A 57374-nucleotide genomic window follows, 5' to 3' on the forward strand; every position below is an offset into this window, starting at 1 on the left:
GCGTGGAAATGGACGTGCTGGGCCTGACCTACGGCGACTACAGCGACACCCAGCGCGAAGCCGTGGTCGCTGCGCATCCACGCGGGCCAGGCTTCAAGGAAGAAATCATCCAGGCGTTCTACGACGGCATCAAACACAAGCCGCAGACGACCTTCGGCAACGTCAAGGCCGATGTCATCGCCGACAAGGAACCGGCCTTCAGGCCCGGCAATTTTTGCAGCGTGATCCGCGGCTCGCGCTGGCCGGGCTGAACCTGCTGCGCCGCGCAAGCGGCGCCCCCGGTTTTAGTCCAGCGCAACCTTCAGCCGCGCCTGCACCAACTGGCGCAGCACCAGGAGCTTGCCGTGGAAGAAGTGCGATGCGCCAGGCACCACCACCACGGGGATGGAACGCGGGCGCGCCCAGTCCATGGCTTCGGACAGCGGCACGACTTCGTCTTCCTCGCCGTGCACCATCAGCGTATCGTCCGGCACCTGCACTTCGTGCGACTGGAAGCGGTTCACGGCGGGGCCCATCAGCATCAGGGCAGAGGGCAGTACCGTGTCGCCCTGCTCGGCGAGGGCGGCATAGGTCTGCGCGGCGACGGCAGTGCCGAACGAAAAACCAGCCAGTACCCACGGCGCCTGGGCCAGTTCCGGGTGCAGCTCGCGCATCTGCGCCACGACCGCCAGCATGTCCTGGGTTTCGCCCACGGATTTGTCGAAGACGCCCTCGGACTGCCCGACGCCGCGGAAATTGGGCCGCACCGCGACCAGGCCATGCTGCACGCAGGCGCGCGACAGGGTCGTGACCACCTTGTTCTCGCGCGCGCCGCCCTGCAGCGGGTGCGGATGCAGAACCAGCGCCCAGCCTCGCGGCGTACCCGCGGGCCAGTCCACGGCGCAATCGATGCGGCCGGCGGCTCCGTTGAAGGCGTGGGTTTCAGTGCGTGCGGACATGGCGTGACTCAGGATGCGGGAAAAACAGCGATCTTAACCGCCCGGCCTGGCGGCGGGCTTGGGCGTCGTGGCAAGCCACTGCGCCAATTGGTCCGCGGCATCGTCCGTCGCCTGACGCAATGCCGCGACTCCGCCCTGCGCGTCCTGCGTGGGCGCGGGCGCGCGGGCCTCGATGCGCGTCTGGCCCACCACGCTGCGGCCGCTGAGCAAGACCGCCTGCAGCAGCACGCGGCCTTCGCTGGACTGGCCGTCGGCCGCGAATACCTGTTCGAACTGGGACAACGACACCTGCAATTGCGGCGTCTGCAGGGTGACGCGCTCGTCCAGCACCGGCCCCTGGCGCGACAGGCGCTCCGTGAGGCGCTGACGCACCAGGTCCGCCGGCGGCGAGGCCCAGCGGTAACTGGCATAGGCCTTGGGCGCGGCGCTGTCTCCCACGCGCCAGATCACCCCCGTGTCGGACAGGCTGGGCACGGCCTGGAAGACCAGCGCAAGCGGCGCGCGCGCGGGCAAGGCCGGCGTGGGCCGGGAGTCCAGGCCCAGGTCGAATACCGAAGGCGGGGCTGCCACGCGGCCGATGCCGCAACCGGCCAGGGCCAGCGTCAGGATTAGAACGGCGCTACGCATCTTCATCATTTGGGCGATCTCCCGAAGCCTGCAAAACCGGCCTCGCCGGGCCCGGGCTCGCGGGGCGCCGGGCCGAACAGGAACGATTGCGGCGTGTTGTCCACACGGCGCAGAGTAACGGTGGCGCCGCGCGCGGCCGCGCTGACGTTGGTGGCCATGCTGGTGATGGCGGGCAGGGTCTCGCCATCCAGCCGCGCGGCGGCCAGGGCGATGTCGTTGAGGCTGCTGGTGGCGGCGGACAGGGGACCATCCGGCGCGTTCAGGCGCGCCAGCGACTGGCGGGCCTGCGCCGCCAGGTCGGCGACTTCCCGCGCGGCGCGGTCGGCCTGGCGCGAGGTCTTGTCCAGCGAATCGATCAGGGGACCGAGCTTGGCCAGCGTAGGCGCCAGATCCTGGCTGGCCCCCCTGAGCGACTGGGTGATGTCGTTGGCGTTCTGCAGGCTGGCGGTGAGCGCTTGCACGTTCTGCTCGCTGAGCACGCGCCGCAGCTGCTCGGTGACCTCCTCGACGTTGGAGATCAGCTTGCCGCCACGCTGCTCGATGCGGTCGAGAAAACCGGGGCGCAGCGGAATGGCTGCCGGATGCGCGGCCGACGACGCCAGCCGCTTCATCGAGGTGCCGTCATCGCGCAGCTCCACGTTGGAAATGCCGGTCACGCCCTGCACGCCCAGTTCGGCCCAGGTGGACTCGGTGATCGGCGTGTTGGGCGCCACGCCGATGCGGATGCGCACCTGCCCGGGCTTGTCCGGGTTCAGGGCCAGGGACTGCACCTTGCCCACTGGCACGCCCTGATAGCGCACCGTGGACTGCGGGTTCAGGCCGCTGACGGCGGTCGCGGAGATGATTTCGTATGGCTGCAGCTGAGTCCGGTCGCGTCCGATCCAGATGGCCACCAAGGCGGCTGCGGCCAGCAAGGCCAGCGTGAAGATGCCGGCCATGAGCGCATGACTACGGTTTTCCATGATGCAATCCCTTCGGCGCCAGATCCCCCAGCGCGCGCAGACCGCGCTCGCCCAGGAAGAACGTGTGAATGAACGGGTGATCGACCTTCAATACTTCCGGCACCGTGTCGCACACGATCACCCGTTTGTCCGCCAGCACGGCGACGCGCGTGGCCAGCGCCAGCAGCGTGTCCAGGTCGTGCGTCACCATGACGACGGTGAATCCCAATTGCCGGTGCAGGCTGCGCACCAGGTCCACGAACTCATCGGAGCGCAGGGGGTCCAGGCCAGCCGTGGGTTCGTCCAGGAACAGCAGCTCCGGATCCAGCGACAGCGCACGCGCCAGCGCCACGCGCTTGACCATGCCGCCGGACAGGTCCGACGGCCGCTTGTCGGCATCGCGCGCCGACAGGCCCACCATCGCCAGCCGGCACATGACGACATCGCGCACCAGGTCTTCCGGCACGGTGCGCAGTTCGCGCAGCGGCAAGGCCACATTGTCGAACACCGACAGCGCGGAGAACAACGCCCCCGCCTGGAACAGCATGCCCCAGCGATAGGACAGCCGCCGGCGTTCAGCCGCCGTCAGTTCGAACAGCGAATGACCCAGCACCCGCACCGTGCCCGCGGCCGGCCGGTCCAACCCGATGATCTGCCGCAGCAGCACCGTCTTGCCCGTGCCCGAGCCGCCCACCAGCACCAGGATCTCGCCGGGGAAGACGGTCAGGTCCAAATTGTCGTGCACCACGTGGTCGCCAAACGCCGTGCGCAGCCCGCGCACGGTGATGACGGGTTCTACCGTAACGCCATCCTCGGTGAAAAGCTTGTGCTGGGCGGCGCTGTTCATCAGATGCCCACCGAGCTGAAAATCACGGCATACAGCGCGTCCAGCAGGATCACGCCGGTAATCGAGGTGACCACCGATGTGGTGGTGCCGCGACCCAGGCTTTCCGTGTTGGGCTGGATGCGCAGCCCGAAATGGCAGGCGATCAGCGCGATCAGCATGCCGAAGGTCACGCCCTTGAGGATGCCGATCCAGTAGTTGGTCAGCGAAATCGCGTCCGGCAGCGACTGCAGGAACCATTGCGCCGACACGCCCAGCTGCATCTGCGCGGCGAGCATGCCGCCCAACAGCGCCATGGCGTCCGTCCACAGCACCAATAACGGCATGGTCACAGCCAGCGCCACCACTCGCGGCAGGATCAGGCGTTGCCCATGCGAAATGCCCATGACCAGCATCGCATCGAGTTCCTGCGTCACCCGCATCACGCCGATCTGCGCCGTGATGGCCGAGCCCGAACGGCCCGCCACCAGGATGGCGGCCAGCACCGGCCCCAGTTCGCGCACGATGGATACGCCCAGCAGGCGCACGATGAAACGGTCGGCGCCGAACATCTGCAGCTGCTGCGCCGACAGGTAGGACAGCACCACGCCAATCAGGAACCCGACCAGCGCCGTGATGCCCAGCGCCTGAGCGCCGGTGCGGTACACCTGCGCCGAAATTTCGCGCCACGGCCCCAGCCGCGGGCGCAGCAGCATGCCACCCAGGTCCAGGACCAGTTGCCCCAACATGATGAGCAAGGCGCGGCCATTGTCGATAGCCTGGAAGATCGCCTCGCCCATCGCACGCAGCCAGCTCAATGGGTCGCGCTTGGGCGCGGCGGCCGGGGTCTCGCCCTTGTTCAGGGCCAGCGCGTTGAAAACGTCCTGCTGGCCGGCGGACCAGCGCACGCGCTCGGGCAGCTTGTGGCCCCAGGCTTCCCAGATCAGCAGCGCGCCTATCGTGTCCAGCCGGCCGATGCCGTGCAGGTCCCAGCGCGCGCCGCCATCGGTGGCGCAGGCCAGCGCCTCGCGGCGGCGTTGGACCTCTCCAGGCTCTGCCAGCGCCAGCACGCTCCAGTCGCCGGCCACATGGCACACGCCTCCTTCGAAACGGAAGGGCGCGGCGGCGGCAGGTGCGGACGAAGCGGAATGCGGCATGAAGACAGAATACCGATGCAAAATGTATCGCCAATCATAAACGCTGGCGCCGGCAGACCGCGAGCGCGGGCCGCGTGCCCTACAATCGCCGCCATGTCCGCTCAAGCCAGCCCCATCGACCTGCCCGCGCCGGAAACCCTGGCCCGCACGCTCAGCACGCGCCTGCCCGCCTTCCAGGACATCTCCTGGATCGGTAGCACCGGATCGACCAATGCCGACCTCCTGGCCCGCGCTCGCGCAGGCAGCGGCGGCAAACCCTGGCTGCTGGGCACGCACCTGCAGGAAACCGGCCGCGGCCGCGCCGGCCGTCCGTGGCAGAACCGCACGGGCTCCACGCTGATGTTCTCCTGTGCCTTCGACGTGCACCTGCCGCCCGCGCAACTGCCCGCCCTGTCGCCGCTGGCCGGCATCGCCGCCTGCGAAGCTCTGCGCACCGTCGCCGGCCCGCAAGCCGCCGGGCTGTGCATGAAGTGGCCCAACGACGTGCAGTGGCACGACGCCAAGCTGGCAGGCGTACTGGTCGAGACCACCCGCAACCCCGGCGGCAGCGAGGCGGGCCATACGGTCGTCATCGGCATGGGCGTGAACCTGACCGACGCCGCCCGGCTGTCGCTCGCGCTGGAACGCGAAATCGCCGACTGGAGCCAGGTGCAGGCAGCCGCCGCCCGCCAGGCCTCCGCCGCCGACCTGGTCTGCGCCAGCGCCATGGCCTGGCTGGAAGCGGTCCAGACCCTGGAGCGCGAAGGATTTGGCGCCTTCAGGCCGCGTTTCGACCAGGTGGACGCTTTGGCCGGCCGCAAGGTCAACGTGCTGGACAAGGGCGCTATTCTTCTAGGCGGCACCGCCTGCGGCGTGGACGAACAAGGCCGCCTGCTGGTGCAAACCCCCGAGGGCACCCAACCGATCCTGGTCGGTGAAATCTCGATTCGACGCCAAGCATGATTATTCTCATCGACTCCGGCAACAGCCGTCTCAAGGTGGGTTGGCTGGATGCCAGCAACCCCGACACGCCGCGCGAACCCGCGGCGGTCGCCTTCGACGGGCTGGACCTGGACGCCCTGGACCGCTGGCTGTCCGCCTTGCCGCGCCGCCCCTTGCGCGCGCTGGGCGTGAACGTCGCCGGCGAGGCCCGCGGCGCGGCCATCGCCGCCATCCTGCAAAAACATGGCTGCACGGTGACCTGGTCGCCGTCGCAAGCAACCACGCTGGGGTTGGTCAACAGCTACAAGACGCCCACGCAGCTGGGCGCCGACCGCTGGGCCTCACTGCTGGGCGTGCTGTCGCGCCTGCCTGGCGCGCACCCGCCCTTCGTGCTGGCCAGCTTCGGCACCGCCACCACCATCGACACCGTCGGCCCCGACAACGTCTTTGCCGGCGGCCTGATCCTGCCAGGCCCGGCCATGATGCGCAGCGCCCTGGCCCACGGCACCGCCAACCTGCCCATCGCCAACGGCCAGGTCGTGGCCTATCCCACGGACACGCACGAAGCCATTGCCTCCGGCATCGCCGCCGCGCAGGCCGGCGCCGTCGTGCGCCAATGGCTGGCGGGACGCCAGCGCTACGGCCAGACGCCGCAGATCTACGCGGCGGGCGGCGGTTGGCCTGAAGTGCATCAGGAAATCGAACGCCTGCTGGCGGACGCGGGCGGCACCGAAGGTGCGGCCCCCGTGCCCATCTATCTGGATCACCCCGTCCTGGACGGCCTGGCCGCGGTCGCCCGCGCCACCCTGGACGACCAAGCCTGAACGGGAGACCCCGGCCATGCGCGTGCTCTTCATCCTCATCCTGCTGGCGAATCTGGGGGTTTATGCGCTGGGCCAGGGCTGGCTGGGCGTGCGTCCCGAGGACGAAGGCCGCGACCCGCGCCGCTTCAATCAGGAACTCAATCCGGGCGCGGTGACGCTGGTTCCCAAGACCCCTCCTGCCTCCCCCTGAAGCCCCATCCGGCGCACACGCCGTGGACCGGGCGCTAGCCCCCCTTTCCTGCCTCCAACCAAGGCGCCAGCGCGTCCAGCGTGCGCCCCGTGGCTCCCGAATGCATGCGAAACCATGCCAGCGCCGCCTCAGCCGTGCGCTGGCGGCGCGGCTCGTCCGTCAGCAATGCCATGGCCGCTTCCACCGCCTGGCCAGCGTCGGCCGCACGCAGCACCGCGCCCGCCGCGATGGCGTCTTCCGCCGCCTGCTTGAAATTGAAGGTGTGCGGGCCCACGATGACCGGCACGCCCGCCGCACAAGCCTCAATCAGATTCTGCCCGCCCAGCGGCGCAAAGCTGCCCGCCACGATCGCGACATCCGAAGCGGCATAGTGGAACGCCATCTCGCCCAACGTGTCGCCCAGCAGCACCGCCGTACCCGGTCCCGGCGCTACGCCTTCGGAACGCCGGACATACGGCAGCCCGGCCTCCGACAACAGACGCGCAGCCTCGTCAAAGCGCTGCGGATGACGCGGAATCAACAGGAACAAGGGCGCGCCCGGCACCGCGGCGTGACGCTTGATGGCCTCGATGAAACCGCTATCCTCGCCCTCCCGCGTACTGGCCACCGCCACCACACGCCGGCCCAGCTGTTCGCGCCAGGCTTGCCCCGCGGCAACCTGCGGCGCCGGCAAGACCAGATCGAATTTCAGATTGCCCGTCACGACGGGCTGCGGCGCCCCAGCCTGCACCAGCCGGTCCGCGTCCTCCGCGGTCTGCGCCAGCACCGAGTCAAGCCCGCCCAGCGCTTCACGCATCACGCCGCCCATCCTGCCCGCCTGGCGCAGCGACGACGCCGAAAACCGGGCGCTCACCAACGCCATGGGCACGCCAGCGCCGCGCGCGGCCGCCAGCAGGTTCGGCCAGATCTCGCGTTCGATGAGCAGGCCGCAACGCGGCCGATACGCCGCCATGAAACGGCGGGTTGCGCCGGGAAAGTCATAAGGCAGCCATGCCTGGCGCAACTGGCCGTGGGCGATCGCATCCGCGTACTGGCGTGCGCCCTCGGCCCGGCCGGTGGCTGTCATGTGCGTCAGCAACACCGGCAGGCCGCGGTCCAGCAAGGCTTGCAGCAGAGGCTGTGCGGCGCGCGTCTCGCCCAGGCTGACGGCATGCACCCAGACCGGTGCGGTCCAGGACGCGGCAGCGGCTGTAGCCGTGGCAGGCGCGGCGTGGCCGAAGCGTTCAGAAGAGAAGATTTCCCATTGTCCGCCCGCGCGCCGGGCGCGGTGGCCCATCCACAGCCAGACCAGCGGTGATAGAGCCCTGAGCGCCAGCGAGTAAACGCCGCGATTCATGTCACTGGGCGGCCAAGGCCTGCTCCACCGCCGCCATCACGGCCTCGCGCGACGGCGAAGCCCCGCGGTCGCCCAGGCTGGCGGTGTAGCTGGAACCGACCAGCGGGGTGCGCACCGGCGTGGAGGCACGGTAAATGCCGATGGTGGGACGGCCCAGGGCAGCCGACAGGTGGGTCAGACCGCTGTCCAGCCCCACCATCAGGCGGGACCCAGCCAGCAAACGCGCCACTGCCGTCAGGTCCATGCGGGGCATCACCTCAGCCCCATCCATGCCGGCGATCAGCAAGCGGGCCCGCTCGGCCTCCTGCTCGTTCCCCGCCAACAATTTCAGGGTGCAGCCGGCCTCGCGCAGGCGGCGGAACACGACGCGCCAGTCTTCTTCCGGCCAGAGTTTGTCGTCGCGGCTGGCCGACGGCATGATCACGGCGTAGCCGCGGTCCGTATCCAGATGGTGCAAGCGCGGCAGTTCGCCGACGTTCATACCCTCGCTGCCGACTTCCAGCACCGGGTCCGCCGCAGGCTGCGTCGCCTGCCGCGCAAAAGCCTGCAGACCGAAATCGGGCGCACCGGCGTATTGGTAGCCGAACGTCAGGGCAGCCAGCTTGCGCTGGCGGATCACCGCCGGCTGCCAGAATTCCACCCTGTGCCGCACGTTGTAGAACAGCGACGCCAACGGCTCGCGCGCCGAGCGCCAGTCCAGCCCGTGCCGTACGCCACGGGTCTGGCGCACCAGCCAGGCGGATTTCAGCAAGGCCTGCATGTCGAGCACGATGTCGTACTGTTTGGACCGCAGGCGTTCCTTCAGCGCCCGGCGCTCGGCCCGGACCTGCGTAGACCACCAGGCCTTGCGCCAGCGCCTATGGGCCACCTTGATGACTTCATTGACTGCTGGATGCCATGCCGGGATGTCCGCAAAAGCTTCTTCTGCAATCCAGTCGATCTCCGCGTCCGGCACATGCCGGGCGATGTCGGATATGGCGGGCAGCATGTGCACCAGATCGCCTAGTGAAGAAGTGCGAACAATGAGGATGCGTGTTGGCATTGACAAAAGCACAAAAGACCGCATGACGCGGAGTCGAAATCATCCGCCGATGCAGGGCGGCATCCGCAGCGAAGAATTTCGGCAATTTACAACAAACTGCACCAGTCATGCGGCCGCGTTTCATCAGGCCTAGAGCCGCCCTCCAGGTAGGAACGCCTGGAAAAAATGCCGAATATCTATTTCCGTGCCGGCTCAGACAACTTCGAACGGCAAGGATCTAGGCATGAATTGCAGCGTTTTGCGGATGGCAGCGTCGTCGACCTGCAAGGTCCCCGTGAGCTGCTCATAGGCGCCACGTTGGCCGGCAGCCTGCGCCAACATACGCAACATGAAAGACGGGAAAGGAATCAAACGCACTGGCCGACCGACGTCCTTGGCCACGCCACGCAAGATATCCGGCGTCGAATAGTCCTGCAGGTCCCGTACATGAAATACATGACCAGGCGCATCAGCATGCTGCAAGCAAGCCAATAGCGCGGCCGACAGGTTATCCACATGCACCAAGCTGCGTTGGTTGTGCACGTTACGCAATGGCAGCGGCACGCCGGCCCGAACCCAACGGGCCATCCGCGCCATATTGCCCGGCGCGCCCTTGCCGTAAACCAACGGAGGCCGGACGATCACCAGTTCGGCGCCGTAGCGCTGCGCCAGCTCGGCCAGCTTCCGCTCCGCCTTCAATTTGGACTTGCCGTAAGGCGTAGTCGGGCGGCATTCCGTCTGCTCGGTCAACGGAGCCCCCGCCTCGCTGGACGTTCCCACCGCGCCAATAGAACTGACGAACACGAAGCGCTTCACTCCAGAACGAAAAGCGGTGTCGGCCAGTCTGCAAGTCCATTCCACGTTCACCTGCTCAAACAGAAGCTCGTGGTCGGCAGGCGGAGCGCCCAGCACGTGGGCTCGCCCCGCAAGATGGCAGACAGCCTCCATCCCCGACATGGCCTCCAGCAGCGCCGCCTCATCCTCCATATCCGGAATATTGCGCACTTCGACCCGCTCATCGTTCAGAGGCCGGCGTGTCAACAGCCGCAACGAGTGGCCTTGCGCCAACAGATCCCGCACCACCCGTTGCCCGACAAATCCCGTGCCGCCCGTGACTAATATTTTGCTCATCATATTTTCGTAAGTTGTTGTTCAAAAAAGGCACGCCTCGCGCATTGCCAACAAGACATTCGAACTTTCAGGACCGTGTCGCCGGATCTCCGCCAGGCAGCAAGTCCAGGAGCGAGTGATGCGCCCCCCATTTAGTTTCCGCATCCTAATCCCCTCGAGCGCCGCATATTGCAGCACCTCGGATGCCCACGTCGTGCAAGCCGTTGCCGGCGCCCACGCCCGCCTTGGGGCGCGGGCGCGGTTACTCTACCCCGACGGCGTGTTGATACAATCATGCACCCCCAACTCTCTCTATCAGTCGGTGTGACTTTGCGTACATCAATCGGTGCAGTTCGGCAAGCCCTCGTTGACCTTCCGAGATCGGCCAAAAGAGCCCTTGCCATTTCGCTGGACGCGCTGATTCTGTTTGGCGCATTCCAGTTGGCATTATGGCTTCGTTTCGAGCTATTTTTTACGACACCAGACTATCTTTTGCTGTCATTTGCCGCGTGCGCCAGCGGCATCTTCGCGCTCGTCGTATTCGGCACGTATCAATATGTGCTGCGGTACATGACAGACCGCGTAGCCCTTGTCATTGTAGGTGGCGTTCTGGTTTCAATCATGACGGTCACCGCCTGCAGCCTCTTTCTGCAGATGTCCTCCGGGCTTTCGCGCGGCGTGTTGACCATTTACGGCGTCGTGTCCCTGGTGCTGCTGCTGGGCGTACGGTTGGCGGCCATCAAGATCTTGTTTCCGCGCCACCGACTTGGTGATGTCCCGCGGGACAGCGTCGTGCGCGTGCTTATCTATGGCGCAGGCCCGGCTGGCAGCCAATTGGCGCTAGCATTGCGCAACAGTTCGCACTACCGCCCGATCGCGCTGGTCGACGACGACCGCGATAAGACCGGTCTGATGGCCGCTGGCCTCCGCACCTACCCGACGAGCGACGTAGGCGAACTCGTGGAAAGCCACAATATCGGTCAGATCTTGATTGCCAAGCCCACGGCTTCGCGCGAACAAATCAATAACATGGTGGAGATCGGTTCGCAGCACAGTATCCGGGTCCGGATTGTGCCAAATCTGCACGAAATGGTCGATCAGGCCGGCGGGCTGAAAGCTCGCGACCTTCAGATCGAAGACCTGCTGGGCCGCGATGCCGTGGCGCCGCTGCCCGCACTGCTGGGCCGATATGTAACTGGGCATGTGGTCATGGTGTCCGGCGCAGGCGGTTCCATCGGCTCCGAATTGTGCCGCCAAATCCTGGCGCTGCAGCCCCGCCGCCTGGTCTTGCTGGAAATCTCTGAACCCGCTCTGTACTCCATCGGCCAGGACCTCGCCGGGATCAACGCGCAGAATGTGGAAATCGTGTTGCTGCTGGGTTCTGCGGGTGATCAGCGGAATTGCGCAGAACACATGCGCAAGTATGGTGTCGAGACCATCTATCACGCAGCTGCCTATAAGCATGTTCCCCTGGTCGAGCACAATATCCGCGAGGGCATACGCACCAATGCCTTCGGAACGCTGTCCTTCGCCCGTGCCGCCATCGAATCCGGCGTCAAGGATTTCGTGCTGATTTCCACCGATAAGGCCGTTCGGCCCACCAATGTCATGGGGGCAACCAAGCGCCTGGCCGAATTGGTGCTGCAGGCGCTGGCGGACATCCAGACCGGCACCCGCTTCTCGATGGTACGGTTCGGCAATGTGCTGGGCAGCTCGGGCAGTGTCGTCCCTCTGTTCAATCGGCAGATCCAGAACGGCGGACCGGTGACATTGACACATTCGGACATTACCCGCTACTTCATGACCATCCCGGAAGCAGCACAATTGGTGCTCCAAGCAGGAGCCATGGGCGCCTCGGGCTCGGTCTTCGTCCTGGACATGGGGGAACCGGTCCGGATATACGACCTGGCCAAACGCATGATTCAACTGCATGGCCTGACCGTCCGTACGCCGGAATTCCCCGACGGCGACATCGAAATCCGGATCACGGGCCTACGCCCCGGAGAGAAACTCTACGAAGAACTCCTAATCGGTGGAGATGTCTCGCCTACGCAACACCCTCGCATCATGCAGTCGAAGGAACATAGCATTCCTTATGACGAATTGATGAAAGAACTCGAAAGCATGGAACATTCTTTCACTACCGGTGATGAGATCGCCTCCAAGGCGATGCTCAAAAAGCTCGTGATTGAATATACTCCGTCCTGAATTCAATTAGACAAACTCGCTGCCATAATTAGTATATATAAGCCATGAGCAATAAAACTTTCCGCGACAAGACCTTGCTAATAACCGGAGGCACGGGTTCTTTCGGCAATGCCGTTCTGAAGCAATTCATTAATTCCGATATCGGCGAAATCCGCATTTTCAGTCGCGACGAAAAAAAGCAGGACGATATGCGGAAGCGCTTCAACAATCCGAAGTTGAAGTTCTACATCGGCGATGTACGCGACTACACAAGCATCCTGAACGCTACTCGCGGCGTCGATTTCATTTTTCATGCGGCAGCGCTCAAGCAAGTCCCTTCGTGCGAATTCCACCCGATGGAGGCCGTGCGGACCAACGTTCTGGGCACCGAGAACGTACTCGAAGCGGCCATTGTCAATAATGTAAGCCGCGTCGTGTGCTTGAGCACCGACAAGGCCGTTTATCCGATCAATGCCATGGGCATCTCCAAGGCAATGATGGAAAAAGTGATGGTTGCCAAGTCGCGCAACCTAGACGGCAAGGGCACCGTCATCTGTGGAACCCGCTATGGCAACGTCATGGCGTCGCGCGGATCGGTCATTCCCCTCTTCTTCGACCAGTTCCGCGCCGGCACGCCGTTCACGATCACCGATCCCGACATGACCCGCTTCATGATGACGCTGGAAGATGCGGTGGATCTGGTGCTGTATGCGTTTGAGCATGGCACGAACGGCGATATCTTTGTGCAGAAGGCCCCCGCCGCCACGATCGAAACCCTGGCCGAAGCCCTGCTCGCCATCCTCAAGAAGCCAGGGCATCCGATCAACGTCATCGGTACTCGGCATGGCGAGAAACTCTATGAAACGCTGTTGAGCCGCGAAGAAATGGCTGCCGCCGAGGACTTGGGCGGTTACTACCGCGTGCCGCCCGATCTGCGCGATCTCAATTACGGCAAGTTCGTCGAACAAGGCGAACCGAAGATTTCGCAATACGAGGACTACAACTCGCACAATACTGAACGCCTGGACGTGGCCGGCATGGTGGCCTTGCTGCGCAAGCTCGATTTCATCCAGGCCGTTGAGCGCAACGACATTCCCGAAGTCGAGGGTTAAATGAAGCTGCTTATCACCGGCGCCAACGGATTTGTCGGCAAAAACCTGCGTGTATTGCTGGGTGAACGCAAGGATTTCGAAGTGCTCGCATTCACGCGCGAGCATACGCTGGCGCAACTGGAAGCCATGGTCCAGGAAGCGGATTATGTCTTTCATCTGGCCGGTTCGAATCGTCCCAAGGATCCTGCCGAGTTCAAGGAAATCAACCTGGAATTGACGCAGTCGCTGATCGATTTCGCCGCCAAGCGTCAGCGCCCCTTGCCGATCGCCTACACCTCATCGATCCAGGCTGAGCTGGAAAATCCCTACGGCGCCAGCAAGCTGGCCGCCGAAGAAGCGCTGCTGGCCTATGGGCGCCAGACTGGCTCGTCGGTGCGCCTGTTCCGGCTTCCCAATGTGTTCGGCAAATGGTGCCGCCCGAACTACAACTCTGCAGTGGCAACCTTCTGCCATAACATCGCGCACAATCTGCCGATCACCATCAATGATCCCGCGGCCAAGGTGCGCCTGGTGTACGTGGACGATGTCTGTAAGGCACTCATCGCCTTGCTCGCCGAAGAGCCCGGCCTTAACGGGTACGTGGAAGTCGACCCGATCTATTCCACCACCGTCGGCGACATGGCCGAGGAGATCCGCGGTTTCAAGGAAAGCCGCCAGACGCTCATTACGCCTCGCGTGGGTACCGGGTTCACGCGTGCCCTGTATTCGACCTACATGAGCTATCTGGAGCCGGCGCAATTCGCGTACACCGTACCCAAGTACGGTGACCAGCGCGGCGTTTTCGTCGAGATGCTGAAGACGCCCGACGCTGGCCAGTTTTCGTTTTTCACTGCGCTCCCCGGCATCACACGCGGCGGCCACTACCACCACACCAAGACCGAGAAATTTCTGGTCATCAAGGGTTCGGCTCGTTTCGGTTTCCGCCATATCGTCACCGACGAGACGTTCGAAATCCTCACCAACGGCGACGAGCCCACCATCGTCGAGACCATTCCGGGCTGGGCGCACGACATCACCAATATCGGCGAGGGCGACATGGTCGTCATGCTATGGGCGAACGAGATCTTCGACCGGCAGAATCCCGACACCATCGGCCACAAAGTTTAATTATCCAAGATGACCAAGAAACTTAAAGTCGTTACCGTCCTTGGTACGCGCCCCGAAATCATCCGCTTGTCGCGCGTCATGGCCAAGCTGGACGAGCACTGTGACCACATCATCGTCCATACCGGCCAGAACTACGACTACGAACTGAACGAGATCTTCTTCAGTGATCTCGGCGTCCGCCGCCCGGACCATTTCCTCAACGCAGCGGGGGGCAGCGCCGCCGAGACCATCGGCAACGTCATCATTGCCGTCGACAAGGTTCTGGCCGAAATGCAGCCCGAAGCCGTCCTCATCTTGGGCGATACCAATAGCTGCCTGGCCGCCATTCCTGCCAAGCGCCGCAAGATTCCCATTTTCCACATGGAAGCCGGAAACCGCTGTTTCGATCAGCGTGTGCCGGAAGAAACCAACCGGCGTATTGTCGACCACACTTCCGACATCAACCTCACTTACAGCAGCATTGCCCGCGAATATCTGCTGGCCGAAGGGTGCCCTCCGGACCGCGTCATCAAGACCGGCAGCCCGATGTTCGAGGTGCTGACGCACTACGCACCGTCGATCAACGCCTCGGATGCGCTCTCGCGGCTGGGTCTGACCGAGGGCGAGTACTTTGTCATCAGCGCTCACCGCGAAGAGAACGTCGATTCCGAGATCAATCTGCGCAAGCTCGCGGATATCTTCAACGGTCTGGCCACGACTTACGGCAAGCCCGTGATCGTTTCCACGCATCCGCGCACACAGAAGCGTATTGACGCGCAACAGCTGCAGTTTGATCCGCTGGTGCGTCTGCTCAAGCCTCTTGGCTTCCACGATTATGTCAAACTGCAGAAAGACGCCCGCGCGGTGCTTTCCGACAGCGGCACCATCACGGAAGAATCTTCCATTCTCAATTTTCCCGCGCTTAATATTCGCGAAGCCCACGAACGCCCTGAAGGCTTCGAGGAAGCTTCCGTCATGATGGTCGGCCTCGAGCTGGACCGTGTGCTGCAAGGACTCTCCATCCTGGAGAAGCAGGGCCGGGGAGCCGAGCGCAGCCTGCGTCAGGTGGCCGACTACAGCATGCCCAACGTGGCGGAAAAAGTGGTGCGGATCATCCATAGCTATACGGACTACGTGAACCGTACCGTGTGGAAAAAATACTGATCGACCCGCTGGCGAGCAAACGGCATCGGGGCAACCTGCCCCGAATGCCCCGGCACCTGGTTAGTTTGTCCTTCCAAGCACGACGCCACTACCAATCAGTATTTGCCCCAGGATTGTTTCCATGGACGTCGCCACGCCTCCTCAGTCCCCCCGGGCAGTCAAGAACGCATGCGATGTAGCCCTGCTGCTTTGTATCGGCTTGCTGCCGGTCCTGACTGTCAGCACTAGCCGCGGGGGCAGCGTTGCGTTCTACGCGGCCTGCGTCTTCAGCCTAGTCGGCCTGTGCCTGGAGGCCCGCCAATCCGAACCATCCCGCACTCCGTACTGGCATAGCTACTGGCCGCTGGTTGTATCGCTGGCGCTGGCTCCGCTGACGCCGCTCCTCAGTTCTGCCTTGTTGGATGCGAGGTTGCATGGGTCGGATCTTGAACGCGGCCTCCGGTTCTGGGCGATAGCATTGATCGTCGCCAGCCTGGCGCAAATCGACCGCGAAAGGCTCAAACTCACGTTGTGGGGCCTCGCGGCAGCCGCCTGGGTCGCCAGCATCACCATCATCCATCTAGCCTGGATCACTGGCGAGCGTCCAGAGCCCGAGGAGTACAACGCTGTCTCCTACGGCAACCTGACCTTGCTTCTGGGCGTGCTCATGCTGTTCGCGCTCGGATCGCGCACCACACGCTGGCCCAGGCTTGAAGCCGCCGCAAAACTTGTCACGGGCGGTGTGGCGATCTATGCCTTCGCGCTGACGTTGACCCGCGGCGGTTGGCTGGCGGTCCCCGTCTTTTCCCTGGTGGCGCTCGCGCTGGCCGGGCAACGACGCTGGGTCTTGAAGGCGGGCATATTCGTCGCGGTCATTGCTGGCTGCGCGGCTGTCCTCTACGCCAATCACGATTTGCGCAGCCGCGTAGAACTGGCGGCCAACGAAGTCGTTCAATGCCGCAACGACAAATTGGCTGACACCTCCATATGCACGCGGCTTCAGTTATGGTCCGCAGCCTGGAGAATGTTCCGCGCCGCTCCGCTTACCGGCAATGGCAGCGGCAGCCTGTTCCCTGAAAAATTGCAGGAACAGGCCGCGCACGGCAAGGTTTCGCCGACGGTTGCGGCAAACTTTGGCGAGCCTCACAACGACCTGCTGTATGCCATGGCCAACTACGGCCTGCCAGGGCTTGCAGCGTTGCTTGCCATATATCTTGCGCCTAGCGCCTATTTCCTCAGACGCTTACGCCAAGGCAGCCCGGACGGAAAGTCCGCAACCGCCATGGGGCTCGTCGTCTGCCTGGGGTTTGCAGCATTCGGCCTCACCGAACTGATGTTCCGGGGCATGCGCACCATAGGCCTCTATGCGACATTGACCGCGTTATTGCTGGCCATGTCTGCGCCAGGTGGTTTCTCCGCGCATTCCGCGCACAAATCCATACCCTGAATGCGATAACGGGAAAAAAATCGTGTCTGAAAAAAAGCGATTGCTGCACCTGGGTTTCTTTTGCCCCCAGGCGTATTTCGACCTACACGACAAGGCGGAGAAGAACCATCAGTACGCCGCGCGGAAGCTCGAATCACGGATCGTAGACGGTCTGCGGCAAAACGACGTCGAGGTCGAAACGATTGGCCTATACCCTGCGCGGATCTTTCCGCGCAACCGTACCGTCTTGCTGAAGGCATTCAAAGGCGTCGACGCCCACGGACAGCAAGCCCAGGCTGTCGGCTACATCAACATGCCCTTTCTCAGCCACATGTCGCGCACCATCTCCATCCTGAGGGCTGGCTGGCGGTGCCTGCGCCAAAAGCGTGAGCGTCCCTCGGCCATCCTGGTGTACTCACTGCACACTCCTCTGGTGCTTTCTGCGGCGGTCCTCTCCAAGTGGTTCCGGATCCCCTTCTATATCTATGTTCCCGACCTGCCGCAGTACATGAATGTCGGCGTCAAACGCAGCCGCCTGTTCAATTTCCTGAAGCGGATCGACACATCGCTGGTGTTGAGCCTGAGCGACCGGGCGACGGGCATCATAGGAATCACCTCCGAACTGGTCCAATCGCGCCCCTCCTGGAGCGGCAAACGAACGGCAGTCCTGGAGGGCGTGGCGGAGGCCAGCGATGTGCCTGATGAAGCACAGAACCAGCAAGATGCCGAGATTCTGAACAAATACGGGCTGACCAAGGGCTTTGTCTTCTACGCTGGTGGCCTGGCTGAGCCCTATGGAGTAGGCATTCTCATCGAGGCCGTCAAGCAACTGGGCGGCGAGGTCCATCTGGTCCTATGCGGGGCGGGCTCCATGAACGCAGCCGTGCGCCGGGCCGCGAGCGAACACCCCCACATACACTACCTGGGCAGCATTCCGCCTGAAGACGTCAAGGCGCTGTCGCGCAACGCCAGCTTTCTGGTCAACGCGCGCATCCCGGGCGACGCCTATCTGCAATATTCCTTTCCATCCAAGCTGCTGGAATACATGGCCACGGGCGTTCCCGTGGTCTCTTCCCGCCTACCTGGCATCCCACAGGAGTACTATGCACACCTGCTCGTTCTGGATGACGTCACCGCGGAAGGCTTGGCCGAATGCCTGCGAAGCAACGCAGGCGTGAATTACAGTGCCGCCCAGCTATCCGCGCAGGGCGCAGCCGCCTTCTGTCGGCAGCACAAGACCGCCCTGCAACAAGGAAAAAAACTGGTCCGAACTATTTTTCAGGATTCGGAGCAGTAGGACCGCCCGTGAGATGCGGGAGCCGCGACAACCATCGACCCTTCCTTTTCATTAAAAAGTTTTGGCATGATACGGGGCCTCTTCCTATACCTCGCAGTGAAAGTTTTCCCGGCTCTGTCCATGATCGTGTACATGGTCGCCATGTACATGAACTTTCCGCCCAACGATTATGTAACTTATTCCGCCGCGATTGCCGCGGGCGTGATCGGCGCGCAGATAGCTTCAAGCTGGATTGCCAGCGCGATCATCTTTTACTTCCCCCTGCGCAAAGGGAAAGCGGCATTCGTCACGCAGGTGTTGCGGATAGCCATTGTTTCGGCCTCGCTGACGGCCCTGATCACTTCCGGCATCTTTCTATCGCTGTTTCATGATCGGGCGCTAAGCGCGAGCGTCTTGTTTCTGACTGCTGCGCAAGGGCTCTTCTATGTAGCCGTCGCCCTATTCCAGCCGGAGCGACGGATGCGCAGTCAGGTCATCAGCGCGATCACCCTCAGCATTACCCAATTGCTCTTCGCCGCCTACGCGATTCTGTCCAACACCCATTCGCTCGCAGTGTCCGTCGCAGGTTATGGCGCGGGGTTCCTGGCCGGCCTCATTACCCTGCTTCTGTATATTCACTGGACCTGGTTTACCAGTGTATTGCGCAAGCGCCAGCGCCGCCTGGCGGCGAAGGAACCTGCGCTTGAGAATTCCAAGCTGCTGGCCTATGGCGGCCCCATGTTCATCTGGTTTTCGCTGATGCTGGTCAACAGCTACACCGACCGCTTCTTCCTTGGCCGCGTGGAAGGGCCGGGGGTGGCGGGCTATGCGTTCACGAAAGACCTCTTGATCGGCATTTCAGGATTCATTTCCATGCCGATCATGCTGATCGCCCATTCCATGATTTTCCGGCTGTTCCGTGAGAAAAAGGAAGAGGAGCTTTCCCAGTTGATCAGGTTCTCGACCACGCTTCTGGTCGTGTTGTTTCTGTTCGCGATATTCGTCTATGCGTCATTCGCAAAAATACAATTGACGCACTTTTCGCCTGATCTGCAGCACGTATCATTTTTCCGGGCGGTTCTCATTGGGCTAGGTATCATGTTAAGCACCCTGGCGCTCTATTCCCAGAAGAAATTCGAGGTACTCGGGCATCTGAAGCAATTGGTCGTGCTGGCGGCTATCAGCAATAGCGTCGCTTTTCTGGCCTACATGTACTCTTCGAGCGCGCACTCGCTCGACTATTTTGCAATTTCATATGCCGCAAGTACGCTGTTGTACTTTTTCTTGACGCTTTTGACCGGATCAAACGCCATACGGTTCACAATCAACTATAGAATGATCGTCTTCGTCTTGATTGTGCTGGTGGCCATGCATTTCCTGGCTCCTCCGTCCATCTACAACGGACAGATAAACTGGACTGCAGCCGGATGGGCCGCCGCTTGGCTTGCCACGCTCGCGGCAGTGCTCATGGCCTGCCTACTGAGGCTGTACCGGTCATTAGGATCCAATCTCATCCACAGTTGAGTTGGTTGGGTTGCTTATCAAGACCTGCTATTGAAGATATCGTGCAACATGAAATCCACTTCGCTTGAAACAATGCCATCGTCTGTCGTGCAAGAGCCAACATTGAATTCCCGGTCCAAGCCGGATGTTCTGCACCACTGGATAATTAAGAACATGGCGCCGATCATCTTCCTGGCGGCATTCTTTTTGACAATCGTCATGGGCAATTTGTTGTTCGCAACGGATTTCGGTCATGAACAGTTGGCGAGAATTCCGCACTATGCGGTGATCTATGATTTTCCGACCATTTTCACACCGCTTTACTGGCTGCTTTTGTTACTGCCATTTTTCATAGCGCCACCCATTATCATTCTGGTGCGGCGCACCTTGGAATCGCCAATTCACCGGTGGTGCGCGAAAATCCCGGAAATCCGACCGCTCGACTACACCGTTTTCACCGTCATCGCTCTTTGCCATGTAGGTTACAGTCTGTCGCAAGCGAATGCGTTCTCGCTGTATGGCACGGGTGTCGATCCAGTTTCGTCAGTCGAGATCCGCTTTCAGATTCTTTCGGGGCTTCGCTTCTGGACCATGGCGGTTCTGATGTCTATCTTGCCGTATCTGGCGGTGTATGCCCTGATTCGTTGGATTCGCCGCTCCGGAATTTTTTGGGTATTTGCCACGATCACCGTTGTCAGCATCGTCTCGGTATACATGATTCTGCTGAATATGAAGTGGCCTTTTCTCGTATTCGCGGCAGCCCTCATCCTGACCATTTTTGCATATAGCAAGACCTATCCATACATAAAGGTTTCCGCCGGAACGGTGGTCCTATTCGCCACCTATTTGATAATTTCCACCCACGTATTCCGACTGGCCGATCCAGTCCCGCCTACGGTTGTGGCCGAAGTCGATTCATCAACGGTTGGCGAGAACTCGCCCGAGCTTGCGCCTGTCAACGAAACCAGCGCTCAACCCGAGAGCGACCCTCAGCCGGAACCTGCCGTATCCACGCCCGTTGCTGCTACTCAAGCTAACGCAGCCCCCGCTGTAGGCAGCCATTCCCATAAGACTCTCCCGCCAAAAACTAACGCCATCTCCCGAGATAGCGCCAAAAAAGCGGCTGCGCCCCAACAGGAGGCCCCGATCGCTCAGGAACAGGTCGCGCAGACCCGCCAGGAGATCGAGCCTGACGCCAACGCCTCAATACAGCCTGAACAAAGCGAGACGTCGCCCACTGAAACTCCTGTAGGGCCTGTCCAAACCTCCACGCCAGAGCCGCAATCATCGACAAAGAGCGGGACCCAGCTTCTTAATGAAGCAATTGATTTACCCAAAACCGCCTTGCGTCGCGCGCCAGAGATCCTTTTCTCCGGACTCACGCGGATGGCAATTCTCTACCCCTTCTACTATCAAATTTTCACTGAGGAAGGTAACGTCTGCGGCGGCATTCTCGAACAAGCCCGTCGTGGCCCCGTGTGCCGTCCCAGCACATATATCTACACCCGAGTCTTCGGACTCGATGGCTTCGAAGGTCGAGGCACTGCACCAACTGCTGTACATATTTCTGGCTATTCCCTCGGAGGATGGCCGGTCGCGCTTTTTGCCATGGTTTGCGCCTCGGTCATTCTCGGTTTGATCACTTGCCTACCCACTGGCGCCAGCGCCATGGTCGGAGCCCTTGGCATCATGGGGGCAGTCGCGGGCTATCATTTCTCTCAGGTACCGGGAGAAGGGCCATTGTTCTATGACCATGGCTTAGTATGGACTCTGATTCCGATGGCGATTTATATTGCCTGGCGCACGCTGTACGCCCGCCCTAAGGTTTAGCTCTTCCGGGCTGAAGACTTCTCTAAAAAAGCGGACCAAAAGAATGATGCTGCCCGACGGCCGCGGGCAGCCAAGCATTCATGAGACTTCGAGCACCCGGTCCATCCGGCCGCTCGTCTCAAAAAATATCATCTACGCCGCGGCTCCGCGCGCTACTGCCCCCTCCCACGGCACCATACCCCAGCCTTCTACTCCTGACGCCCACTTGCCTTTGGCGAACAAGAAGCGCATCCTTGCCCTAACACTTCGCTACAGTTTAGGACTTACGGACAGTACGCGACAGGGCGACGTTTGCCTATACTCCGCAAATAGCAAGCAAGCCATGGACTAGAGATTGAAAAAAAATACGCTACGACCCTGGATTATCCGAAATATGTCGCCGATTATTTTTTTGGCGGCGTTTTTTCTTACTGTAGTCCTTGGAAATATACTTTTTGCCACGCCGTTCGGTCGCCACCAACTGCAGAAAATCCCGAGCTACGCGGTCATTTACGATTTTCCAACTCTCTTTACGCCACTGTACTGGCTGCTATTATTTTTGCCATTTTTGATGACGCCGATTATCGTTATCCTGATACGGCGCTTTCTGGAAATGCCGGTACAGCGACTTTGTGACCGAATCCCCGAAATACGCCGCATTGACTATCTGGTTGTGACCGGTCTCGCGCTAGCTCATGTGGGCTACCATTTGTGGCAGGCCAAGGCATTTTCACTGTACGGCACGGGCACCGATGCCGTATCGTCTGTCGAGATTCGATTTCAAATACTGAGTGGAATGCGTTTCTGGACTATGGCGGTCCTGATGTCCATACTGCCATTTCTCGCCGTTTACGCGCAGATCCGATGGATACGCTCGCCGACAATGTTCTGGAGGGTTACGACCATAGTCGTGGCGGGTCTCGTCGCCCTGTACATGGTCCTGCTAAACATGAAATGGCCTTTTCTGGTATTTGCGGCCGGTCTTATCCTGACTGTTTTCGCTCATAGCCAAAGACGGCCATATTTCAAGGCAGCAATCGGCACCGTGGCGTTGTTCGCGACTTATCTGCTGATTTCCAGCCATGTGTTCCGCTATGCGGACACCTCCAGTGACCCGCATGTTCCCGAAATATCCTCACACCAGCGGGCAACTCCCCCGGCGCAGCCAGAAGGACGCCCCGACAAAGGGGCATTGAGCGAAGCTCTGGACACGCCCAAGCTGGCCTTCACCCGAGCTCCGGAAACGATATTCTCCGGTTTGACCCGCATGGCGATCCTGTACCCTTTCTACTTCCAGGTGTTTACTGAAGAAGGCTACGTGTGCGGCGGCATACTGGCTCAGGCCCGTGTGGGACCGGCTTGTCGCCCCAGCACCTACATCTATACCCGGGTCTTCGGCCGCGATGGCTTCGAAGGGCGTGGCACCGCACCCGCAGCCGTCCACATCTCGGGTTACTCACTTGGAGGGTGGCCGATTGCACTCTTCGCCATGGTTTGTGCGTCCATAGTCATGGCGCTGATCACGTGCCTGCCGATTACCGCAAGCGCAACCGTGGGCGCCTTTGGCATCATGGGCGCCGTTGCCGGATATCATTTTTCTCAGGTGCCCGGCGAGGGGCCCATTTTTTATGACCACGGGTTGATCTGGACCTTGATTCCCGTGGTTATCTACTCAATCTTGCGATGGATGTTCAGGGACAAACGCTCGGAAAAAAGAGACTTGCCCGAATCAATGTGAAACGCCGTCCCGGCGCAGCACCTTGACGAAAGTCATCCAGAGAATGCGGATATCGAACGATACGGACTGCCTTTCCATGTATTCGATATCGAGGCGGACCTTGTCGGGGATCGGCAATTCATCGCGGCCATTGACCTGGGCCCATCCCGTCAATCCGGGCGTGAGCGCATCCACGCCGGCCTCGGTTCGCAGAGCGATCAGATCATCCTGATTGAACAGTGCTGGGCGCGGACCGACAAAACTCATGTCGCCGACGATAATGCTCCACAGCTGCGGCAGTTCGTCCAGGCTGCTTTTGCGCAAGAAGCCACCGACAGGAGTCAAACATGCTGCGGGATCGGGCAGCAAATGTGTCGCGACGGCTGGCGTATCCACTTTCATGCTGCGGAATTTGGGCATCTTGAAAATTCGGTTGTTACGGCCCACCCGGTCGCTCCAGTACAGCACGGGGCCGGGCGAAGTCAGCCTGACCGAGAGCGCAACAATAATCACCGGTATCAGCAGCACAAGTGCGGCAAACAGGCTGAGCAACAAATCAAAGACTCTCTTCACAATTTTCTCTAGCAGATTCGATATTGCCCGGGTGCGGTCGTACCCGAGCGCCTTTGTCATTCAAGTTTCGGCGCCACAGAGGTGTGGCCGTCGCGTCCCCTGCCTGACAGCATCAGACGCTGGGGCTCACGCCGATTTTGACTTTTCACGCGATACCGTTTCAAGCACCTCGGCCAATTGATCCACCAGCCGATCATGGTTGAAATGCTCTTCGTAGTAGCGCCGCCCATTTTCACCCATGCGCACCCGCGCCTCTTGCGGCATATCGGCAAGGCGCCGGATGGCCGCAGCCAAAGCCTGTGCATCCTCGGCGGGCACCGCGATGCCTGCCTGTGCCTTTTCCACCAGCCGCCCGCCTTCGCCATTGAGGCACGCCAGGATAGGCTTGCCCGACGCCATATAGGCCTGCACCTTGTTGGGAACGGTAGCGGCGAAGATCTCCTGGTCGGCCAGCGTCACCAGCAGTGCCGACGCACGCTGCATGAAGGCAGGCATGGTTTCCACCGGAAAGCGGCCTGGCAAGTGCAAGTTCTCCAGGCCCAGCACCGCCACCTGTTGCTGCATCCACTCCCTGCGGCTGCCTCCCCCCAGAACAACGAACTGGATGCCCTGATGCTCGCGCAACAGCGCGGCGGCAGCGACTATCACTTCCACAGCCTGCGCCGCGCCGATATTACCCGCGAACATGACGACAAATTCGCCGTCCAGCCCCGGCACGTCGGGCGGCGCTTCCGTAGGCACCCGCGAAAAACTGTCGTCGACCGAATTGGGATAGTACTCAATGGGTTTGCCCGGCGCGAGCTTGCGTATCGGATCAACAAACGCTTCCGACTGGACAAGTATCAAGTCGGCCCGGCTATAAATGAAACGCACGATCCGCTCGACTACACCCAAGACGAAACGGTTCTTGACATGGCCCGTCGCCGACAGGCTCTGCGGCCAAAGATCCAATACCCAGATCACCACCGGCGCGCGTTTGAGCTTCGCTAACAACAGGCCAGGTATGGCCAGCAACAACGGCGACAAGGCGCAGATGAAAACCGCATCGTAGGACTTGCGGCGCATGAGCCACGGCCCGAACAACAACCCTGAAAAAATGAACGACAGGTAATTCAGCGTCAGGCGCACCGCCCCCTTGCCGCGGGGAATCAAGGGCACCCGCGTGATATTCACGTTGTGGAACTGCTCACGCTGCACTCCGAACATCCGGTACCCTGAATAGATCTTTCCTTCCGGATAGTTCGGCTTCCCCGTCAGAACATCGATTTCCATCCCGCGCTCGGCCAAGGTGCTGCTGATCTCATTGATCCGGAAACCCTCCGGCCAAAAATACTGACTGACAATCAACGTGCGCAAACTGCACCTCCCGCGAGGGAAATGGGGCAATCGGGTCGTCCAATATTCATGTCGATGTTCATCAAGGATACAAAATTCGGGGCATTTTCAGCTTCTGCGCAGCGGACGCATCGTACTGCGAAAGCCACCACGCATGTAGGCGCGAAGCGCCCTCGCCTCGCCGGTATAATCGCGCCAGGCCAGTGACTCCATTCCCTCCGCGCATATGATAGCCAATAACAGTACGGCGCCTCGGCCTGCAGACCGCCTGGTCGCGGCGGGGGATCTGCTTTCCCTCCTGGTTCTTGGCGTCTTCGCCGCCCTTCTGATCGCGGGTTCGGGCCTGCCCCTGTACTCGGATGAAGTTGTCACCAAATGGGGCCAAGCCAGGTTCTTCGAACCTGATGGCGTACTGGTCTCCTTCTTCCCTCAATGCCGGGCGGTGTTCAATTCCCCTCTGCCTTGGGCGTTCTACCCGGGCGCCGCATTTTTTTCCGTTCTGTACGGCAACCTTTCCCCCCTGGGCCTACGGCTGGCGGGAGTCGCCACAGCTCTGGCGATAGTGGCTTGCTTCGGCCTTTGGGCGCGGCGCAGCGCTCACAACGCACGCGCCACATTGAGTCTGCTGTCCGCGCTCATGGTGTTGCCCGCCCTGGGCATACTTCCCTTCCTCTGGGTGATGGCCCGACCCGAACAATGGATCACCCTGGGCCTGATGTTCTTCTGCATGACGGCTACCGCGAACCAGCAGAACGATGGAAAAATCTCATGGGTATGGCCCATGCTGTACTTTCCCGTAGCCTCCGCCTTCTTTTTTGTACATCCGAAGAGCATCTTCTTCACTCCTGCGGTGCTGCTCGCGGCCTGGTTCGTGACCCGACACCGTTCTTCGGCTATTCGCTGGCCGCTCATCACCTTCGTGTTGTGGGCCGCCTACACCACATACCGCTGGGGATCGACGCTATCCAGTTGTCCGGAAGCGCCTGGAGTACAAGCCACCCTGGCCGGTAACTTCCTGAATCCCTCGCTACTGTTCCACGCCCCGGAGGCCTTCCTGCGGGAAGGAATCGGCAATCTGTTGAGCGCGCCCGGCAAGATCGCGGAACATGTCATGTTTGCCGCGACCTTCCAATCGGGTTGGCTGCCGCCCATGATTGTGCCACCCATGGCGACTTGGATGAACCCTATCATCCGACTCCTGATCGAGGTCGCCATTTTTGGCATTTTGGCCGCCAGTTTGCTATGGCTGCCGGCAACATGGCTGCGCCAGAAAATGGCGACACCGCGGGCGTTACTCGCCACTGCCTTGGCCGTGGGACTTTGCGCCAACCTGTTTTTCTACAAATATTGGTTTTTCTACGGCGCCGCACAGGTTTTGCCGCTAGTCCTCATGATGCTCTTGCTCGCCTTGCCCGCCCACGCGCCCAGATGGTTGGTGTGGCCTGGCCTGCAATTTGCACGTTGCGCATGCTTGTTGTTCGCGCTGGCCAGCATGTCGATCTTCAGCGCGCACCTCGCACCAGAAGTGTGGAAGCGTTCCGATCCTCCCGCCGCCACGGTGCCCGACCAATGGCTGTCGGTCCCCGCGCTGGACTTCGACAAGCGGCGCGAAACCATCCGGGAGCTGACGAACCAATGCGGCATACGCGGCGACGGCGCGGCGCATCTAGTCGTGGACCATTTGACCTACTATGCGTTCAGCTACCTGCGTCGGCCGATACACGCGCTCTATGTATCGGAACTGGCATATGGCGGCGATCTGCCCGGCGATAAGCTCATACGCTTTTTGCAGGCGCTCGGATCGCCAGGCGCAATCACTCAGTGCAACTACCTGCCGGCAGCGCTTTCCGGCCTTAACGTCCTCCGCAAGGGCGGGTACTGCTGCGTTGCGATACCACCCGCAAACTGATCCTGCGCCCCCCCAAGGTCTGCCCGATGAACAGCACTTCGGGCCGGACAGTCCGCGGGAAAGCTACTCGGAGTAATGTGTGTCCACCCAATTCCGGTGGTAGGCGCCATTGACGATGTCCTCCACCCAGTCACCATTGTCGAGATACCACCGCACGGTCTTGCTCAGACCAGTGGCGAATGTTTCCGCTGGGCGCCAATTCAGCTCATCGCTGATCTTCGATGCATCGATGGCATAACGGCGGTCATGGCCGGGCCGATCCTTGACGAACGCGATCTGTTGCTTATATGAAACGCCGTCTGCCCGAGGCTGCAGCTCGTCCAGCGAGTTACAGATTGCCTGAACCACGTCCAGGTTCGGACGCTCGTTCCAACCGCCGATGTTATAGGTCTCACCCACGCGACCTGCCTCCAACACTCGGCGCAAACCACTGCAATGGTCCTTCACGTACAGCCAGTCCCTCACTTGCAGGCCATCGCCATACAACGGCAAAGGCTTGCCGGCCAGGGCGTTGGCGATCACCAAGGGAATCAGCTTCTCCGGAAACTGGAGGGGGCCATAGTTGTTGGAGCAATTCGTCGTCAGTAACGGCAAGCCATAGGTATGGTGATACGCGCGCACAAGATGGTCGCTGGCAGCCTTGCTCGCCGAATATGGGCTGTTGGGTTCATACCGGTGCGTTTCAGTAAACGCATCGCCATCCGCGGACAATGAGCCATAGACCTCGTCCGTCGACACGTGCAGAAAACGAAAACTGGCGCGCGCCGCAGGATCCTGTTCACTCCAATAGGCCCTTACCGCCTCCAGCAACCGAAACGTGCCAACGATATTGGTCTGGATGAACGCTTCCGGCCCATATATGGAACGATCCACGTGAGACTCCGCCGCCAGATTGATGACCGCCCGCGGCCGATGGCGCTTCAACAAATCGTTGACGAGCAAGACATCGCCTATGTCGCCAACAACCAATTCATGCCGTTTATCGCCATCCAGCTCCTGGAGGCTCTGTGGGTTGCCCGCATAGGTCAGCTTGTCCAGATTGACGACGGACTCGTCGCTGCGCGCCAGCCAATCGAGGACGAAATTGGCTCCGATGAAACCGGCGCCTCCAGTAACGAGGATAGTCATAGGCTATATGCGCAAAATAAGAGCACCGGCCGAGGACGGTGGAGAGGCCATGATTTTACTCCGTGCATCCTGCCTGTTCGATTGGAGACTTCGGATCCAATCAGGCCGATATTGGCGTTTTGCGCGGATTGGGTCCACAATGAAGACGGGACTGTACCAAGCAAGGAGACAGCCATGCGCATTGCAGATGCCCAGTGGATTCCTTCGACCCAGCACCAGACTTGGGATGCTCTGACCGACCCCGCCGTATTGCAGCGATGTATTCCGGGCTGCGTGGAGGTCGCCCGCCTCAGTCCGACCGAGTACGCCGTCAAGCTGCACGCCAAGGTTGCCGGCATCGACACGGACTACGATGGCGAAATCCTGATGTCCGACGTCGACCCGCACAACAGCTGCACGCTGGTCTTCGAAGGCAAGGGCCGCGCCGCCTGCCTGGCCATCGGAACCGCGCAGATCAATCTCAGCACCAAGGACCAAGGCACGCGGGTCGCCTATACCGTCGCCTGCATGACCGGCGGCAAGCTGGCGGAATACGGTGAGGGGATGTTGCTCAAGGCCGGCGACAAGATCATCCAGAAGTTCTTCGCCACCTTCATCGACTACATGGCCGCCCAGCCCCGCCTCGCGCCGCCGCCCCCTCCCCCCGAACCAGAGCCGCGCGGGCTGTCCAATTCGCGTTGGTCTTGGATCATGGTGGTGCTGGTCATCGCGGTTTTCTGGGGTTATCACACCTTCTATAAGTGAAATCCCTGACGCGCGGGTGATATGCTCTGCGGCATGACGCCGCCGCCCGAATCACCGCCCCCAACCGCCCCCGCCCATACACGACGCGACCTGCTGATGGGCATGGCGGGGGTTTCGGCGACGGTAGTCCTGGCCGCCCTGGATTCCACCATTATCAGCACCACGCTGCCGCGCGTGGCCGAGGCGCTGAACGGCATGGCGCTGTACGCCTGGGTGGGAACGGGCTATCTGCTGGCCACCGCGGCATCCATCCTGATTTTCGGGCGGCTGGGCGACATGTTTGGCCGCAAGCCCCTGATGTTGCTGTCGGTGCTGATCGTGGCACTGGGCTCTATCGCCTGTGGCCTGTCGCAAAGCATGATGCAGCTGATCATTTTCCGGTCGCTACAGGGCATAGGCGGCGGGATGATGATCGCGACCGCATTCGCCGCGCCGGCTGACCTGTTCCCCGATGCCAAGCAGCGGGTGCGCTGGATGGCGCTGGTGTCAGCGGCGTTCGCCATGGCCAGCGGCATCGGGCCGGTTCTGGGCGGGGCCGCGACGCAGGCGCTGGGCTGGCGCGCGGCCTTCTTCATTGCGCCGATCGCGGCCGCGGGTGCGTTTTTCCTGCTGGCCCGCTACTTTCCCCGCATCCGCCCCATCCACGACGGCAGCCGCAAGATCGACTGGCTGGGCGCCATCCTGCTGGTACTGGCGGTGGGCGCGCCGCTGGCCGCGCTGGAACTGGCGTTTGCCAGCGGCGACCATGCCCACCCCATGCTGGGCTTGGGCCTGGCGGTGGTGGGTGTGGCGGCTATCGCCATCCTGATTCCCACGGAACGGCGCGTAAGCTCACCCATCTTTCCGCTGCGCGTGCTCGGCGGCGCGGAATCCCGCCTGCTGAACCTGGCGGCGATGATGGTGGGCGCGGTCATGTTCGTGCTGATCTTCTACAGCCCGCTGCTCTTGCAACAGGTACTGAACTACACCCCCAGCGAGGCTGGGCTGCTGCTCACGCCGCTGGTTGCCGCGATTTCGGTGGGCAGCATCATCAACGGCCGCCTGTTCCCCAAGCAGACCGAACCGCAGCGCCTGATGGTGTTCGGCGGCTGCCTGCTGGCAGCTGGTTCGCTGATGGTGCTGCTGATCTCGCCGGGGACCTCGGCCTGGTGGATCCTGGCCGCCTTCTTTGTCAACGGCTGTGCGCTGGGCTTCCTGCTTCCGAACCTGACTCTGTTCATGCAGATGCTGAGCGAGCGGCGCGACGTGGGCGTGGCCTCCGCCCTGGTCCAGACCACGCGCGCCATCGGCAGCGCGCTGGGGACTGCCGTGGTCGGCATCATCATTTCCCATAGCACAGTACTAAACGGAGTGCGCGCGGGTCTGGTGCTGTGTATTGTCCTCTCCCTGACCTGCGCCTTGCTGGCCCATCGCATCAAAATGAGGAACCTGGCCAGTTCGCGGAAATAGCACTTCACGGGAACAATCAAGCATGCGTCACCGCGACCTGTTGGACCTGCTCCTGCTGGCGGCCGTCTGGGGCGGCTCCTTTCTATTCATGCGCGTAGCTGTGCCCGAGTTCGGGCCCATTGCGCTGATCGAGCTGCGGGTGGGCCTTGCTGCCCTTTTTCTGTTACCTGCCGCCATATGGCGCGGCAGGCTGCCCCTAATAGCGCGTCATTGGCGGGCAATCCTGGTCGTAGGTGCATTCAACGCGGCACTGCCCTTCCTGCTGTTTGCATACGCCGCACAATCTCTAGGCGCCGGCTTCCTGTCTGTCGCCAATGCCGTAACCCCTGTCTGGGGCGCGGTGATAGGCTGGCTCTGGCTGAAAGACCGGCTACCTCGCATGCGAGCTCTCGGCTTGCTTATCAGCGTGGGGGGCATCGTGGTGCTGGTATGGGACAAACTTGATTTCAGCGACGGCGGTTCCGGACTACCCGTATTAGCCGCGATTTCCGCGCCAGTCTTCTACGGCTTGGCCGCCAATTGGACCAAACGTTATCTGACCGGAGTGGACGCGTTGGTGAACGCGACCGGCAGCATGCTGGCAGCATCCCTGCTGTTGTTGCCTCTGGCCATCCTGGCTTGGCCCGAACAGCCAGTCTCCCTTCGAGCCTGGCTGGCAATCGCCGTGCTAGCCGTCGTCTGCACGGGAATGGCCTACATCATTTTTTTTCGCCTGATCGCCAATGTAGGGCCGACCGGTGCCGTCAGTGTTACGTTTCTTGTCCCCATTTTTGGACTATTGTGGGGCGTCTGGTTCCTAGGAGAAGCGTTGACGCCTTCAATCCTCGCTGGCGCCGCCATCATTCTCGCAGGCACTGCCCTAGCGTTGGGGCTGCTGCCTCGCGCCGGACGCTAATAGGCGATGCGCGCCGCCAGGTACCTTATCGGGGTAAAATTTTGCGCTTTGACCGGCGCCTCCGAACACTCGCGGCTTTCTCCCGACTCCATGCCGGCTAACGCATTGCAACCAGGAGCATGACCGTGCGGAAGGGCATTATTCTCGCAGGCGGCAGAGGCACCCGTCTCTATCCGATAACGCGCAGCATCAGCAAGCAACTGTTGCCGGTGTTCGACAAACCCATGGTGTATTACCCCTTGTCCGTGCTCATGCTGGCGGGCATCAGGGACGTGCTCATCATCTCCACGCCCGAGGACCTGCCGCGCTTTCGCGAGCTGCTGGGCGACGGCTCGCCCATCGGCATGAATCTTTCCTACGAGGAACAGGACCATCCCCGTGGACTGGCCGATGCCTTTCTGATTGGAGAAGAATTCATCGGCAGCGACGAGGTCTCGTTGATCCTGGGCGACAACATCTTCTATGGGGTCGGTCTGTCGACCGCGCTCAGCCACGCAAGCCGGCGCACGCAAGGTGCAACGGTGTTCAGTTACGACGTGCTGGACCCCCGGCCTTTCGGGGTGGTCGAATTCGACAAGAACGACAAGGCCATCAGCATCGAGGAAAAGCCCGCCGTTCCGAAATCGAACCATGCCGTGACGGGGCTGTACTTCTACGACAACCGGGTCATCGAGTTCGCCCGTTCGCTCAAGCCTTCGCAACGCAACGAGATCGAGATCACCGACCTGAACCGGATCTACCTTGAACTGGGCGAGCTCTATGTCGAACGGCTCGGCCGCGGCTTCGCCTGGCTGGACACCGGCACCGCCGACGGGCTGCTCGATGCCGCAAACCTGGTGGCAACAGTCGAACGTCGGCAAGGCATGAAAATCGCCTGTCCGGAAGAGATCGCCTGGCGCCAGCACTGGATCGATACCGCCGCGCTGCTGGCCTTGGCCGACGGCTATGGCAACAACGCCTATTCCGACTACCTGCGCCGACTGGTCCGCGACACACGATGAGCCGACTTGCCGCCTTCCTGCTGCTAGGCGCCATGATCCTGGCGTCCGCGGCCTCAGTACTCGCTTTCCGCATGCAGATAAACCGCATGGGCGCCTTGCCTGCGGATCTGTGGGGCAAGCTGATGTTCGTGGTCCATGCCTTGCTGTCACCGTTGGCTGTCTTCGCGATGATGTGCTTCGGCATCTCGTTCGTGTGCTGGACGCTGGCGAGCACGAAGCTGCCCTTGAACATTGCCTATCCCCTGACCAGCCTGATATACCCTGTTATCGTGGTGAGCGCCCATTTTCTTTTCGGCGAAGCCCTTGGCTGGCAGCGTATGGCAGGCATCGCCATAATCATGGTCGGCCTCACCGTCAGCAACATGAACCCCTGATCCCTCGCATCGATCCGCCGCGCCCATGGAACCCATTCCCTTCAACCGCCCCCCGAACACCGGCCTCGAACTCCAATACATTGCCCAGGTGATCGAAAGCGGCCATCTGACCGGCGACGGCGCATACACCCGGCGATGCCATGCCTGGCTCGAACAGAACCTGGGCACGGCCAAGGCGCTGCTGACGCATTCCTGCACGGGCGCGCTGGAAATGGCGGCCCTGCTTTGTGGCTTGCGGCCGGGTGATGAAGTCATCATGCCTTCATTCACCTTTGTCAGCACTGCCAACGCGTTCGCGTTGCGTGGCGCGGTGCCGGTATTCGTAGACATCCGCGAAGACACACTCAACCTGGATGAAAGCCGGATCGACGCCGCTATTACCCCTCGTACCCGCGCAGTCGTCCCGGTGCACTACGCCGGCGTGGGCTGCGACATGGATGCCATCTGCGCCATCGCCGCCGAACGCGGACTGAAGATCATTGAAGATGCCGCGCAGGGCTTCGGCTCCACCTGGCGCGGCCAGGCTCTGGGCACACTGGGCGACTACGGCACTCTCAGTTTCCACGGTACCAAGAACATCGTGGCGGGGGAAGCCGGCGCCTTGCTGACGCGTTCGAAGCAAGAAGGGGAACGCGCCGAAGTGACGCGCGAAAAAGGCACGGACCGCTCGCGCTTTCTGCGCGGCGAAGTCGACAAATACACCTGGCAGGAACTCGGATCCTCGTACCTGCCCAGCGATTTGACGGCCGCCTTCCTGCTGGCCCAGTTTGAACACAGCGCCAGCATCAACGCGCGCCGCGTCGCCGCCTGGTCGCGCTATCACGCTGCTTTCGCCGGCCTCGAGGCCGCCGGCAAGCTGCGCCGGCCGTTCATCCCTGATGCGGCGACCCACAACGGACACATCTACTACCTGGTCTTCAACGACGAGCAGGCAAAGACGCGCATGCATCGGGCCCTGGCGCAAGCCGGCATCCAGGCGGCCAGCCACTACGTGTCCTTGCACGACTCGCCCGCTGGCAAGCAGTATGCCCGTGCCAGCGGAGCCTTGCCCGTCACTGACCACGTTACGCGCGCGCTGCTGCGACTGCCGATGTATGCCGACCTCTCGGAATCGGACCAGGACCGTGTCATCCGCATCGTCTTGGCCGAGGCCTGATGCAAGGCGTGCTAGGCGCCGCGCGCCTGCGTTGCATTCCGGCCCTGGCAGCAGCCCTGCTGGCCCCGGTACTGATGATGGCATTGCTGTACCAATATGCCGACCCGCGCTGGATGACCAACGACGATATCGCCATGTCGATGGTTGCGCATGGCTATGGCTTGGCTGACCACGGGTCGCCGAACCTGTTCTTCTCCAACATCCTTTGGGGCTATCTGGTTCGAGCCATACCCACGGTCCATGGCGTGCTGGGTTACTCGATCGCAAGCCTGGCCTCGCTGCTCATCGCCAGCGGCACCCTCCTGTACGCCCTGTGGCGTCTGGGGACGAGCTTCTGGATCGGCCTGCTGGTCTGCGCGCTTGTCCTGGTCCGCCCTGCCCTGTTTCCGCAGTTCACGATCAACGCAGGTCTGCTCAGCCTGGCAGCCATCGCATGCTGGTGCCTATATGCCCGCGACCGCTCATGGCGAGTCTTGGCGGCGGGGTGCGCGCTGTTCCTCGCCGGCTTTCTCGAACGCAACCACGAAGCGCTCATCGTGCTGATCGTGGGCTTGCCTCTGCTGCCATGGCGCACGCTTGCCGGTCTCCGGCCCTGCCGGCTTGCGCTGGTCCTGCTCGCCACCATCCTCGTCAGCGCAACCTGGTTTGACAGGCTATCTTATGAAGGCGCCGAGTGGGATTCATTCAATGCGCTCAATCTGCCGCGCGCCGCCTTCACCGACTTTGGCGCCCTCGACAGTCTGGAGCAGCGTCCGGACATCCTGGCGCGCTACGGTTATACGCATAACGACCTGGACCTGCTGAAGCACTGGTTCTTCGTCGATGCGGACATTGCGGATCCAGACAAGCTCAACGCCATGCTCCGGGACTTAGGGCCGTTACCGGCCCAGAATGGCTCCCTGGTTAAAGCGCTGCTCGGCGTGCAAATGCTCTGGTATTCCGATTTTGTGCCGCTGCTTGCGCTCGCCGCGCTCTTGGCGATCGCATACTGGAGCCGCCGCGCCGCCATTTCATGGGCGCTTTGCGTCCTGGCCGTATTCTGCCTGGGGCTGGCCGGACGCCCCGGCACCTTGCATGTCTACTATCCACTGATCGCCACCCTGCTGATGGCGCCGCTGCTGGCATCCCGACCCGCGCAACGCGCGGGGCCGTTGCTGACGGCAGCGATCGGAGCAGCCTGCGCGCTGAACCTGGGCGTCGTGCTGTCCCAGGCCAGCGCCATGGCCGCCGGAGCGCGGGAATTGCGCACCGCTCTCGCGGGCTTCCCTCAAGAGACGGTCGCGATCTGGGGCGCGAACTATCCGTTTGAAGCCATGTACGGCGTGCTGAGCATTCAGCCATCGGCACAAGGCCAACGGTTTTACGGGCTGGGCGTCTTCACCTTGGCGCCCTTCGCGGTATCTCGCGCCGAGCAGTTGACAGGGCGGGGATTTCCGGAGCGCCTGCAATCCCCCGAAGGCATCCCGATACTGGCCAATGACGCGTACATCGCCCGGCTCGCCGCCTACTGCGCCGAACGTCGCCATGGCCAACTGCGAGCCTTGGCTGTCCAGCACTTCGGGCCGCTGACCCTGTCGCGGCAACAGTGCAGATGAGTCAGGCCGGAATCGCGGGCAGGGCCTGCGGATTTTCTAGGCGGGCCAGGCCAAAGCCCGTGCGTCCGTAGCCATCGCCGTTATACAGCATGTACCAATCGTCCCCCACCCGGAACACGCAGGGATAGGTCCGCTCGCTCGCCTCCCAGGCTGCGGGCTCGCCAGCGAAGGTCACGCAGTCATCGTGCCGGCGCCAGACGCCATCTGGTCCCGCGTAGGCGAAGCCAAGCCGATAGCCTGGATGGCGTTTGGCGTACCACATCAACCGCCCCTGCCCCCAGGGGACCACGCAGGGCCGCGAAACCGCGAACTCCCGGGGGTCCAGCGACCCGGCCAGCCCGACCTCGACGTCGGGCGAAGACAGCCATGCTAGCCCGTCTCTCGAATTGGCGGACTTCACCACGTGCTGCATTTCCAGGCCTTCTTTGCCCCATTCAAGATGGGTTCCGAACCACATGGTCCATTGCGCACCTTCCTTCAGAACCCAGGGATAGCCCAAGCTGTAGGGATTCGCCTCGCTGCGCCCCACGACGGGAGCAATGGAATGCCTGACGAAGCTGCGACCCTCATCGTGCGAGACGGCCAGACCGATAAAGTTGGTAAACGGCACCCGCAAACCCAACGTCCATCCCAGGTAGTACGCAAGCCAGCGACCGGGCTGCGGCACGACGCAGCCTACCGTCACGCCATCCGCATCGAAGGCGCCCCGGCTACCTGCCTGCAACAGCGGTCCGCGGGCCGGTTCGATGATCTGCCAACTCGAGCCTTGGATCGACAATTCGATGCTGGCCAGGCAAGACCGCCCCGCGGCATCGCGCGGCGAAAAGTAGACCCGCACCCGGCCGTCCTCCAAGGGCACCGCCGTGGGATAGCTGGCGTGGCTTGCAGCCCAATCCACGGCCAGAGGCGCCCCCAGCACCTGGCCCAGCGGACGCCAGACCTGTGCGGCCGGCCCGGAGACGATGGCGCCATGCGTCGCCATGCTCAGATTCTCTTCAGGCGCGAACTAGGCACCCGCGAACGCTCGGCGGCCACCGCCGTGTAGACACCCTCGGGGTCCGCATCCGCAAACAGCGCGGCCCCGGCTCCGATGACGCATCGATCGCCAATGCTGATGTGATCCCGCAGCGTGGCATTCACGCCAATGAAACAGCTCTCGCCGATGCGCACGCCGCCCGAAACCACCACGTGCGACGCAATGAACGTATGGGCGCCGATGGTCGAATGATGGCCGATGTGGTTGCCACTCCAGAGCGTCACGTTGTCGCCGATGCTCACGAAAGGCTGGACTGTATTGTCTTCGAGGATGAAGCAGTTCTCTCCGGGCGGCTCATCGGGGAGGTAGGTGCAGCGCGAACTGACATAACTTGCCAGCGTGTAGCCCAAAGCCTTGGCCGCAAGGAACTTCTCGCGCCTCAGCCGGTTGATGCCGGCATAGCTCAGCGCGATGAACATATCGTGGCTCGCCGGAGGATAGGCTTGCGCCACCTGGTCAAACGCTACCACCGGCCGGCCCTGGAACGAGTCCCTCGTCAAATAGGCAGGGTCCACGGTGAAGGCGGCCACTTCGCGTCCGCCGTCGCGCGTGAAATAGAAATGCGCCAGTTGGGCGATGTCGCCTGCCCCGAAGATCACGATGGGCTTCATGTCACTTTCTCACCAGAAGGGTGAACTCATAGAGTCCGTAGTCGTGCAGGAGCGCGACGCTACGGGAATACTTGCGCTTGCATAGATCAAACCAGTAGCAGGGATCGGCATAGTGCAGGTCCGGGCGCATCTTGTCGCTATCCGAGTAGGACGTAAGGCAATTGAACGCGAAGCCCTTGCTGCTGCTGCGGTCCAGCACGTCCACCGTTGCATGCATATAAGCCGCCCAATCAGACTCCGACTGGCTCAGGCGCACGTTGAAGATCCCGCTGGCCACGCTGTAATCTGCCACGGACGGAGGCTCCGAACCCAGATGAAATGCGGCATGCGCAGGCGCATCGCGGCTTGCAGCCTCTATCATCGCCTCGCTGACGTCCACGCCCATGTATGAAAACCGCGGATAACTCGACTGCAGGTGGTGCAGCAGCGCGCCATAGCCGCAGCCCAGGTCGTTGAGCGAAAAATCCTCATTCTCCCGCAGGATCCGCAACAGTTGCTCAAAGCGCAGGATCTGGCTGTCTGCACTGCTCCAGTCCACGCCCTTCGCGGTGGTGCCGTGGTCCTTGAGCTTCGCCGAATAGTAATCGGCGACCTCATTCAGCAATGTGTCTCGATTCCGTTCGGCCATGTATTTTTCTCACGATAGTGTAGGGACGCTGCTTGGTTTCGGTGAAGATCTTGGAAAGATAGATCCCGATGATCCCAATGAATGAGATCACCAAGCCTCCCATCAGCCAGATCGAAATCATCACCGAGGTCCAGCCGCTGGGCGGGTTGGAGAACAGCAGCCAGTTTGCGACCAGATAGCCCCCGTAAATGAGTGCCACAACCGATATGAGCGCCCCGACATAGAAAATGAAGATCAGCGGCCGATTGCTTACCGAGGTCACTGAATTGACCAACAGCGACAACTTTTGCCTGAACGTATAGCTCGTCGGACTGGTACTGAGCTTGGTGACGACGCGCGCGATTTGGCGAAAACCGGTGATGTACCAAAGGCCAGCCAAAAACACCTCGCGCTCACGAAATTGCAGCAACGCATCGACATAGCGGCGCGTCATGAGGCGCGCGGTGATCAGGTTTTCGGGCAGGGCGAAGCCAGTCAGCCACCTCAAGACCTTGTAGTACAGCACGCCGCTCCAACGCTCGAACAGGCCACCCTTGCGGCGCGCCTGCACGCCATACACCACGTCGGCGCCTTCCTCACGCATGGCCTGATCGAAACTCTCCAGCCATTCGGGGGATTCCTCCAGATCAACGTCGATCAAAAATACCCGTTCGCCACGGGCATGCGTCAACCCGGTCATGATGGCTTTGTGGTGACCGAAGTTTCGGGACAAATCCACCACCACCACTCTGGGATCCTCAGCCACCAGCGCCTCCGCGATCTCCAGCGATTCGTCGGGAGAGCCGTCGTTGACTAGCACGATTTCGTAGTCATCCGTGAGGGCTTGCGCCGCGGCGCTGGCGCGCTGATGGAATTCGCGGATATACGGAGCGGAGCGATACAGGGTCGCCACCACTGACAGCTTCATGCGATCTCCTTGCCTGCGGCGACGTCACGGGCAATGAAACGCGCGGCATCGCGCCCCTTCATGAAAAGCAGGTCCAGCACGGTCACGTCATGGCGAAACTCGCCGTGCAGTTGGGGATATTCGGGATACCCGGCATACGACATCCATTCCACCCCGATGCCGCGTTCATTGAAAATGGACTCATCCAGATAGGCTTGGGCAGCGGGGCCGGACAAGTAGTGCGTGCCGCCTACCGCCTGGCACAGTTCGGCCAGGCGGGTAGTCGGATCGAACCGGTCTAGCGCCTCGAACGGTAGGACTTCATAGGAAGCCTTCAGTTCGGTGTCGATGCCGAGAAAGGCGCAAATCTCGCCGATGAACATCCGATTGATCGCGGAGAGGTTCTCCTGGCTACCAGCGCGGTCATACAAATCCGCGAGCCAGGGCCTGAGCTCGTTCATGAACGGCGCGCGGGCATAGGCCAGCTCCAGGGCGCGCCAATGCTTGGCGGCCCATTTCCTGTCGGCCACTTCTACCTCGCAGATGCGCAGATCCCTGTCGTGGTGAACCGGAATCGTCAGCCAGGCTTCGCCGTTTGCCGTCTTGATCCGGTTGCGTGTGCGCCAATCGCGCCGTGTCGATTGCACGTCGTCCAGGAAAACGAATGTATCCACGGCGCCCATCATGTCGAAATAGCCCTTCCAGGGAATGTAATTCGACTGAATGATGGCTACGCGCTTCTGAGCACTATTCACAATAATGGAGATCCATCCGGAGTCAGCCGATCATTGTATTCAATTGTCGGGACCATAAAAACAATGCGCGGAACGCCCAAGTTCTGCAGTCAGTACTTGTCCGACGTCCCCGTCAGCGCCACCCCTATGCGCAGCAACGTGTAGGACACCGCGTCGACCCAGCGCCGCAGCCATCCCCGGCGCTGATACTCCAGCGGCCGGATGAAGCGCCCGCCCTCCCGGATGGCGGTCTCCAGCCGTTCCTGCAGGTCCCACGAGAATGGCTGGTCGTCCACCACCACGTTGGCTTCGCGCGCCAGCAGCAGGCTGAAGGGGTCGAGGTTGGACGAGCCCACCGTCGCCACGTTGTCGATGACCGCCACCTTGGCGTGCAGGTAGCTCGGCATGTATTCGTAGATCTCGATGCCGTCGCGCAGCAGCTGGTCATACAGCGAGCGCGTGGCGTGGTACTGCATGCGGTACTCGATCTTGCCCTGCAGCAAGAGGCGCACGCGCACGCCGCGCGCCGCAGCCTTGGCCAGCGCGCGGCGGAACTGGCGGCCGGGGAAGAAGTAGGCGTTGGCGATCAGGATGTCGCGGCGCGCATGCGCGATACCGTATAGATAGGCGCGCTCGAAGGTCTGGCGAAAGCGCAGGTTGTCGCGCAGCACCAGCGCGGCGCGCAGGTCGCCACAGGGCGCCACGGAAGCGTGGCGCGGCTTGAGCAGCCGCATGCGGTTCCAGTCGCGCGGATGACGGCGCAGGCGCGCCCAGTTCAGCCGCACCCACAGCAGTTCCTGGGCATAGGCAGCCTCGGTGACCAGCGGCCCCTGCACCTGCACGGCGAAATCGAAGCGCGGCCCGGTGATGCCGTCCGTCGGATCGCGGTCATCGTAGTCGTCGATGATGTTGATGCCGCCGATGAAGGCGATGCGCCCGTCGACCACAGTGACCTTTCGGTGCAGGCGGCGCAGCCGGCTGCGCGACGGAATGTAGCGCGCGAACCAGCGCGGCTCGGGACGGAAGATGCGGCACTGCGCGCCGGCGTTGGTCAGGCGCGTACGCAAGGGATCGACGAACTCTGCGCTGCCGAAACCGTCGAGCACCACGCGCACCTTGACTCCGCGCCGCACGGCCGCCTCCAGGCAGTCCAACACCTGGGAACCGGTGCGGTCCGGGGTGAAGATGTAGGTTTCCAGGTGCACGCTGACCTGGGCGGCGTCGATGGCTGCGCACAGCGCCGGAAAGAAGTCGGAGCCGTTCTGGAGCAACCGGATATCGTTGCCCACCGTCCAGTCCAGCTTGGACTGCTCTGCCCTCACGGCAGTTCCAGCTCGGCCAGCAAGGGGGAATGATCGGAAAGCCTGGCCCATTCGCGGCCGCGCAGCACGCGCGCGCTGCGCACGGCAAAGCCGCGCTGGTAGATGCGGTCCAGACGGAACCAGGGGAACACCGCGGGGAAGGTGCGGGGCGGCGGCAGCAGCAGGCGCGAATTGCCATCCATGCCGAGTTGATTGGTGCGTTCCATGACGGACACGCCGCTATTGGGCAGCCCGCGCAGCGCGTTGCTCAGCCGTTTGACGGAGTCGCGCAGGCGCGGCAATTCGCCGCCATGGCTGCGCGGGGCATGCGAGAACACTTCATACAGGCCCAGCTGCTGCACGAACAGGGGCGCCAGACGGTCGCCCCAGTCGTTGAAATCACCCGCGATGAGGATCGGCTCACCGTCCGGCACCATGCGGCGGATGCGCTCGGTCAGCGCCAGGATCTGGCGGCTGCGGCTGCCGGCGAACAAGCCCAGGTGCACGACGAAGCAATGCACCGCGCGCCCGTCGAGTTCGATGCGCGCGTGCAGCAGTCCGCGCTGCTCCAGCCGATGGTCGGAGATGTCCTGGTTTTCGTGGTCGAGGATAGGGAAACGCGACAACAGCGCGTTGCCGTGGTCCGTCTCATGGCGGATGGCATTGCGGCCGTAGGCCACGTCCAGCCGCAAGGCGGCGGCAAGCGATTCGTGCTGAGCGTCGAGCAGGGATTTCTGCTCATTGCGGCCCTGGACCTCCTGCAGGAAGACCAGATCCGGACGCAGGCCATACAGGCCCAGACGCAATTCGTTCAGGGAGTCGCGCCGGCCCAATGCCGAGCGGCCCTTATGTATGTTGTAGCTGACGACGCGGATGAGCGACATGGAAAATGGCGCCTTTCAAAACTGGGGAACCACCGGCCGCAGCAAAAAAAGCAGCCCGGCCAGCACCGCCCACAAGCAGGCGGCGTTTGCCAGATTACTCCAATTCAGAAGACAGTTCCGAAGGGCAACAGATTCCATCACCCATTCGAGCACCCCACGCCGCAAGCAAGCTACGCCCCCAAGCCGGGCCGCACGGATCCGGCTCCGCCGGTCCGTAGCGGCGCCCCCCTGGGGGGGAAGCGCCTACGGCGCTTCGGGGGGGATCACTTCGTCTCTACGTTGCGCAGACGGATGTGCAGTTCGCGCAATTGCTTCTCGTCGACCTCGGACGGCGCTTGCGTCAGCAGACACTGGGCGCGCTGGGTCTTCGGGAAGGCGATCACGTCGCGGATCGATTCGGCGCCAGTCATCATCGTGACGATGCGATCCAGGCCGAAAGCGATGCCACCATGCGGAGGCGCGCCGTATTGCAGCGCGTCGAGCAGGAAGCCGAACTTCTCGCGGGCTTCCTCGGCGCCGATCTTGAGCGCGCGGAACACCTTGCTCTGCACTTCCTCGCGGTGGATACGGACCGAGCCGCCGCCGATTTCCCAACCGTTCAGCACCATGTCGTAGGCCTTGGCGAAAGCCTTGCTGGGATCGGATTCCAGGAAGTCCTCGTGGCCGTCCTTCGGGCTGGTGAAGGGGTGGTGGGCGGCGGTGTAGCGGCCGTCTTCCTCGTCGTATTCGAACATCGGGAAGTCGACAACCCACAGCGGCTTCCAGCCGGCGGTGGACAGGCCGGTCTTCTTGCCGAACTCGCTGTGGCCGATCTTCACGCGCAGCGCGCCGATGGCGTCGTTGACGACCTTTTCACGGTCAGCGCCGAAGAAAATGATGTCGCCGTCCTGCGCGCCGGTGCGCTTGACCAGTTCGGCCAGGGCAGCGTCATGCAGGTTCTTGACGATGGGCGATTGCAGGCCGTCGCGGCCCTTGGCCACTTCGTTGACCTTGATGTAGGCCAGGCCCTTGGCGCCGTAGATGCCGACGAACTGGGTGTAGCCGTCGATCTCGCTGCGCGACATCTCGGCGCCGCCCGGCACGCGCAAGGCGACCACGCGGCTGCCGGGCGCCGTGGCGGCGGCGGCGAACACCTTGAAGTCCACGTCGCGCATGACGTCGGTCATGTCGGTGAATTCGAGGTTCACGCGCAGGTCCGGCTTGTCCGAGCCGTAGCGGCGCATGGCTTCGGTCCAGGTCATGATCGGGAACGGCGTCGGCAGATCGACGTCCTGCACCACCTTGAACACGTGGCGGATCATGTTCTCGAAGATTTCACGGATCTCGAACTCGTTCAGGAACGAGGTTTCGCAGTCGATCTGGGTGAATTCGGGCTGGCGGTCGGCGCGCAGGTCTTCGTCGCGGAAGCACTTGGTGATCTGGTAGTAGCGGTCGAAACCGGACACCATCAGCATCTGCTTGAACAGCTGCGGCGATTGCGGCAGCGCGAAGAAGTGGCCGGCGTTGACGCGCGAAGGCACCAGGTAGTCGCGCGCGCCTTCGGGCGTGCTCTTGGTCAGCATCGGGGTTTCGATGTCGATGAAGCCCAGCTGGTCCAGGAACTTGCGCACTTCGATGGACACGCGGTAGCGCAGCATCAGGTTGCGCTGCATCTGCGGACGGCGCAGGTCCAGCACGCGGTGCGTGAGGCGCGTCGTTTCCGAGAGGTTGTCGTCGTCCAGTTGGAACGGCGGCGTGACCGACGCGTTCAGGATCTCGACTTCCTTGCAGAGCACTTCGATTTCGCCCGAAGCCAGCTCGGCGTTGGCGGTGCCCGCCGGACGCTCGCGCACCAGGCCGGTGACGCGGATGCAGAATTCGTTGCGCAGGCGCTCCGCGGTGGCGAAGGCGGCATTGTCCGGATCGAACACGATCTGCGCCAGGCCCGCGCGGTCGCGCAGGTCGATGAAGATGACCCCGCCGTGGTCGCGGCGGCGGTTCACCCAGCCGTACAGGGTGACGGTCTGGCCGAGATGGTCACGGCAAACCTGGCCGGTGTAGCAGGTACGCATGCGGGGGACTCCGTTTATGTGCTTGGTTATAGCGTAAGGGTTACGAATCGGCGCGAGGCGTGTCTTGCACGCCGGGAGCCGGGACGGGCGCGGCCGGCCGGTCCGCGGGCGTCGCCGCCTGGACCGGGGCGACCACGCCCATGGAAACGATGTACTTCAATGCCGCGTCCACGCTCATCTGAAGATCCATGACGTCAGCGCGCGGAACCATCAGGAAAAAGCCGGACGTGGGATTCGGCGTGGTCGGCACGTACACGCTGATGTGATCGCCGGGAAGCCGGTCGGCCACTTCGCCGCTGGGCGTGCCGGTAACGAAAGCAATGGTCCAGCTGCCGGCGCGCGGATACTGCACCAGCACCGCGCGGCGGAACGCCTGACCATTCGGAGCAAGCACGGTATCGCTGACCTGCTTGACCGAGTTGTAGATCGAACGCACCAGCGGTATGCGTCCCAGCAGGTTCTCCCACTGGTCCACCATGGTGCGGCCGATCAGGTTGGCGGCGAACACGCCCGTCAGAAGCACCACCACGATGACCAGGACGAAGCGGAAGCCGGGGATGTCGATGCCGAACAGCGATTCGGACGACAGGAAGCCGGGCACGAACCCTTCGAGGGTCGCGACCAGCAAGCCCAGCACCCACACCGTGATGACCAGGGGAACCCAGATCAGCAGGCCGGTGATGAAGTATTTCTTGATGACGCGCATACGCATCGCGTGTGCTCTAGGAGGCGGCGCTACCGGCTGCAGGCGTCGCCGGGGCGGCCGGAGCTGCGGGCGCGGCTGCGGCTGCGGGCGCGGCGCTTTCAGCCGGGGCCGGCGTGCTGGCCGAGGCCGAACCGCCGCTGCCGTTGCCGCGGAAGTCCGTGACATACCAGCCGGAGCCCTTGAGCTGGAACCCAGCCGCGGTCACCTGCTTGGAGAACGTGCTTTCGCCACATTCGGGGCAAACCGAAAGCGGCGCATCGGAAATCTTCTGCAAGACGTCTTTGGCATGGCCGCAGGCGCTGCACTTGTAAGCGTAAATGGGCATCTAGGGCTCCCAGGCGCGGGCCCGGCATATCAAGAGCCGCTGTCGCCGGACGCAATGTCCGGGGCCGGATCGGGTCGCAAGACCTGGTCCGAACGGAAGCGGCGGGTGGGCGAGGCCGGAAAAAATACGGGAAAGTCTTGAATTTTAGCGGTTTTTCGTGAACGGCCGGTGTCCGGCCCCGGCGGCCCGCCTTGGGCGGCGCCTCAGGGGCATCCCGAGGGCCGTCTCCCTAGACAGGAAGCAGGAACATGACCGCCGCCACCAGGGTCGGCGCCAGGGCCGACAGGAACAGCCGCCCCGACGAAATGCTGCCGTCCGGGAAGTGGTTCTTCAGGATGGCGAAGCCAGCCGGGTTGGGCGCATTGGCGATCACCGTCAGCCCGCCGCCCGTGACCGCGCCGGCCACCAGCATGTAGCGCCAGGCCTCGCTGGTGCCTTCGACCAGCGAGCCCAGGTAGGTCAGCGCGGCGTTGTCGGTGATGGCGGTGAGCGCGGTAGCGCCCCAGAACAGCACGAAAGGTTCAAGCCCGCCCAGCAGGTCCTGCAGCCACCACTTCTGCAGGCCGCCCAGCACCACCAGCCCGGCCAGGAAGAAGCCGACCATCAGGCCTTCCTTGATCATCAGGCGGCTCTGGTGGCGCTTGTAGGCTTCGGCAAAGCCAATGAACATCATCAACAGGCCCAGGAAGATGGCCGGATGATGCGCGCTGAGCACCACGGCGACCAGGAAGACCAGGTGCACCAGCATGACCAGCAGCGGCACCGGCCCGCGCGCATCGCCGCCTTCGGGCGCGTCGACGCCGCCGCCCGTGCCCACCGAGCGCTCCAGCAGCGCCTTGCGGCAGATGAAGGTCAACAGCGCCGCATTCAGGCAGACGGCAATCGCGGCGCGCCAGCCGAAATGCTGCACCATGAAGGTGGAGTCCCAGCCGAAGGTGGAGGCCACCATCAACACGGGCGGCGCGGCATAGGAAGTCAGCACGCCGCCGATGGAGACGTTGACGAACAGCACGCCCAGCGTCAGGTATTTGAAGCCCGCGCGCCCGCTGCTGCGGAAATAGGCGTCGCGCAACAGAATGGCAGCCAGCGTCATCGCGGCGGGTTCGGTGATGAAGGAGCCGCCCAACGGCACCAGCGACATCACGACAAAGAAAGTGGCGAGTTCGCGCGGCAGCGGCAGCACGCGCGCCACCAGGCGCACCAGCGTCCCCACCAGTTCCAATATAGGCCGGCTGGCCGCCACCACCATGATCACGAAGACGAACAGCGGCTCGGTGAAGTTGCGCGTGTCCATGTACTCGATGGCATGCGAGGGGCCGGCCAGCGCCGCCATCGCCACGATCAGCACGAAGGCCCAGACGCCGAACACGGCCTCGACTTCGGAGAACAGATGCCAGAAGCCCGCATGCGGTCCGCCACGGTGCGCGAGCCGCGCGAAGAACGGAACCGAGAAGGTATGAAGAACCGCCACGGCGAACAGGAGGGTGGCGATGACTTCAAGTGTCTGGGGCATGTAAACGACTTCCGGAAGAGGGATACGACAGCGCGGACGCCGCCCGGCGGGCCTGCGGGACAAGGGTCGCAATATAGCGCAAGGCCCTTGCCGTGTAACGCAGGGTCAACACCAAGGCGCGCAGGTCCGCGCCGCTATTCCCGCAGGTCTTGCGCGCTGGTCAATGCGTCCTGCGCGCATGCCGGAACGGCAGCAGCCGCAGGTCCAGCGCCGCGGGGCCGGGCGCGTCGACGTCGATGATCGCAGCGCACAGCGGCAGGAAGGCCGCTCGGAAGTGGTTCTTGGCCTTCACGCACAGCAGCCGCACCCGATCGAGATCGACGCCATGCAAGGTGAAGAAGCCCGGATCGTTGGCCGGCGCCACCAGCTCGGTGACGATGACCTGCACATTGGGCATGTCGCGCAGCGACAGCAGCGCGGTGCGGCCGCAGCTCGTGCGCACGCCCGTTTCCATCGGACCCGTATTGCTGAATTCGCCATCGGTGTAGCGTTCGACCCGGAACGCCGCACGCACCGGCGCGCCGAAATCACGGCTCACGCGGCCGCCCAGTTCCAGTTCGCAGTCGCCGCCCAAGCCCGCTTCATGCGCGCGCTGCACTGCCTCCGGATCCGCGAAACTGGCGAACACGCAAGGCAGGTCGATCGACGCATCCAGCAAGGCGCGGAACAGCGCCGGCGTGTCGCACACGCCTCCCGACAAAGGGTTGTCGCCCGGGTCGGTGACGGCCACCAGGCCGCCCGCGCGCGCCGCTTCCACGGCTTGCGCCAATCCCTGTTGCGGCGTCGGCAAGGTGACCGCAAACGCGGGCTCCAGACGCCGCATCGCCGCCTTCATGGTTTCGGCCACGGCCAGCGCCCGCGCGCCGGCGGCATCGCGAGTCATGTCGGCCACCACCAGCACCGATGCCCCGGTATCGACGGTGTCCGCATACGGAAAGCCGCCAAACACCGAGACTTCGACCACGCCCTCGCCGCACTGGACTGCCGCGAGATCCTGCAATTCGCGCATGGGCCCGGCATCGGTGCGCATGTTGAAGCTGGACAACAGCAGGTCCGGCTTGGCCACCAGCACCCGCGGCGACAGCGTGCCGGCCTGCGTGCGCAGCAACATGTCGAGCACCCGGCCCGCCGCCTCTCGCATGTCTATGTGGGGATAGGTCTTGTAGCCGCTGGCGCAGTCCAGCAGACCGCCCAGCTCAGGGGCCAGGTTGGCGTGCAGGTCGAAGCTCGCGCCCAGGGGCACGTCGGGCAACAAGGCCCGCACGGCCCGCACGAAATCCAGATCGGGTGTCTGGCGCAGGTCGGTGATGGCGGCGCCATGCAGCGACAGGTAGACGGCGTCCCAGCCATCCTCGTCCGCGGCCAGTCCGGCCAGCACCTCTTCGGTAAAGGCACGGTGCACGGCGTCGTCTATCGGCCCGCCAGGCAGAGCGGACGCGCAACGCAAGGCCACGACCTCCCAGTCCGGATGCGCGCGGGCGAACTCGGCCACTTCGCCCAGTTCGGTGGCCGTGCCGGCGGCGGCGGCCAGGGCGTCGCCGCCCTTGCGCCACTCGCGTCGTTCGAAATCCGCCATGGTGCAGGGCGCCGGACAGAAGGCGTTGCCTTCGTACCAGAAGCGCGCCACCGCCAACCTTTTCTTCGTGCGCTTGCCCATGCGTTTCCCCGCTTATTCCGGACGGATGTCGGTGCCTTCGATCAGGACGCGGTACTTCTCGCGTTCCGTCTGCAGATGCTGCGCCAAGGCTTGCGGCGTGCCGCCCATGGGCTGCGCGGCCAAGGCGGCCAACCGTTCGCGCGTGGCGGGCGCATCCAGCACCCGCTGGGCGGCGGCGTTCAGTTTGTCGATGACGGGCTGCGGCGTGCCGGCCGGCGCCATCACCACGAACCACGAGGTCAGCTCGAATCCCGGCACGGACTGCGCAATGGCGGCCACGCCCGGCGCGGCGGCCACTGGTTGGGCCGAGGTCACGCCCAGCGCCACCAGCTTGCCCGCCTTGATCAGCGGCAAGGCGGTGGGCAGGTTGTCGGCCGACAGGTCGATCTGGCCCCCCAGCAGGTCATTGTTGGCCTGGCTGGCGCCCTTGTACGGCACATGGCGGATGTCCACCTTGCCCATGCGCTTGATCATCTCCAGCGCCAGATGGCCCGAGCTGCCCACGCCGGGCGATCCCCAGTTCAGGCGGCCGGGCTCGGCGCGCGCGGTACGCAGCAGGTCATCCATGTTCTTCAGGCCAGAGCCGGGATGCGTCAGCACCACGTTGGGCACCTGCGCCACGTAGGCAACCGGCGCGAAGTCCTTGGCCGGGTCGTAGCCGATCTTCTTGTAGACGTAGGCGTTGATGATCTGCGTGCCGGGCGTGCCCAGCAGCAAGGTATAGCCGTCCGGCTGTGCATGCGCCACCTCGGACGCGCCCAGGCTGCCGCCCGCGCCGGCCTTGTTGACCACCACCACGGACTGGCCGAGTTCCGCGCCCAGGCCTTCGGCCATCAGGCGGCCCAGCAAGTCGGTCGTGCCGCCAGCGGCGAACGGCACCACCAGGCGCACCGGCTGCTCCGGCCAGGCGGCGCTGGCCGGAGCAGCCGCGCCCAACGCGGCAGCCGCCGCAATCCCGAAAGTCCAACGACGCAACAGATGGGAAAACTTCATGACGCCCCCTTGAGCGAATGATGACGATGCAACGGCCTACGTGGCAATAAAACCGTTTGGTTTATTTTTACAACAAATATACCATGTGTTTTATTTGACAAACCACACCACTCACGACGCCATGAGCCGCATCATCCATCGCAACTCCAGCCCCCTGCCCATCGCCATCAAGGGCGAAGGCAGCTTCATCGTCGACCAGGAAGGCCGACGCTACTTCGACGCCTCGGGCGGCGCGGCGGTCTCGTGCCTGGGACACGCGCATCCCGAAGTGCGCGCCGCGGCCGTCGCGCAGCTGGATGCGCTGGAGTACGCGCACACCAGCTTCTTCACCACCCCGGTCGCCGAAGAACTGGCCGAACTGCTGGCGGCCAACAGCCCGGCGGGCCTGGGCAATGCCTACTTCGTTTCGGGCGGTTCGGAAGCGGTCGAGACCGCCCTGAAGATGGCGCGCCAGTACCACGTCGAACGCGGCGAGCCGGGGCGCTACCGCTACATCGCGCGGCGTCAGAGCTATCACGGCAACACGCTGGCGGCCTTGTCGGTGGGCGGCAACGCCGGCCGCCGCGCGCTGTACCAGCCCGTGTTGATCGAAAGCCATCACGTCTCGCCCTGCTTTGCCCTGCACTACCGCGAAGCCGAGGAAAGCGACGAGCAATACACCGACCGCCTGGCGGCGGAACTGGACGCAGAGATCCTGCGGCTGGGTCCGACCACGGTATCCGCCTTCATCGCGGAAACCGTGGTCGGCGCCACTGCGGGAACGGTCGCGCCGGTACCGGGCTACTTTCGCAAGATCCGCCAGGTATGCGACCGCCATGGCGTGCTCTTGATCCTGGACGAGGTCATGTGCGGGCTGGGCCGCACCGGCAGTTATCACGCCTTCGAGCAGGAAGGCGTGGTGCCGGATCTGCTGACGCTGGCCAAGGGTCTGGGCGGCGGTTATGTGCCTATCGGCGCGGTGCTGGCGCACGACAGCGTCATCGGCGCCATCAACGCGGGCTCTGGCTCGTTCCAGCACGGCTACACCTACGTCGGCCATCCGGTGGCTTGCGCCGCGGCGCTGGCAGTGCAGCGCATCGTGCTGCGCGACAAGCTGGTGGCGCGCGTCGCCGACATGGGCGCGCAGTTCGGCGCCATGCTGGCAGCGCGCCTGGAACGACACCCGCACGTCGCCGACATCCGCGGCCGGGGCATGTTCTGGAGCGTGGAGCTGGCCGAGGATCCCGGCAGCCTGCGCGCGTTCGCGCCGCAGCGCCGCCTGCATGCGCGCATCAAGACGCAGGCGCGCGAACTGGGCCTGCTGTGCTATCCGGGCGGCGGCACCATAGACGGCAAGCTTGGCGACCACGTGCTGCTGGCGCCGCCCTACCTCAGCACGGCCGATGAACTGGCCTTCGCGGTGGACGCGCTGGCCAGCGCCATCGACCTGGCGCTGGCGGACGATGCGCCATAATACGCGGCACCTTACCCGGAGCGCAGATGGATAAAGCCGCCATCGACAAACTGATCGAAGCCCAGTTTTCCGCCCTGCCGCCCAAGCTGCGGCAGGCGGCCCGCTATGCGATCGATCATCCCAAGGACATCGCCCTGGAGTCGATGCGCGCCGCGGCCGGCCATGCCGGCGTGCAGGCCGGCGTCATGCTACGCCTGGCGCGGCAGCTGGGTTTCGATACCTACGAAGCGTTCCGCCAGCCCTACCGCGACTGGTTGGCCGAAGGCGGGTCCAGCTTCGCGGGCCGCGCCACCGCGCTGCGCAAGCGTCCACAGCACGACGCAGACGCGGGGCTGGTCGCCGACATCCTCGACGCCGAAGTGCGCAACCTGGGCAGCAGCCTGGGTCCCGCCGCCCTGCCCGCGCTGAAGGCCGCGCATGGCCTGCTGGCGGGCGCGCGCCGCATCTATGTCATCGGTCTGCGCAGCCTGTATCCAGCCGCCTATCACTTCAGCTATGCCTGCGGCATGTTCCTGGACAAGGTGACCTTGCTCAGCGGCGTCGGCGGCACCTTGGCCGATGAGTTGCGCCGCATCGGACCGGATGACGCGCTGGTCGCCTTCAGCCAGGCGCCTTATGCGCAGGCGGCAGTCACGGCCGTGGAATTCGCGCGTGAGCGCGGCGCCGGCGTGGTGGCGGTCACGGACAGCGCAGTGTCGCCGATCGCCCCGGGCGCCAAGGCGCTGCTGCTGGTGGCCAACGACACGCCCTCGCTGTTCCCCTCGGTGGTGCCTGCGCTGTCCATCGCGCAGACGCTGGCCGCCATGCTGGTGGCGCACAGCGGCGAGGAGAGCCTGCGCGAAATCGGCAACAGCGAAGCCCAGCTGCAACGCTTCGGCGTATACGCCGAAAAGCGGTAAGGACTCAGGCGATCGGCGCGGGCGGCTCCCCGCCTTGCTGCGCCTCTTTCATTTCCATCAGCAGGCTGTGCAGCATCTCGGTGGACAGCCCGTGCAGCACCAGCCGGTAGCCCGCGCGCAGGGTCGACATCGGCACCAGCGGATGGTTGTTGTTGACCAGGATCAGGTGCTGCGGCGCGCCCAGCAGCTTGGCCGCATAGATGCCGATGGTCTCGTCCAGCTGCAGCGAATTGGCCGCGCGCCAGAAGTCATTGTCGGTCAGCATCAGCTGATATAGCGGCGTGAAAAGCTCGATGGCGCTTTGCAGGTCCAGGAAATTCAGCTTGCCCTGCGGCATGTCTTCGAGCCGCAGATCGGGATCACGGATCATCGAAAAATCGACCCGCTGCGGCGCATGCATTTCCACGCCCGCATCGCGCAGCGCCTGGTTCAGGCGGATGACGAAGTTGAACAGGTTCAGGTCATGCTTGACGAAGAGTTCGTCCTTCAGGTCATCGATATCGCGCGGCTCCAGCGGCGTGGTCGTGACCGGCACCGGCGAGTTGGCGGCGATGAACGACAGAATCTGCGCGCCCAGGTGGAAGTGGCGCAGGATCAGCCAGTTGGCCTCCGGCGACACGAAGCGCTTCAAGCCCCACGCCAGGATGCGGTGCAGCAGCTTCGAATGCGACCAGCGGCGCGGCAGGAAGGTCTTGATGACCTGGATCAGGATGATGAAGGCGCGCGCCAACGGCCGCAGGAACGGCAGCAGGTATTGGCGCGAAGCGCAGCTGGAATCCGTCAGCCAGGCTTTCTTCACCTTGTCCGGCAAGGGCGTGCTGCGGTCCAGGTAGAGCGCAAGCCAGGGGCTGGGATCGGCGGGATCGTGCGGCTTGGCGAGGAACTCGGGTTCTTTGCTCATCACGCCTCGCCTTCCATCACGTGGTGGAACTGCATCAGGTAAAGCGCGGCCGTGCGGCGCGCCGTGTCGACGATGCGCTGCTCGGCGCGGCCGTCCTCATCGCAATCCAGCGCCAGTTCCACCGCCGACAGCCAGCGCGCCAGGTGATGCTCGTCGTTGTGACCGTGATACTCCAGGAAGCGGAAGGCGTCCGGCGGCAGTTTCAGGCTGGCCTTGAGCAGCGGCAGCAGCGCCGGCACGATGCGCTGGCCCGTGCCTTCGATGATGTAGATGGCGCCCAGCAGGCCGATGGGGTCGCGCGTGGCGGCCAGGCCGTGCAGATAGGCGTTGAGCGCTTCGCCGCCGGGATTGCGGCGCAGGGCGTCAATGTCGGCGACCTCGCCGCCCGCGGTGCGATAGTCCTGGAACAGGATCTGGAAGTCGTTCTGCTCCTCGCCCGCATGCGTGTCGATCAACGCCGCAAGCGGCGCGTATTGCTCCGTCAGCGAGGCCGCGCCTTCGCGCATCCACTTGCTGCCTTCGCGCACCTGCGGAATCCAGTTCTCCATCCAGTTCAGGTAGTCGGCCGTCTGGAATTGGCGGTTGCGCAGGCGCCGCACCACCGGCGTGCGCCACACGCGCGAGCGGTAGTCGTGCCAGATTGCGGCCAGTTCGGTCAGCAGCTGGCCCAGGCCTTGGGGCGCCATGTCCGGGTCATGCGGCGGCGCGATGGCGGCAGCGTCATCGCTGTTCGCGTCCTCGCGCGGCGCAGCCGCGGCCGGCGCGCCCGCGGCGACTTGCGGGGCGTGGACGGCCTCGGCCTCCAGCAGCATGTAGGCGGCCATGAAACGGCCTGATTCCGGGATGTAGCAGAAGATCTGCTCGCCCGGTTTCACTTCGCGCGTTTCCAGGAACTCCGCCAGCATGATCAGGATGGACGCCGCGCCGGTATTGCCGCGCCACGCCAGGTTGCTGAACCAGCGCTCGCGCGGGATCACCAGGCCGGCCTTCTCCATCAGGTCTTCCACCACCGGAATGAACTTCTCCGATGAGTAGTGGCACAGGAAGTGGTCGACCTGATCCGGATCCACCCAGCCGTCGCGCACCAGCTTGGCGTATTCATGGATGCCGATGTCGAACAGGTGCGGCAGCAGGCGGATGTCCTGGCGCAGCGACAGCGCACCGTCGGCCTCGGCCTCGTTCCAGGACGGATAGTCCAGATGGCCGCGAGCGCGGTCGGCCGAAAGGCCCAGCTGCATGCACACCGGATAGTCGCCCGAGAACGAGCGCTGGTGCACCCACTTCAAGCGCAGGCGCACGCCCTGCGAAGCGCCCGGCAGGGGCCGGCCGCTATTGCCCAGCAGCACCGCTCCCGCGCCGTCGGACAGCATCCAGCGCAGGAAATGCGCGTCGAAGTCGGCGTCGTAGCCGCGCGCCGCAAAGCGCGAACGCTTGAACAGCCGCGACGGCAGCTCGCTGGCCACGGCCAAGGCGCTGGCATGGCCGCCCAGCTCCACACCCTGCGCGGCCGTCTGGATGGCCGATACGCCCGCGGCGCAGATGCCGTGCACCGACAGGGTTTCCATCGGATGCGCGGCCAGCTCGCCCTGGATCATGTTGGAGAAGCCCGGCATCAGCGCGTCCCCGCCCGACGAGCCGCTGGCCAGCAGCGACACGGCGGACAGGTCGCTGTCGTTGCGCCGCAGGCAATCGCGGATGGCGTTGGCCGCCAGTTGCGCGTTGCTGAACACCGTGGCGCCTTCCTGGTCGATCGCGTAGTAGCGCTGCTTGATGCCGTTCTCGGCCAGGATGCGGCTCTTGATGCGGCTGGACATGCGGTTCAGCGGCGCGATGTAGCTGTCCATGGCATCGTTGGACACAGGTTCGCCCGGCATGAAATAGCCGGCGCTTTCCAGATAGACACGATGAAACGCGATGGGCATGAGAGGCCTCTGGTGGATATAGGGTGTGTGGCGCTAGCGGATGTGCTCGGGCGCCATGCATGAACGGCTGCGAAAGCGCGGCAGGAAGGCGCCCAGCACGAACACCCGGAACATGTAGGGCGTGAGGCCGGGCTCGTTCAACGCCGGATTCACGCGGCTGCGGTATTGCTCGCGATGCAGGCGCTCCAGTTCGGACCAGTGCGCCCGCGGGTGCTCGTGGTGCGCGGTATGCAGGCCGATGTTGAAGAGCAGCGGATTGACCAGCCCTTCGAAATTGCGCGCATAGTTCAGGCCCGCGACGGCCCGGGGGCCGCCGTCGGCATGGGCATGCTGCAGATAGTTGGTGGCCAGCAGCCAGTGCAGGCCGTGCAGCTGCGGCACGATGACGAACACCAGCGCTTTCATGGGATTCGCGGCCAGCAGTCCGCCCCACAGGCCCAGCCACACGCCGTACTGCGCCATGCAATAGCGCCAGGCGCCCGGCCAGTGGCGGCGCAGGCGGCCCAGCCAGGCGAAGAACAGCGGGTACAGCACCCAGCCGGCCTGCAAGGGATGGATCAGGTAGCCCCACAGATGGTTGGTGTCGCCGCCGAAGCGGTAGGTGCGCGCCACGTCGCGCGCGCCGTGCTTGTAGCGGTGGTGATTGGCCACGTGCGCCGGGTAGAACACGAAGGTCGGATGGCCCTGCAGCAGCGTGATCCAGAAATCGGTGGCGCGGTTGGTCCAGCGTCCCCGCCACATGCGGATATGCGTGTGGTTGTGATGGATGACGCCCACGCCCAGGGTCAGGAACAGCATCAGGCCGTACAGCGGCCACCAGAACCCGTGCACCCATTGCCAGGCCGCCAGCGCGGGCAATGCGCCCAGATAGGCCAGGCTTTGCCAGTCGCGCCGGTTGCGCAGCGACGGCAGCCGGCGCTGCCGCTTAAGCGCGCCCGCCAAGCGATTCTCGTTGCCGGAAAGCATTCAGCTGGGACTGCGCCGCCTCGGCCTTCAGGCGGGTGCGGAACAGGCGGTCCATGAAGGTGAACTGGAAGCCGTAATTGCCGTTGTAGCAGGCGTGGTGCAGATGATGGCGGCGGCTGGCGGCGAACCAATGCGCGTAGGACACATTGGGGAAGAAGTCGTAGTTGGCGTGGCCGATGCAGTTGAAGAACAGGCTGAACAGCGGCACCGACGCCAGCGACCAGAAGCTGAAGTCATGCAGCACCATGGGCAGCATGATCACGTTGCCCAGCATCAGCGCCTCGATGGGATGAAAGCTATAGGTCGAGAACGGCGTGGTCACGACCGAACGGTGATGCGGCAAGTGGAAGCGGCGCAGCAGCTTGGTGTGCAGCAGGCGGTGGTTGATCCAGAAATGCACGTCGTTCCAGGCCACCAGCACCAGGATTTCGACAGTGATCTTTTGCCAGCTGGCATCCGGATCCAGGTGCGCCCAGCCCAGCTGCAACAGGCCCCACGGAAAAATCATTCCGGTGCCGAACAGCAGGATGGACAGGCCGGATTGCGCGAACTCGCGCCGCAGTTGCCCCGGCGCCAGCGGACGCGGATCCAGCGGGCGTCCGATGCCCAGCGCCGGCAGGATGTGGTGCGTCAGCAGCCAGGTGGCCGCACCGAAGACCAGATAGATGCCGCCGAAGAAAAGCAGGCCCGCCAGCATGACTTGCCAGGCGGACAAGGCTACAAAAGCTTGGGCCATGAACGTTCTGTTTCACCCGAAGAATGGGCGCATGATAAGCAATCCGTCAGCTTCCCGGTAGGACATTTATTACAAAATGAATCCGAAGGCCACAAAGCTGGCGGACTGCTCACCAAGTTCGGGCTACTGGCAGGGATATTGCCGGTTCAGCCCCGCCACGGCGGCGTCCATGCGCGCGGCCAAGCCCGCGCTGGCGGACGGCATGGGCATGCGCAGCTCCTCGCTCAGCAGGCCCTGCCGTCCCAGCTGCGCCTTCAGGGGGCCGGGATTGGGCTCGGCGAACGTCAGCTGGATGATGGGGACCAGCGCGTGGAACAGCTTCCTGGCCAAGTCCAGCTGCTGCGCCTTCACCGCCTGATGCATGGCCACGAACAGATCGGGGCGGATATGCGCGGCGGCCGCGATCATGCCCGAACCCCCCAGGCTCATCACGGACAGCGCCTGCAGGTCCTCACCTGCCAGCACGTGCATGTTGCCGTCGGCGATCAGCGCGATGGTCTTTTCCAGCGAACCGCCGCAGTCCTTGATCGCCGCGATGTTCGGGTGCGCGGCCAGCGCCAGCAGGGTCGCTGTGTCCAGCGTCGTGCCGGTGCGGTAGGGAATGTCGTAGAGCACCAGGGGGAAGCGCGAGGCATCGGCCAGGCAGCGGAAATAGGCGGCGGCGCCTTCCTGGCCGGGCCGCACGTAATATGGCGCGGGCGCCAGGATGCCGGCCAGCGGACGCGTGCCGAAGGCGGCCAGGCGCTGCATCACGTGTCCATGGTGGTTGCCCGCCAGGCCCATGATGACGGGCAGCCGGCCCGCTTCGGTCAGCACGGCGTCCAGCACCGCCAGTTGCTCGGCGTCATCCAGCGACGCGGCCTCGCCGGTGCTGCCGCACACGACCAGCCCGTCCACGCCCGCGGCGGCATAGTGGCGCACCAGCCGGCGCAAGGCCCCGCCATCCACGGCGCCGCCGGCAAACGGCGTGACCAGCGGCACCCAGACGCCCTGGATCGGAGATTGATGATGAGATTGCATGAGAACACTCCTTCGGTGTAAGCGGACCGTGGTTGGGGACCGTACAGAAGTGCTCGGGATACTAGAGGATGCGCGGACGGCGCCAAGCGCCGCCAGGAGGCCGCTGTTCCGTCGCCCATCTGACGGAACAGCATGCTCCGGTCAGATGAGCGGCTGTTTTTTGGATTTCAGGCCGGCGCAAACCAGCACCACGCCCTGGGCGCGGAACGGGAAAGCGGATTGGTTGGCCTGATGAATCATGTATGGATTGAATGCAGTGGTCTGCAAGCGCAGATGCGGGAATCTACCGGGAGCCCGCAACGCTGTCAACGCCGCGCCTCAGCCCAGGCTGGCCAGGAACACCGCGCACAGGGCTTCCATGCCCTGGCGGTCGTCTTCGTCAAAGCGGTCGGGCACGGGGCTGTCCACGTCCCACACGCCGATCAACTGGCCCTGGTGCACCAGCGGCACCACGATCTCGGAACGCGAGGCCGCATCGCAGGCGATGTGGCCGGGAAAAGCATGCACGTCGGGCACCAGTTGGGTCTGGCGCTGGCTGGCGGCCGCGCCGCACACGCCGCGGTTCAGCGGGATGCGCACGCAGGCCGGCTTGCCCTGGAAGGGGCCCAGCACCAGTTCCGTGCCGTCGTAGAAATAGAAGCCCGCCCAGTTCAGGTCAGGCAGGGCCTGATAGGCCAGCGCGCTCAGGTTGGCGGCATTGGCGATGCGGTCATGCTCGCCTTCGAGCAGGGCGCGGGCCTGGGCGACCAGTCCGGCATACAGGGCGGCCTTGGAATCGGCGACGATGGGAGCGGCTTCGAACATGGGAAATGTAACTGTACAGGCGGTTATCGATGCAGGTGATTT

53 protein-coding genes (1 of these 53 only partly in view) are annotated in these 57374 nt (G+C 63.3%); 23 read left to right on the plus strand and 30 right to left on the minus strand.

From position 1 onward, the window contains the following. Positions 1-251, plus strand: partial view of an HD domain-containing protein gene (locus IB268_RS21995; protein ID WP_125471172.1) — the 3' portion only. It extends 391 nt beyond the left edge of the window; only the last 251 of its 642 coding nucleotides appear in the window; the start codon falls outside the window, past its left edge; it ends in the stop codon at positions 249-251. Between the two features lie 33 nt (positions 252-284). Here the strand turns inward: IB268_RS21995 and IB268_RS22000 are convergent, their stop codons facing one another. The 5 genes from IB268_RS22000 to IB268_RS22020 are packed head-to-tail and all read right to left on the minus strand — an operon-like array spanning position 285 to position 4486. Beyond that, on the minus strand, positions 285-938 hold the full coding sequence (locus IB268_RS22000; protein ID WP_054457076.1) for an alpha/beta hydrolase: 654 nt from the start codon (positions 936-938) through the stop codon (positions 285-287). 33 nt (positions 939-971) lie between these two features. Beyond that, positions 972-1571 (minus strand): ABC-type transport auxiliary lipoprotein family protein, encoded by a 600-nt coding sequence (locus IB268_RS22005; protein WP_054457293.1) that lies wholly within the window; start codon positions 1569-1571, stop codon positions 972-974. Beyond that, on the minus strand, positions 1571-2527 hold the full coding sequence (locus IB268_RS22010) for an MlaD family protein (protein WP_192354801.1): 957 nt from the start codon (positions 2525-2527) through the stop codon (positions 1571-1573). The genes IB268_RS22005 and IB268_RS22010 overlap by 1 nt, the downstream gene beginning before the upstream one ends. Then, positions 2514-3353 (minus strand): ABC transporter ATP-binding protein, encoded by an 840-nt coding sequence (locus IB268_RS22015; RefSeq protein ID WP_054457079.1) that lies wholly within the window; start codon positions 3351-3353, stop codon positions 2514-2516. Before IB268_RS22015 ends, IB268_RS22010 begins: the two co-directional genes overlap by 14 nt. Next, entirely contained in the window at positions 3353-4486 is a 1134-nt protein-coding gene (locus IB268_RS22020; RefSeq protein WP_054457082.1) for an ABC transporter permease, read from the minus strand. The genes IB268_RS22015 and IB268_RS22020 overlap by 1 nt, the downstream gene beginning before the upstream one ends. Before the next feature lie 93 nt (positions 4487-4579). Between IB268_RS22020 and IB268_RS22025 the strand changes: the two genes are divergently transcribed. Genes IB268_RS22025 through IB268_RS22035 form a run of 3 tightly spaced genes read left to right on the plus strand, consistent with a single transcriptional unit; the run spans position 4580 to position 6421 of the window. Then, the gene (locus tag IB268_RS22025) at positions 4580-5428 is read left to right on the plus strand and encodes a biotin--[acetyl-CoA-carboxylase] ligase (protein ID WP_175212989.1); all 849 of its coding nucleotides are present in this window, start codon (positions 4580-4582) and stop codon (positions 5426-5428) included. Next, on the plus strand, positions 5425-6231 hold the full coding sequence (locus IB268_RS22030; RefSeq protein ID WP_054457085.1) for a type III pantothenate kinase: 807 nt from the start codon (positions 5425-5427) through the stop codon (positions 6229-6231). The genes IB268_RS22025 and IB268_RS22030 overlap by 4 nt, the downstream gene beginning before the upstream one ends. Before the next feature lie 16 nt (positions 6232-6247). Continuing rightward, positions 6248-6421: a hypothetical protein gene (locus tag IB268_RS22035; RefSeq protein ID WP_192354802.1), complete on the plus strand. Its 174-nt coding sequence runs from the start codon at positions 6248-6250 to the stop codon at positions 6419-6421. Positions 6422-6455: 34 nt separating this feature from the next. Here IB268_RS22035 and IB268_RS22040 read toward each other — a convergent pair whose 3' ends face one another. The 3 genes from IB268_RS22040 to IB268_RS22050 form a co-directional block, all read right to left on the minus strand. Next, the gene (locus IB268_RS22040) at positions 6456-7757 is read right to left on the minus strand and encodes a 3-deoxy-D-manno-octulosonic acid transferase (RefSeq protein ID WP_192354803.1); all 1302 of its coding nucleotides are present in this window, start codon (positions 7755-7757) and stop codon (positions 6456-6458) included. Between the two features lies 1 nt (position 7758). After that, positions 7759-8799: a lipopolysaccharide heptosyltransferase I gene (gene waaC / locus IB268_RS22045; RefSeq protein ID WP_192354804.1), complete on the minus strand. Its 1041-nt coding sequence runs from the start codon at positions 8797-8799 to the stop codon at positions 7759-7761. A gap of 192 nt (positions 8800-8991) precedes the next feature. Continuing rightward, positions 8992-9912: an NAD-dependent epimerase/dehydratase family protein gene (locus IB268_RS22050; RefSeq protein ID WP_192354805.1), complete on the minus strand. Its 921-nt coding sequence runs from the start codon at positions 9910-9912 to the stop codon at positions 8992-8994. Between the two features lie 270 nt (positions 9913-10182). Here IB268_RS22050 and IB268_RS22055 point away from each other — a divergent pair, with 270 nt between their 5' ends. From IB268_RS22055 to IB268_RS22095, 9 genes are all read left to right on the plus strand, one after another. After that, positions 10183-12096 carry a nucleoside-diphosphate sugar epimerase/dehydratase gene (locus IB268_RS22055; RefSeq protein WP_125471179.1) on the plus strand — a complete coding sequence of 638 codons (1914 nt, stop codon included), beginning with the start codon at positions 10183-10185 and terminating at the stop codon, positions 12094-12096. Between the two features lie 44 nt (positions 12097-12140). Then, positions 12141-13187: a polysaccharide biosynthesis protein gene (locus tag IB268_RS22060; protein ID WP_125471180.1), complete on the plus strand. Its 1047-nt coding sequence runs from the start codon at positions 12141-12143 to the stop codon at positions 13185-13187. Next, positions 13188-14294 carry a capsular polysaccharide biosynthesis protein CapF gene (locus IB268_RS22065; protein ID WP_125471181.1) on the plus strand — a complete coding sequence of 369 codons (1107 nt, stop codon included), beginning with the start codon at positions 13188-13190 and terminating at the stop codon, positions 14292-14294. A gap of 9 nt (positions 14295-14303) precedes the next feature. Further along, on the plus strand, positions 14304-15437 hold the full coding sequence (wecB, locus tag IB268_RS22070; RefSeq protein ID WP_175212984.1) for a non-hydrolyzing UDP-N-acetylglucosamine 2-epimerase: 1134 nt from the start codon (positions 14304-14306) through the stop codon (positions 15435-15437). A gap of 121 nt (positions 15438-15558) precedes the next feature. Further along, positions 15559-16863, plus strand: coding sequence for an O-antigen ligase (locus IB268_RS22075; protein WP_125471183.1), 1305 nt, complete (start codon positions 15559-15561; stop codon positions 16861-16863). A 22-nt stretch (positions 16864-16885) separates the two neighbouring features. Next, positions 16886-18139, plus strand: coding sequence for a glycosyltransferase (locus IB268_RS31345; protein ID WP_125471184.1), 1254 nt, complete (start codon positions 16886-16888; stop codon positions 18137-18139). Positions 18140-18259: 120 nt separating this feature from the next. After that, entirely contained in the window at positions 18260-19642 is a 1383-nt protein-coding gene (locus IB268_RS22085; protein WP_175212982.1) for a hypothetical protein, read from the plus strand. A 48-nt stretch (positions 19643-19690) separates the two neighbouring features. After that, a complete protein-coding gene (locus IB268_RS22090; RefSeq protein WP_175212981.1) occupies positions 19691-21451 on the plus strand; it encodes a hypothetical protein in 1761 nt (586 codons plus the stop codon). 373 nt (positions 21452-21824) lie between these two features. Next, on the plus strand, positions 21825-23168 hold the full coding sequence (locus IB268_RS22095; protein WP_175212980.1) for a hypothetical protein: 1344 nt from the start codon (positions 21825-21827) through the stop codon (positions 23166-23168). Here IB268_RS22095 and IB268_RS22100 read toward each other — a convergent pair. Both IB268_RS22100 and IB268_RS22105 read right to left on the minus strand, forming a co-directional pair. Further along, positions 23160-23720 (minus strand): sugar transferase, encoded by a 561-nt coding sequence (locus tag IB268_RS22100; RefSeq protein WP_125471205.1) that lies wholly within the window; start codon positions 23718-23720, stop codon positions 23160-23162. The two genes, IB268_RS22095 and IB268_RS22100, sit on opposite strands and share 9 nt — an antisense overlap. Before the next feature lie 126 nt (positions 23721-23846). Further along, the gene (locus IB268_RS22105) at positions 23847-25076 is read right to left on the minus strand and encodes a glycosyltransferase family 4 protein (protein WP_125471188.1); all 1230 of its coding nucleotides are present in this window, start codon (positions 25074-25076) and stop codon (positions 23847-23849) included. Between the two features lie 205 nt (positions 25077-25281). On the opposite strand from IB268_RS22105, the gene IB268_RS22110 reads away from it, so the two are divergent. After that, the gene (locus IB268_RS22110) at positions 25282-26964 is read left to right on the plus strand and encodes a hypothetical protein (protein WP_192354806.1); all 1683 of its coding nucleotides are present in this window, start codon (positions 25282-25284) and stop codon (positions 26962-26964) included. A 63-nt stretch (positions 26965-27027) separates the two neighbouring features. Here IB268_RS22110 and rfbB read toward each other — a convergent pair whose 3' ends face one another. Continuing rightward, the gene (rfbB, locus tag IB268_RS22115) at positions 27028-28092 is read right to left on the minus strand and encodes a dTDP-glucose 4,6-dehydratase (protein ID WP_192354807.1); all 1065 of its coding nucleotides are present in this window, start codon (positions 28090-28092) and stop codon (positions 27028-27030) included. A gap of 174 nt (positions 28093-28266) precedes the next feature. Between rfbB and IB268_RS22120 the strand changes: the two genes are divergently transcribed. The 7 genes from IB268_RS22120 to IB268_RS22150 all read left to right on the plus strand — a co-directional run bounded on the left by IB268_RS22120 (position 28267) and on the right by IB268_RS22150 (position 35306). After that, positions 28267-28836: a CoxG family protein gene (locus tag IB268_RS22120; protein WP_088143415.1), complete on the plus strand. Its 570-nt coding sequence runs from the start codon at positions 28267-28269 to the stop codon at positions 28834-28836. Positions 28837-28932: 96 nt separating this feature from the next. Further along, a complete protein-coding gene (locus IB268_RS22125) occupies positions 28933-30285 on the plus strand; it encodes an MFS transporter (protein ID WP_175213169.1) in 1353 nt (450 codons plus the stop codon). 22 nt (positions 30286-30307) lie between these two features. After that, positions 30308-31180 (plus strand): DMT family transporter, encoded by an 873-nt coding sequence (locus tag IB268_RS22130; protein WP_125471193.1) that lies wholly within the window; start codon positions 30308-30310, stop codon positions 31178-31180. Positions 31181-31299: 119 nt separating this feature from the next. Beyond that, positions 31300-32181, plus strand: a complete 882-nt coding sequence (rfbA, locus tag IB268_RS22135) for a glucose-1-phosphate thymidylyltransferase RfbA (RefSeq protein WP_125471194.1) — start codon at positions 31300-31302, stop codon at positions 32179-32181. Continuing rightward, positions 32178-32555, plus strand: a complete 378-nt coding sequence (locus tag IB268_RS22140) for a hypothetical protein (protein ID WP_125471195.1) — start codon at positions 32178-32180, stop codon at positions 32553-32555. The genes rfbA and IB268_RS22140 overlap by 4 nt, the downstream gene beginning before the upstream one ends. Positions 32556-32580: 25 nt before the next feature. After that, positions 32581-33711: a dTDP-4-amino-4,6-dideoxygalactose transaminase gene (gene rffA, locus IB268_RS22145; RefSeq protein WP_125471196.1), complete on the plus strand. Its 1131-nt coding sequence runs from the start codon at positions 32581-32583 to the stop codon at positions 33709-33711. Further along, the gene (locus IB268_RS22150) at positions 33711-35306 is read left to right on the plus strand and encodes a hypothetical protein (RefSeq protein ID WP_192354808.1); all 1596 of its coding nucleotides are present in this window, start codon (positions 33711-33713) and stop codon (positions 35304-35306) included. The genes rffA and IB268_RS22150 overlap by 1 nt, the downstream gene beginning before the upstream one ends. A 1-nt stretch (position 35307) precedes the next feature. Here IB268_RS22150 and IB268_RS22155 read toward each other — a convergent pair whose 3' ends face one another. The 13 genes from IB268_RS22155 to IB268_RS22215 all read right to left on the minus strand — a co-directional run bounded on the left by IB268_RS22155 (position 35308) and on the right by IB268_RS22215 (position 48631). Next, on the minus strand, positions 35308-36288 hold the full coding sequence (locus tag IB268_RS22155) for a hypothetical protein (protein WP_192354809.1): 981 nt from the start codon (positions 36286-36288) through the stop codon (positions 35308-35310). Positions 36289-36290: 2 nt separating this feature from the next. Beyond that, complete coding sequence (locus IB268_RS22160) at positions 36291-36953, minus strand: acetyltransferase (RefSeq protein ID WP_192354810.1); 663 nt, start codon at positions 36951-36953, stop codon at positions 36291-36293. 1 nt (position 36954) lies between these two features. Further along, positions 36955-37581 carry a trans-aconitate 2-methyltransferase gene (locus IB268_RS22165; RefSeq protein ID WP_175212976.1) on the minus strand — a complete coding sequence of 209 codons (627 nt, stop codon included), beginning with the start codon at positions 37579-37581 and terminating at the stop codon, positions 36955-36957. Then, complete coding sequence (locus IB268_RS22170) at positions 37547-38488, minus strand: glycosyltransferase family 2 protein (protein ID WP_125471200.1); 942 nt, start codon at positions 38486-38488, stop codon at positions 37547-37549. The genes IB268_RS22165 and IB268_RS22170 overlap by 35 nt, the downstream gene beginning before the upstream one ends. Continuing rightward, complete coding sequence (locus IB268_RS22175; RefSeq protein ID WP_279636156.1) at positions 38485-39222, minus strand: WbqC family protein; 738 nt, start codon at positions 39220-39222, stop codon at positions 38485-38487. The genes IB268_RS22170 and IB268_RS22175 overlap by 4 nt, the downstream gene beginning before the upstream one ends. Positions 39223-39311: 89 nt before the next feature. Next, positions 39312-40523 carry a cardiolipin synthase ClsB gene (gene clsB / locus IB268_RS22180; protein WP_054457122.1) on the minus strand — a complete coding sequence of 404 codons (1212 nt, stop codon included), beginning with the start codon at positions 40521-40523 and terminating at the stop codon, positions 39312-39314. Then, the gene (locus IB268_RS22185) at positions 40520-41386 is read right to left on the minus strand and encodes an endonuclease/exonuclease/phosphatase family protein (protein ID WP_054457124.1); all 867 of its coding nucleotides are present in this window, start codon (positions 41384-41386) and stop codon (positions 40520-40522) included. The genes clsB and IB268_RS22185 overlap by 4 nt, the downstream gene beginning before the upstream one ends. Positions 41387-41649: 263 nt before the next feature. Continuing rightward, the gene (gene aspS, locus IB268_RS22190) at positions 41650-43437 is read right to left on the minus strand and encodes an aspartate--tRNA ligase (protein ID WP_054457125.1); all 1788 of its coding nucleotides are present in this window, start codon (positions 43435-43437) and stop codon (positions 41650-41652) included. Between the two features lie 40 nt (positions 43438-43477). Continuing rightward, the gene (locus tag IB268_RS22195; protein ID WP_054457127.1) at positions 43478-44143 is read right to left on the minus strand and encodes a DUF502 domain-containing protein; all 666 of its coding nucleotides are present in this window, start codon (positions 44141-44143) and stop codon (positions 43478-43480) included. Positions 44144-44159: 16 nt separating this feature from the next. Beyond that, on the minus strand, positions 44160-44468 hold the full coding sequence (locus IB268_RS22200; RefSeq protein ID WP_054457129.1) for an FmdB family zinc ribbon protein: 309 nt from the start codon (positions 44466-44468) through the stop codon (positions 44160-44162). Between the two features lie 229 nt (positions 44469-44697). Beyond that, the gene (locus IB268_RS22205; protein WP_054457131.1) at positions 44698-45981 is read right to left on the minus strand and encodes a putative Na+/H+ antiporter; all 1284 of its coding nucleotides are present in this window, start codon (positions 45979-45981) and stop codon (positions 44698-44700) included. Positions 45982-46141: 160 nt separating this feature from the next. Continuing rightward, positions 46142-47638 (minus strand): M81 family metallopeptidase, encoded by a 1497-nt coding sequence (locus IB268_RS22210; RefSeq protein WP_192354811.1) that lies wholly within the window; start codon positions 47636-47638, stop codon positions 46142-46144. A 12-nt stretch (positions 47639-47650) separates the two neighbouring features. Then, positions 47651-48631 (minus strand): tripartite tricarboxylate transporter substrate binding protein, encoded by a 981-nt coding sequence (locus tag IB268_RS22215; RefSeq protein WP_054457135.1) that lies wholly within the window; start codon positions 48629-48631, stop codon positions 47651-47653. A 121-nt stretch (positions 48632-48752) separates the two neighbouring features. On the opposite strand from IB268_RS22215, the gene IB268_RS22220 reads away from it, so the two are divergent. Then, positions 48753-50084 carry an aspartate aminotransferase family protein gene (locus IB268_RS22220; protein WP_192354812.1) on the plus strand — a complete coding sequence of 444 codons (1332 nt, stop codon included), beginning with the start codon at positions 48753-48755 and terminating at the stop codon, positions 50082-50084. Positions 50085-50110: 26 nt separating this feature from the next. After that, entirely contained in the window at positions 50111-50983 is an 873-nt protein-coding gene (locus tag IB268_RS22225) for a MurR/RpiR family transcriptional regulator (protein WP_119451790.1), read from the plus strand. 4 nt (positions 50984-50987) lie between these two features. Here IB268_RS22225 and IB268_RS22230 read toward each other — a convergent pair whose 3' ends face one another. The 6 genes from IB268_RS22230 to IB268_RS22255 all read right to left on the minus strand — a co-directional run bounded on the left by IB268_RS22230 (position 50988) and on the right by IB268_RS22255 (position 57332). Then, a complete protein-coding gene (locus IB268_RS22230; RefSeq protein WP_054457139.1) occupies positions 50988-51884 on the minus strand; it encodes a hypothetical protein in 897 nt (298 codons plus the stop codon). Continuing rightward, complete coding sequence (locus IB268_RS22235) at positions 51884-53806, minus strand: StlD/DarB family beta-ketosynthase (protein WP_054457141.1); 1923 nt, start codon at positions 53804-53806, stop codon at positions 51884-51886. Before IB268_RS22235 ends, IB268_RS22230 begins: the two co-directional genes overlap by 1 nt. A gap of 33 nt (positions 53807-53839) precedes the next feature. Then, positions 53840-54772, minus strand: a complete 933-nt coding sequence (locus IB268_RS22240; RefSeq protein WP_225589044.1) for a fatty acid desaturase — start codon at positions 54770-54772, stop codon at positions 53840-53842. Beyond that, a complete protein-coding gene (locus tag IB268_RS22245; RefSeq protein WP_054457145.1) occupies positions 54732-55508 on the minus strand; it encodes a sterol desaturase family protein in 777 nt (258 codons plus the stop codon). The genes IB268_RS22240 and IB268_RS22245 overlap by 41 nt, the downstream gene beginning before the upstream one ends. Before the next feature lie 123 nt (positions 55509-55631). Beyond that, entirely contained in the window at positions 55632-56528 is an 897-nt protein-coding gene (gene dapA, locus IB268_RS22250) for a 4-hydroxy-tetrahydrodipicolinate synthase (protein WP_054457147.1), read from the minus strand. 318 nt (positions 56529-56846) lie between these two features. Next, a complete protein-coding gene (locus IB268_RS22255) occupies positions 56847-57332 on the minus strand; it encodes a GAF domain-containing protein (protein WP_119451789.1) in 486 nt (161 codons plus the stop codon). Between the last annotated feature and the right edge of the window lie 42 nt (positions 57333-57374).

This window comes from Achromobacter sp. ACM01, assembly GCF_014851745.1.
In the GTDB taxonomy this organism is placed as follows: domain Bacteria; phylum Pseudomonadota; class Gammaproteobacteria; order Burkholderiales; family Burkholderiaceae_B; genus Achromobacter; species Achromobacter aegrifaciens.

Excerpts from the sequence above, each read along its gene's own strand:
- IB268_RS22000 (WP_054457076.1), bottom strand. The coding sequence starts at position 938 with ATGTCCGCACGCACTGAAACCCACGCCTTCAACGGAGCCGCCGGCCGC.
- IB268_RS22005 (WP_054457293.1), bottom strand. The coding sequence starts at position 1,571 with ATGAAGATGCGTAGCGCCGTTCTAATCCTGACGCTGGCCCTGGCCGGT.
- IB268_RS22010 (WP_192354801.1), bottom strand. The coding sequence starts at position 2,527 with ATGGAAAACCGTAGTCATGCGCTCATGGCCGGCATCTTCACGCTGGCC.
- IB268_RS22015 (WP_054457079.1), bottom strand. The coding sequence starts at position 3,353 with ATGAACAGCGCCGCCCAGCACAAGCTTTTCACCGAGGATGGCGTTACG.
- IB268_RS22020 (WP_054457082.1), bottom strand. The coding sequence starts at position 4,486 with ATGCCGCATTCCGCTTCGTCCGCACCTGCCGCCGCCGCGCCCTTCCGT.
- IB268_RS22025 (WP_175212989.1), top strand. The coding sequence starts at position 4,580 with ATGTCCGCTCAAGCCAGCCCCATCGACCTGCCCGCGCCGGAAACCCTG.
- IB268_RS22030 (WP_054457085.1), top strand. The coding sequence starts at position 5,425 with ATGATTATTCTCATCGACTCCGGCAACAGCCGTCTCAAGGTGGGTTGG.
- IB268_RS22035 (WP_192354802.1), top strand. The coding sequence starts at position 6,248 with ATGCGCGTGCTCTTCATCCTCATCCTGCTGGCGAATCTGGGGGTTTAT.
- IB268_RS22040 (WP_192354803.1), bottom strand. The coding sequence starts at position 7,757 with ATGAATCGCGGCGTTTACTCGCTGGCGCTCAGGGCTCTATCACCGCTG.
- waaC (WP_192354804.1), bottom strand. The coding sequence starts at position 8,799 with ATGCCAACACGCATCCTCATTGTTCGCACTTCTTCACTAGGCGATCTG.
- IB268_RS22050 (WP_192354805.1), bottom strand. The coding sequence starts at position 9,912 with ATGATGAGCAAAATATTAGTCACGGGCGGCACGGGATTTGTCGGGCAA.
- IB268_RS22055 (WP_125471179.1), top strand. The coding sequence starts at position 10,183 with ATGCACCCCCAACTCTCTCTATCAGTCGGTGTGACTTTGCGTACATCA.
- IB268_RS22060 (WP_125471180.1), top strand. The coding sequence starts at position 12,141 with ATGAGCAATAAAACTTTCCGCGACAAGACCTTGCTAATAACCGGAGGC.
- IB268_RS22065 (WP_125471181.1), top strand. The coding sequence starts at position 13,188 with ATGAAGCTGCTTATCACCGGCGCCAACGGATTTGTCGGCAAAAACCTG.
- wecB (WP_175212984.1), top strand. The coding sequence starts at position 14,304 with ATGACCAAGAAACTTAAAGTCGTTACCGTCCTTGGTACGCGCCCCGAA.
- IB268_RS22075 (WP_125471183.1), top strand. The coding sequence starts at position 15,559 with ATGGACGTCGCCACGCCTCCTCAGTCCCCCCGGGCAGTCAAGAACGCA.
- IB268_RS22085 (WP_175212982.1), top strand. The coding sequence starts at position 18,260 with ATGATCGTGTACATGGTCGCCATGTACATGAACTTTCCGCCCAACGAT.
- IB268_RS22090 (WP_175212981.1), top strand. The coding sequence starts at position 19,691 with ATGAAATCCACTTCGCTTGAAACAATGCCATCGTCTGTCGTGCAAGAG.
- IB268_RS22095 (WP_175212980.1), top strand. The coding sequence starts at position 21,825 with ATGTCGCCGATTATTTTTTTGGCGGCGTTTTTTCTTACTGTAGTCCTT.
- IB268_RS22110 (WP_192354806.1), top strand. The coding sequence starts at position 25,282 with ATGATAGCCAATAACAGTACGGCGCCTCGGCCTGCAGACCGCCTGGTC.
- rfbB (WP_192354807.1), bottom strand. The coding sequence starts at position 28,092 with ATGACTATCCTCGTTACTGGAGGCGCCGGTTTCATCGGAGCCAATTTC.
- IB268_RS22120 (WP_088143415.1), top strand. The coding sequence starts at position 28,267 with ATGCGCATTGCAGATGCCCAGTGGATTCCTTCGACCCAGCACCAGACT.
- IB268_RS22125 (WP_175213169.1), top strand. The coding sequence starts at position 28,933 with ATGGGCATGGCGGGGGTTTCGGCGACGGTAGTCCTGGCCGCCCTGGAT.
- IB268_RS22130 (WP_125471193.1), top strand. The coding sequence starts at position 30,308 with ATGCGTCACCGCGACCTGTTGGACCTGCTCCTGCTGGCGGCCGTCTGG.
- rfbA (WP_125471194.1), top strand. The coding sequence starts at position 31,300 with ATGACCGTGCGGAAGGGCATTATTCTCGCAGGCGGCAGAGGCACCCGT.
- IB268_RS22140 (WP_125471195.1), top strand. The coding sequence starts at position 32,178 with ATGAGCCGACTTGCCGCCTTCCTGCTGCTAGGCGCCATGATCCTGGCG.
- rffA (WP_125471196.1), top strand. The coding sequence starts at position 32,581 with ATGGAACCCATTCCCTTCAACCGCCCCCCGAACACCGGCCTCGAACTC.
- IB268_RS22150 (WP_192354808.1), top strand. The coding sequence starts at position 33,711 with ATGCAAGGCGTGCTAGGCGCCGCGCGCCTGCGTTGCATTCCGGCCCTG.
- IB268_RS22155 (WP_192354809.1), bottom strand. The coding sequence starts at position 36,288 with ATGGCGACGCATGGCGCCATCGTCTCCGGGCCGGCCGCACAGGTCTGG.
- IB268_RS22160 (WP_192354810.1), bottom strand. The coding sequence starts at position 36,953 with ATGAAGCCCATCGTGATCTTCGGGGCAGGCGACATCGCCCAACTGGCG.
- IB268_RS22165 (WP_175212976.1), bottom strand. The coding sequence starts at position 37,581 with ATGGCCGAACGGAATCGAGACACATTGCTGAATGAGGTCGCCGATTAC.
- IB268_RS22170 (WP_125471200.1), bottom strand. The coding sequence starts at position 38,488 with ATGAAGCTGTCAGTGGTGGCGACCCTGTATCGCTCCGCTCCGTATATC.
- IB268_RS22185 (WP_054457124.1), bottom strand. The coding sequence starts at position 41,386 with ATGTCGCTCATCCGCGTCGTCAGCTACAACATACATAAGGGCCGCTCG.
- aspS (WP_054457125.1), bottom strand. The coding sequence starts at position 43,437 with ATGCGTACCTGCTACACCGGCCAGGTTTGCCGTGACCATCTCGGCCAG.
- IB268_RS22195 (WP_054457127.1), bottom strand. The coding sequence starts at position 44,143 with ATGCGCGTCATCAAGAAATACTTCATCACCGGCCTGCTGATCTGGGTT.
- IB268_RS22200 (WP_054457129.1), bottom strand. The coding sequence starts at position 44,468 with ATGCCCATTTACGCTTACAAGTGCAGCGCCTGCGGCCATGCCAAAGAC.
- IB268_RS22205 (WP_054457131.1), bottom strand. The coding sequence starts at position 45,981 with ATGCCCCAGACACTTGAAGTCATCGCCACCCTCCTGTTCGCCGTGGCG.
- IB268_RS22210 (WP_192354811.1), bottom strand. The coding sequence starts at position 47,638 with ATGGGCAAGCGCACGAAGAAAAGGTTGGCGGTGGCGCGCTTCTGGTAC.
- IB268_RS22215 (WP_054457135.1), bottom strand. The coding sequence starts at position 48,631 with ATGAAGTTTTCCCATCTGTTGCGTCGTTGGACTTTCGGGATTGCGGCG.
- IB268_RS22220 (WP_192354812.1), top strand. The coding sequence starts at position 48,753 with ATGAGCCGCATCATCCATCGCAACTCCAGCCCCCTGCCCATCGCCATC.
- IB268_RS22225 (WP_119451790.1), top strand. The coding sequence starts at position 50,111 with ATGGATAAAGCCGCCATCGACAAACTGATCGAAGCCCAGTTTTCCGCC.
- IB268_RS22230 (WP_054457139.1), bottom strand. The coding sequence starts at position 51,884 with ATGAGCAAAGAACCCGAGTTCCTCGCCAAGCCGCACGATCCCGCCGAT.
- IB268_RS22235 (WP_054457141.1), bottom strand. The coding sequence starts at position 53,806 with ATGCCCATCGCGTTTCATCGTGTCTATCTGGAAAGCGCCGGCTATTTC.
- IB268_RS22240 (WP_225589044.1), bottom strand. The coding sequence starts at position 54,772 with ATGCTTTCCGGCAACGAGAATCGCTTGGCGGGCGCGCTTAAGCGGCAG.
- IB268_RS22245 (WP_054457145.1), bottom strand. The coding sequence starts at position 55,508 with ATGGCCCAAGCTTTTGTAGCCTTGTCCGCCTGGCAAGTCATGCTGGCG.
- dapA (WP_054457147.1), bottom strand. The coding sequence starts at position 56,528 with ATGCAATCTCATCATCAATCTCCGATCCAGGGCGTCTGGGTGCCGCTG.
- IB268_RS22255 (WP_119451789.1), bottom strand. The coding sequence starts at position 57,332 with ATGTTCGAAGCCGCTCCCATCGTCGCCGATTCCAAGGCCGCCCTGTAT.